Consider the following 57,671-nt stretch of genomic DNA (forward strand, 5'->3'; position numbering starts at 1 on the left):
CTGGATATGCGCTACGAATTGGTCATCTTCGACAATGACGGTGTTCTGGTCGACAGCGAGCCGATCTCCAATACGCTCCTGGCCGGCTATCTCACCGAGCTCGGGCACCCGACCTCGTACGAGGAGTCCCTGCGGGATTACATGGGCGCCGCCATGCACCGCGTACACGATCTCGTCCTGGAGCGGACCGGGCAGCGGCTTCCCGAGGACTTCGACGAGGTGTTTCACGGGCGGGTCTTCGCCGCTTTCGAGCGGGAGTTGGAGCCGGTCGCCGGTGTCGTGGAGGTGCTGGAGAAGCTGACCGCCGACGGGGTGCCGTACTGCGTGGGGTCGTCCGGGAGTCATGAGCGGATTCGGGTCGGGCACCGGAAGACCGGGCTCGACAAGTGGTTCGGGGACGGGCTCGTGTTCAGCTCGCAGGACGTGGGGCGGGGGAAGCCGGCGCCCGATCTGTTCCTGTACGCCGCGGAGCGGATGGGCGTGGCTCCGGAGAAGTGCGTGGTCGTCGAGGACAGTCCGCTCGGGGTGCAGGCAGCCGTCGCCGCCGGGATGGACGTGTACGGGTTCACGGCCATGACCCCGGCGGAGCGGCTCGTCGGGGTGAACGGGCTCTTCGCGGACATGCGCGAGCTGCCGCGGCTGCTGGCCTGAGGTCACGGTCGGTCCATGGTTTTGTGATCCATCTACCCACTGGTAGGGCGGGGCCATACGCTGTGCCGCCATGACCGATGGGATCGATGGCATATCAGGTGCGCTGCGGTGGGGGCGGAGATCGCTGGCGTTCAGCTTCTTCGCGCAGGGCGCGGCGTTCGCGCTGCTGGTGACGCGGATTCCCGCGATCCAGGACCAGTACGGGATATCGGACGGGCTGCTGCCCGTCTTCCTCGCCGCCGTGCCGATCCTCGCCGGCGTCGGCAGCGTGTGCACCGAACAGCTCGTGAAGCGGGTGCGGCCCAGCCGGGTGCTGCGGTGGTCGCAGCCCGTCGTGCTCCTGGCGCTGCTCGGGGTCGGCGCCGGGGACTCGTTGGTGGAGGCCGGGGTCGCGCTCGCCGCGTTCGGCTTTGCCGTGGGGGCGCTGGACGCCTCGATGAACATGCTCGGGGTGAGCCTGCAGAGGGCGTACGGGCGCAGCATCATGCTCGGGTTCCACGCCTCGTACAGCCTGGGCGGGATCGTGGGGGCGTCGCTGGCGTGGGTCGGGGCGCACTGGGACCTGTCGCTGTTCGTGTCCTATCTGCCGGTGTCCGTGGTGCTGCTGGTGCTGTGCCTGGTGGGGAGCCGGTGGTACGTCGACGGTGGAGGGGCCCAGGAGGCCGCAGAGGGCCAGGAGAGCGGTGCGCAGGAGGCGGGGCGGGTCGTCTTCAGGATGCTGTTGCCGCTGTGCCTGGTGATGTCCTTCGCGTACATCGGTGACTCGACGGTCTCCAACTGGAGCGCCAAGTACCTGCAGGACGTGCTGGGGAGCTCGGAGCAGCTGTCGACCGTCCCGTACAACGTCTACATGGTCATGACGCTCGTCGGGCGGGCGATGGGCGACGTGGGAGTGCGGCGGTTCGGGGCGGTGCTGGTGGTGCGGCTGGGGGCCGTGGTGGCGGCTGCCGGGTTCGGTGTGGTGGCCGTGGCGCCGGGGCCCTGGGTGGGGATGCTCGGGTTCACTCTGCTGGGGCTCGGGTTGTGTGTGATCGTGCCGCAGACCTTCGCCGCCGCCGGGCGGATGTTCCCCGGGGCGTCCGATGCCGCCGTGGCGCGGCTCAATATCTTCAACTACGTGGGTTTTCTGGTGGGTTCGCCGCTCGTGGGCGCTCTGGGGGATGCGTGGAGTTATCGCGGGGCGATGCTGGTGCCGATGGCGCTTGTCCTGGTGACACTCGTGTACGCCCCTTCTTTCGGCGGCGGGGCGGGCCGATACGGTGGCGGGCATGAGCGGCCGCGCGCAGTTGATGTGGGACCCGGCGGTAGCGGGGTATGACTTCGGACCCGGGCACCCGATGGATCCGGTCAGACTGGAGCTGACCCGGGGCCTGGTGGATGCCTTCGGGCTCGACCGGGACGTGGACGTCGTCGCGGCCAAGCGGGCCGGCGACTCGACGCTGCGGCTCGTGCACCGCGAGGACTACGTGGAGGCGGTCAAGGCCGCGTCCGCGGATCCGGCGGCGGCCGACCAGGCGTACGGGCTCGGGACCGTCGACGATCCGGCCTTCGCCGGGATGCACGAGGTGTCCGCGCTGATCGCGGGCCAGTCGGTGGGGGCCGCCGAGGCCGTGTGGCGCGGTGAGGCCCTGCACGCGGTGAACTTCGCGGGCGGGCTGCACCACGCGATGCCGGGCGCCGCCTCCGGGTTCTGCGTGTACAACGACGCGGCGCTGGCGATCGCCCGGCTGCTGGAGCTCGGCGCGGAGCGCGTCGCGTACGTGGACGTCGACGTGCACCACGGGGACGGTGTGCAGGCCGCGTTCTGGGAGGACCCGCGGGTCCTGACGATCTCGCTGCACGAGCATCCCAGGACCCTGTTCCCGCAGACCGGATGGCCGGAGGAGACCGGGGCCGCCGGGCCCGCCGAGGGGACGGCCGTGAACGTCGCCCTGCCGGCCGGGACCGGGGACGCCGGCTGGGTGCGGGCGTTCCACGCCGTGGTGCCGGAGCTGCTCGCGGAGTTCCGGCCGCAGGTCCTCGTGACCCAGCACGGGGCGGACACCCACTTCGAGGACCCGCTCGCGCACCTGGCGGTCTCGCTGGACGCGCAGCGCGCGGTGCAGGTGGCCTGTCACGAGCTCGCGCACGCGTACGCGGACGGCCGGTGGGTCGCGCTGGGCGGCGGCGGATACGCCGTGGTCGATGTGGTGCCGCGGTCGTGGACGCATCTGGTGGGCATCGCCGGCGGGCGGGAGATCGCGCCCGAGACGGTGATTCCCGAGGGGTGGCGGCAGCAAGTCTTCGCTCGTACGCGGCAGTTGGGGCCGGTGCGGATGACCGATGGGCGGTGGCCCGTCGCGTACCGGGAGTGGGAGGCGGGGTACGACCCGGCCGACCGGCTCGACCAGGCGATCCTCGCGACCCGCAAGGCGGCTTTCCCGTTGCGGGGGTTGCTGCCCTAGGCGGGCCGCGGCGGGTGGCTCGACGGGGCGTGGGCGTTACTCCGACTGTGGGGTGTTTCGGGGTTTTGCGGGTGGGCTGGGTGGCAATGCGCCAGCATTTCAAGCGTGTTGAGCACCGGCGCCCTGCGTGCGCATCTGTTGGCGGCTCGGCTTGCCGGGCCCGTGGCGACCTCCCGCGAGGAGAGTCTGCGCAGTTACCGGCTGTTCGAGGCCCGGGACCCGCGCGTGCTGCTCGGGCTCGACCCCGAGTGGTCCTGGGGGCAGCGGGACCTGCTCGCGCTGATGGCCGACAAGTGCGGGGTGTCGGGCGATCCGGGCCACACCGACGGGCACGACGTCATCGATCCGGAACGGACGCTCGCGGCCCTCGACGCCTTCGCCGACCGGCTCGCGCGGGCCGCTGACACCAGGTCTCCCGTGCTCTTCGGAACGGGACATCCGCACCGATTGCTCGGTTTCTACGCTTCCTTGGCCGACGCCCTGTCGGCGGTGGGATGTCCCGTCCTCACCCCGGCGCAGGGTCACAGTGTCGACATAACGACCCGGTTTGGACTACGTACGTACAACCTTGACTACGTACGAGGAGTCGCGCTGGTGCGCGAACCCGACGCGTGGCCGCCCGGAAGCGAGACGGGCGCGCACACCCACTCGCCACTCCCGGTTCGTACCGCTCTGGCCGCTCTCGCGGAGGCCGGCGAACCGCTTCCCGGGCTTGTCGTGGGGGACCACGGGTGGGCCTGCGGTGCAGGTCAGTTGGGGTTCGAGGCCATCGGCCTGGCCGATACGGACGATCCCGCGCTGTTCGTCGGTGAGGCCGAGGGGCGGGTGTCCGTCGTCGTTCCGCTTGATGACGCTGTGCGGTCTGATTACTACCGACCGCTTACTCGCTATGTACTCAATCGAGCGTGTCTGTCACAGTAGGCGGCCGATCGCTGCTCCTCTTCCCCACTCGCACCACCCGCCCCTACATTGGGGAGTGAGCACGCAACGACGTTGAGTCACCGGAAGGGGAAGCCGGTGGCCGTCGAGTGCGGAAGGTTCAGGTGTGTCATGGCTGCTGGTGAGAGTAGGCCTCTGAACGAGGTGCAGTTCCTGACCGTGGCGGAAGTCGCCTCGGTCATGCGAGTGTCCAAGATGACCGTGTACCGGTTGGTGCACAGCGGTCATCTGCCCGCGATCCGGGTGGGGCGGAGCTTCCGTGTCCCCGAGCAAGCGGTCCACGAGTACCTCCGCGAGTCCTATGTGGGGGTGGATGCGGGCTGATCCGTAGCCCCCGGAAGCCCTCGATTTCTGGCTCGGCGCTCGGGCGGGGTAGGCTAGCCCCTCGTAGGTCGTGTGGGCCCCAATTCAGCCCCGCACCGAGTGATTGTCCCCGCACAGCGGGGGTTGTCCCAGAAGTGAGCGAGGGTAGTCGTGGGCTCTGTTATCAAGAAGCGGCGTAAGCGGATGGCTAAGAAGAAGCACCGCAAGCTGCTGAAGCGCACCCGCGTGCAGCGTCGCAACAAGAAGTAAGCGACCGCTGCGAGAAGCGCGTTTCTGTGGCCCTTTCACCGTTCGGTGGGAGGGCCACAGTGCGTTGTGGGGTACGCGGTTCGTTCAGGCTTGTACGTATATCTGTGGCTGTCGTCACTTCCTGCACTGTGTAGTCATCACAGCGCAACATCGAACCGATAACGTGACCCGCGGCAGAGCATGCGGAGCGCGGGCGGGGCTGGGACGGAAGGTAGGCGCTGATCTTGGGCAAGGTCGTGCTCGTGACCGGGGTGGCCCGGCAACTGGGGGGCCGGTTCGTCCGACGGATCCAGCGTGATCCGGAGGTGGACCGGGTGATCGGGGTGGACGCCGTGCCGCCCGCGCACCATCTGGGCGGTGCCGACTTCCTCCAGGCGGACATCCGCCAGCCGACGATCGCGCGGGTGCTCGCGGAGCACTCCGTCGACACCGTGGTGCACATGGACGTGACCGGGACGCCGCTGGCCAGTGGCGGCCGCGGCTCGGTCAAGGAGACCAACGTCATCGGCACGATGCAGCTGCTCGGAGCGTGCCAGAAGTCGCCGCAGGTGAAGCGGCTGGTCGTGAAGTCGAGTACGAACGTGTACGGGTCGGCGCCGCGGGACCCGGCCGTGTTCACCGAGACGACGCCGCCGAAGTCGCTGCCGAGCGGCGGCTTCGCGAAGGACACCGTCGAGGTCGAGGGGTACGTGCGCGGGTTCGCCCGGCGCCGGCCCGACGTCGCGGTGTGCGTGCTGCGGTTCGCCAACATCCTGGGTCCGACGGCCGATTCGCCGCTCGCCGAGTACTTCTCGCTGCCGGTCCTGCCGACCGTCTTCGGCTACGACCCGCGGCTGCAGTTCGTGCACGAGGACGATGTCATCGAGGTGCTGCGGATCGCCTCGCACGATCCGGCGCGTGGCACGCTCAACAGCGGGACGTTCAACGTCGCGGGTGACGGCGTGCTGCTGCTCTCGCAGTGCTCGCGGCGGCTCGGCCGGCCGACCGTTCCCGTCCTGCTGCCGGCCGTGACCTGGGTCGGCAGCGCGCTGCGTACGCTGGGTGCGACGGACTTCTCGCCCGAGCAGATCAGGCTGCTCACGCACGGGCGGGTGGTGTCGACGACCCAGTTGCGCGACACACTGGGATACCGGCCCAAGTACACGACCGCCGAGGCCTTCGCGGACTTCGTACGCGGCCGGGGCCCCGGGCTGCTGCCGCCTCAGGCCCTCGCGGGGGCCGTGGACCGGATCGCCGCACTGCCCGTCCTGGGCGGCGCCCGCACGCCCAGCCACCCCCCGACGCAGAGCGCCAACTGAGGAGCGCATCAACGATGGCGGACGCCAAGGTCATTCCGTTCGACGACGACAGGTCTCGAGGGGCGGCCGGCAAGGGTGCCGTGCGCCGCAGGGGCCCGGGGGGCAGCGGCCGGCGCAAGGGCGAGCCCGCTGCCGTACGCGAGGTGCAGCCGCTGCCCGTGCAGCAGGCCGTGCCCGTGCCCGAACCCGAGGAGCCCGCCGTGCCGGAGAAGCCCGAGGAGCGGGGCGGCTGGGACCGGCGGATCGCGGGCGGGCTCTCGTTCCTGCGGCGCCGGATCACCGGGGACTACGACGTCGACGAGTTCGGCTACGACAAGGAACTCACCGACCAGGTCCTGATGTCGCTGCTGCGGCCGATCGCGGAGAAGTACTTCCGGGTCGAGGTGAAGGGCGTCGAGAACATCCCGTCGGAGGGCGGGGCGCTGATCGTCTCCAACCACTCGGGGACGCTGCCGCTGGACGGCCTGATGCTGCAGGTCGCCGTGCACGACAACCACCCGGCCGAGCGCCATCTGCGGCTCCTGGCCGCCGACTTGGTGTTCATGCTGCCGGTGGTGAACGAGCTGGCGCGCAAGGCCGGGCACACGCTGGCCTGTGCGGAGGACGCGCAGCGGCTGCTCGAGGTCGGTGAGCTGGTCGGCGTCATGCCGGAGGGCTTCAAGGGCATCGGCAAGCCGTTCAGCGAGCGGTACAAGTTGCAGCGGTTCGGCCGCGGCGGCTTCGTGTCCACGGCCCTGCGCGCCGGGACGCCGATCGTGCCGTGCTCGATCGTCGGGGCGGAGGAGATCTACCCGATGATCGGCAACGCGAAGACGCTCGCGCGTGTCCTCGGTTTCCCGTACTTCCCGATCACGCCCACGTTCCCGTGGCTGGGTCCGTTGGGGGCGGTGCCGCTGCCGACGAAGTGGACGATCCAGTTCGGTGAGCCGATCCCGACGGACGGGTATCCGCCGGAGGCGGCCGAGGATCCGATGCTGATGTTCAACCTGACGGACCAGGTGCGGGAGCAGATCCAGCACACGCTGTACAAGTTGTTGGTGCAGCGGAGGTCGGTGTTCTTCTGACGGGCGGGCCGGCGCCGAGATGCCGGTGCGGTGAGGGGCGCGGGGACCAGGTCCTCGCGCCCCTTTCTTGCCGCGGAGCTACTTCGCGTCCTCGCCGTCGATGCCCAGGCCGGGCAGCAGGCCGGGGAGGAGCGGGGGCAGGGTCACGTCCGGTTTGGCCGAACCCGTGCCGGTGGAGCCGGACTTGCCGGAGGACGGGGTCGGGGTCGACTCGTCCTTCGGCGGGTCCAGGAGGCCGCCCGTGGTTTCGCCGAGGAGGCCGTCCTCGGCCTTGCCGGTGCCGGAGCTGGACGGCTTGGGCTTCGTCGAACCGGAGCCACCGCGGTGGCTGTCGGCGGAGCCGGACGGGGTCGAGCGGTCGGTGCCGGACGCGCCCGGTGACGTACCGCCGCCGCTGGACCCGGTGCCCGGTGAGCCGCCCTGGTCGGGAGGCTGCGGCAGCAGCGAGCGCAGCGGGTCCACCTCTTGGTCTATGGCGTCGAAGACCGAGCTCACCTGGTCCCTGACGTCGCCCAGCTGGACCGGGAGCTTGTCGCTCAGGGCGGTCCAGCTCTGCCGGTGCGACGCGGAGAACGCCGACAGGGCCTGGATCGGGCCGAGCGAGCCGTCCCGCTTGTACGCCTCGCTCAGCAGCCGGTGGCCCTCGGACGCGTCGTACTGCATCCCGGAGAGCGCCCTGCGGACCTCGCCCACGGACTCGTGGTCGAGGTGCCCCGTACGGCCGCGGTCCATCAGCCGGCGCGCCTCGTTCAGCCGCGTCGACGCCTGGTCCAGGTAGATCTGCCCGCGGTCGGAGTCGCCGTCCGCCATGCCGAGCTTGAGATCTTCCATGCCGCGCTTGAGGCCGTAGAGGTGGTCACCCGGCAGGGCGTTCGAACTCGCGGCGGCCACTCCGCCGAACGCGCCCGCGGCCACACCGACCGTGAGCCCGCCCGCGGCGATGCCCTTGGACAGGCGCGAACGCGGCCGGAGCTTGCGCAGGGAGGCCGCCCGGTGGGCGCCCTTGGTCCTGGTGCGCTGCTCCGGTACCGAAGTGCCTGCCCCGCCCTCCTGGAGCATGGCCTCCATGGCGGCCACGAGCTGCGCCCGCTGCACCACCTTCACCTCGGGGTCCAGCTCCGGTGTGGGCAGCTCGCCGAGGCCCGTGGCCAGGCTCAGGAGCCTGCCCTGCTCGGTCCGGTCGGCCGGATCCTCCGGCTGCTGCGCCGCCGCGTCCCGGTCGGACTGGTCCTCCAGGGCCTGGGCGAAGGCGTTCGCCCGCCGGTGTGCCGATACATTCGCGATCACTGGCGGCACCTCCTCTCGTCATGACGGTCGACTCCCATGTCGACTCCCCAGGGGGTCCTGAGGGTTGCACGCCCGAGCCGCTTGCACTCGATCGAGTGAGTGGAACCGGGACCGGACGTGACCACAGGGAGCCTGCATCCCGCACAACGAGCGGCTTGGCACTTGGGTTACGGACGAAAGATGATCCGACCGCGAAAGCATCTGGCTTTCACAGAAGGTGAGTTGAGCGTCGCGCGCGGTGACACGAACGATCAGCGCGCGTCGTCGGGGAGCAGGCGTGCGAGGGTGCGGACCGCCCGGTACTGGAGGGTCTTGATCGCGCCCTCGTTCTTGCCCATCACCCGGGCCGTCTCGGCGACGGAAAGGCCCTGCAGGAAGCGGAGCGTGACGCACTCCTGCTGCTGCGGGTTCAGCCGCCGCACGGCGTCCAGGAGCGCCGCGTTCGACAGGGACTCCAGGACCGAGTCCTCCGGTGAACGCTCCACCTCGTTCGCGTCGAGCATTTCGCCCGTGGTCACTTCGAGGCGGAAGCGGCTCGACTTGAAGTGGTCCGCGACCAGATTGCGCGCGATCGTGACCAGCCAGGCGCCGAAGTCGCGGCCCTGCCAGGTGAAGGTGCCGATGCGGCGCAGGGCGCGCAGGAAGGTCTCGCTGGTGAGGTCCTCCGCCGTCGCCTTCCCGCCGACGCGGTAGTAGATGTAGCGGTACACGGTGTCGCTGTACTGGTCGTAGAGCCGGCCGAAGGCATCGGCTTCACCGGCCTGGGCGCGCTCGACCAGGTCCATCATGCGGGCGCTGTCGCTGTCCGCGGCGGGACGGCGGGCCGTGGACGTACCGGACGCGCCGGCGGCTCCGGAGCGCGCGCGTCTGCCCACGGTGGCGGCCCTGCTGTCGGCCATGGTGAAGCACGGACCGGCCGGCGCAGGGACGGCGGCGAGGGCGGGGACGGCGTACGCGGTGGGGACGAAGCCGCGCAAGCGGTCCACGACCGTTGCGCGCAGCGTAGCCAGGCCCGAGGCGTCAACCCCGACGTGTTGAAACACGGGACTCCCAGAGGCAGAGCTTCCATCACGTGCAGTGCGGGACCGTTCACCCGTCGTGCTGACGTGTCGGTACCGGAATGCGTCTGAGGAGAATAACGCTTCGTGCAGGGAGCGCTACACCCAGTTGCTCAAATCATCGATTACGTCACTTCTGTAGCTGATCGGCGATGGTTCAAGTACCTGAGAGTGACCACTTGTTGATCGGATTAGGTCATGTTCCGGTTGCGGCCGTGACGCGTTGTGGCCGAGTGATATCCGCGTGACTGGCGGGGGCCGGCCACGGGTAAGCAGTCCGGAATGCCGTCAGCGGCGGCGTCGGTGCAGTGCGATCGCCGCCGCCGTGCCGCCCGCGACCGCGCCGACGCCGGCCGCCGCGGGGATGCCGACCTTCGCGGCCTTGCGGCCGGTGCGGTAGTCGCGCAGCCGCCAGTCCCGCTCGCGCGCGTACTTGCGCAGTTTGGCGTCGGGGTTGATCGCGTACGGGTGCCCGACGAGCGAGAGCATCGGGATGTCGTTGTGGGAGTCGCTGTAAGCGGCGCAGCGGCCGAGCTCCAGGCCCTCGGCGGAGGCGAGCGCGCGGACGGCCTCGGCCTTCGCGGGGCCGTGCAGCGGTTCGCCGACGAGCTTGCCCGTGTAGACGCCGCCGATCGACTCGGCGACCGTGCCGAGGGCGCCGGTCAGGCCCAGGCGGCGGGCGATGACCGTGGCGATCTCGACGGGGGCGGCCGTGACCAGCCAGACCTTCTGCCCGGCGTCCAGGTGGGCCTGCGCCAGGGCACGGGTGCCGGGCCAGATCCGCTCCGCCATGTACTCGTCGTAGATCTCCTCGCCGATCGACATCAGCTCGGAGACGCGGTGGCCCTTGACGATGGACAGCGCGCTGTCGCGGGCGTCCTGCATGTGCTCGGGGTCCTCGACGCCGGCGATCCTGAACCACGCCTGCTGCCAGGCGAACCGGGTCAGCTCGCGGCGCTGGAAGAACTTCCGCTTGTACAGGCCGCGACCGAAGTGGAAGATCGCGGCGCCCTGCATCACGGTGTTGTCCAGGTCGAAGAAGGCGGCGGCCTTGTCGTCGCCGAAGACCGGGAACTCCGGCTCCTGATCGCCTTCGGGCGGGGGCGCCTGGTCCTCGATCTCCTGGGAGGACTTGCGGGCGGCCTCGGCCGAGGCCTCGCCGGCCAGCACGCTCCGCGCGGTGGCGGAGCGCCTACGGGGTGTGAGCCATCCAAGAGCGGCCATGCGGCGAGCATAGCCAGTCTGTTCGGTGCATCCGGAGTCGAGAGGATTTCGGAAGGCTGCCGGTGTGTGAACTCTCGGCTGCTCCGGGCCCCGGAAGGCGCGGAAGTGGGTCGTACGGGATCGGCCGGTGGGGCGAGAATGGCCGGTATGAGCCCCATCTTTCGCCGCGGTGAGAAGAAGAGTCCCGAGGACCGGGTCGTCACCCTGATCGGTAAGCCCGGGTGCCATCTGTGTGATGACGCACAGGTGGTGATCGAGAAGGTCTGCGCCGAGGTCGGCGCCTCCTGGGAGAAGAAGGACATCAACGAGGACGAGGAGCTGTACCGCAAGTACTGGGAGCAGATCCCGGTCGTTCTCGTCGACGGGGAGCAGCACGACTTCTGGCGCGTGAAGGAGGAGCGGCTGCGTACGGCACTGACGCGCTAGGCCGTCGCACAAGTCACTGACCGAGGAGTCCAACTGGCCCCGAAAGTCGCTTAGGATCGAGGGCGGTTTTGGTCTCGGGGGCGTGGATCGTAAGGAAGGTGTGCGGTTTTGCCCCCCTCAGGTGAGCAACGAAGCTGCCTGCGCGCCGGTTCCAGGATCGCGCGCCGGGGGCGCGTGACCCCGGTCACGTTGGCCGGGCAAATCGGACACCATCTTTGTGCACGCGTTCACAAAGACATAGCCTGCATTCGACGGGGCGGTCTTGGGACACGACAAGGCGTACCAGCCCGCCCACAGCCCCGCTCTACCCGCAGGAGCACCGTGGCAACTGGCCGAACTCACCGACCGGCGACCCGCAGCCGAGGCATTCCCGAGGCCACCGTCGCCAGGCTTCCGCTGTACCTCCGAGCCCTCACCGCTCTGTCGGAGCGCTCGGTGCCCACGGTCTCCTCCGAGGAGCTCGCGGCCGCCGCGGGGGTCAACTCCGCGAAGCTGCGCAAGGACTTCTCGTACCTCGGCTCGTACGGGACCCGGGGCGTCGGCTACGACGTCGAGTACCTCGTCTACCAGATCTCGCGCGAGCTGGGCCTCACGCAGGACTGGCCGATCGTGATGGTCGGTATCGGTAACCTCGGTGCGGCGCTGGCCAATTACGGTGGGTTCGCCTCGCGCGGCTTCCGCGTCGCGGCGCTGATCGACGCCGATCCCGCGATGACCGGCAAGTCCGTCGCCGGGATGTCCGTGCAGCACGCCGACGACCTCGAGAAGATCGTCGACGAGAACGGCGTGTCCATCGGCGTCATCGCGACCCCGGCCGGTGCCGCGCAGCAGGTCTGCGACCGGCTCGTCGCCGCCGGTGTCACCTCCATCCTGAACTTCGCGCCGACCGTCCTGTCCGTGCCGGACGGCGTCGACGTGCGCAAGGTCGACCTCTCCATCGAGCTGCAGATCCTCGCGTTCCACGAGCAGCGCAAGGCCGGCGAGGGCGCGGTCGACGGCACCGAGGGCGCCGGCGTCGGTGTCGAGGGCCCGGCCGCCAAGGTCACCAAGCCCACCGCAGGCGACGACCGCAAGGGACCCGACGGGGACGTGCCCGCCGTGATGCCGGCATGAGTCTCCTCGTCGTCGGGCTGAGCCACCGCAGCGCACCGGTCAGCGTCCTGGAGCGGGCCGCGCTCGCCGTGGACACCCAGGCCAAGCTGCTCCAGGACACCCTCGCCGCCGAGCCGGCCGCCGAGGCCGCCGTCCTCGCCACCTGCAATCGCATCGAGCTGTACGCCGACGTGGACAAGTTCCACGCCGGTGTCGCCGAGCTGTCGACGCTGCTCGCGCAGCACAGTGGCGTGGGTCTCGAAGAGCTCACTCCTTATCTTTATGTGCACTACGAGGACCGGGCGGTGCACCACCTGTTCTCGGTGGCGTGCGGGCTCGACTCGATGGTGGTCGGCGAGGGCCAGATCCTCGGCCAGATCAAGGACACCCTCGCGCGTGCCCAGGAGCTGCACTCCGCGGGCAAGCTCCTCAACGACCTCTTCCAGCAGGCGCTGCGGGTCGGCAAGCGCGCGCACTCCGAGACCGGGATCGACCGCGCCGGTCAGTCGCTCGTCACCTTCGGCCTCGAGCAGCTCGCCGTCGGGCAGCCGGTGGACGCGTGGGCGCAGGGCAAGCGCGCCCTCGTCATCGGCGCCGGCTCGATGTCGTCGCTGGCCGCCGCCACGCTCGCGCGGGCCGGGGTCGCCGAGGTCGTCGTCGCCAACCGGACCATGGAGCGCGCCGAGCGGCTCGTGGAGATCCTCACCGAGTCGGGCACGGCGGCCCGTGCCGTCGCCATGGACGCCGTGGCCGACGAACTGACACGTGCCGACGTCGCGATCTCCTGCACCGGCGCCACCGGACTCGTGCTCACCGCCGACGCGGTGCGGGCCGCCGTCGCGGGCCGCACGCCGACCGCGGGCGCCGAGGTGCCCGCGCCGTCGACTCCCGCCTCCGGCAAGGCCGTTGCCGACCCGTGCCCCGTGGACACCGTGCGCGGCGGGTTCTCCGTCGAGGGCGAGGCCGCGGTCGCCGGGTTCGACGCGGCCGCCCTCGAACAGCACGGCGCCTGGGTGGACAACGCCCCGGGCGAGCGGGTCCGGCCGGTCGAGGCCTCGGAGGCCGACACCATCGCCGCGCTCGCCGCCGTCGGCCGGGTGCCCGAGATGCGCCGCGACCGCGCCCCCGAGCCCGTACGCCGGGTGGCCCTGGCCCTCCTCGACCTGGCGATGCCGCGCGACATCGACGCGGCCGCGCACCGGATCGGCGGGGTCCGCCTCGTCGACATCGAGTCCCTCGCCGACGCCTCCGCCGACGCACCCATGGCCGCCGACGTGGACCAGGTGCGGGCGATCGTGGCGGACGAGGTCACCGCGTTCGGCGCCGCCCAGCGGGCCGCGCACATCACGCCGACCGTCGTCGCGCTGCGCACGATGGCCGCGGACGTGGTGGCGAACGAGATCGCGCGCCTCGACGGCCGGCTGCCCGGCCTGGACGAGAAGCAGCGCGCGGAGATCACCCAGACCGTGCGACGCGTGGTGGACAAGCTGCTGCACGCGCCGACCGTACGGGTCAAGCAGCTGGCGGCCGAGCCCGGCGGTGCCGGGTACGCGGACGCGCTGCGCACCCTGTTCGACCTGGACCCGGAGACGGTCGCCTCCGTCTCGCGGGCCACCCCCCAAGACCGTGAATCCGCAACCGGCACGGTAGGCAAGAATCGAGGCCCGGCATGACCGCCGAGAAAGCACTGAGGCTGGGCACCCGGCGCAGCAAGCTGGCCATGTCCCAGTCCGGGCATGTCGCCGAAGCCGTACGCCAGTTGACCGGCCGCGAGGTCGAGCTGGTGGAGATCACCACGTACGGGGACACCTCCCGTGAGCACCTGACGCAGATCGGTGGCACGGGCGTCTTCGTGGCCGCGCTGCGCGAGGCGCTGGCGAGCGGCGAGGTCGACTTCGCCGTGCACTCGCTGAAGGACCTGCCCACCGCGCAGCCCGAGGAGCTCACGCTGGCCGCCGTGCCGCTGCGCGAGGACCCGCGGGACGTGCTGATCGCGCGGGACGGCCTGACGTTCACCGAGCTGCCCGCCGGCTCCCGCGTGGGCACCGGGTCGCCGCGCCGCATGTCCCAGCTCAACGCCTACGCGAAGAGCCACGGCATGCGCATCGAGACCGTGCCGATCCGCGGGAACATCGACACCCGCATCGGATACGTGGAGAAGGGTGAGCTCGACGCCGTCGTCCTGGCGGCCGCCGGCCTCAACCGCATCGGCCGGAGCGGAGAAGTGACCGACTTCCTCTCCACCGACATCGTCCTGCCCGCCCCCGGTCAGGGGGCCCTGGCAGTCGAGTGCACCGCCAAGAACGGTGTGCTCGCCGCCGCGCTCGCCGAGCTCGACGACCCGCTCACCCGGGCCGCCGTGACCGCCGAGCGGTCCCTGCTCGCCGCCCTGGAGGCCGGCTGCAGCGCACCCGTGGGTGCCCTCGCCGACCTTCTGGCCGACGGGCAGATTGTCAAGGAAATGCGCCTGCGCGGCGTCGTCGGTACCACCGACGGCTCCGAGCTCGTGCAGCTGTCCACCACCGGTCCCGTGCCCTCGTCCGAGGACGAGGCGCTGGCTCTCGGGCGCGAACTCGCCGCCGAGATGCTGGCCAAGGGCGCGGCCGGTCTGATGGGGGAGCGAGCACTTTGAGCCCCACCACCGCTGAATCGACCGCCTGCGCACCTGGGCACGTCACCTTCCTGGGTGCCGGCCCCGGTGATCCAGGACTGCTCACCCTACGGGCCGTGGAGGCCCTGACCCGAGCGGATGTGCTGATCGCCGAGCCCGAAGTGCTCGACGTCGTCCGCACTCATGCCAGGGCAGGAGTCACCGTCCTCGACGCCGAGGGCGTGCCCGGGCAGACCGGCGCCGCTGACGAGGCGTCAACTGCCGTCGCGGTCCCGGCTCTGAGGGACTGGGCCAATCTTGTCATGGAGGCCGCACGGGGCGGCAAGCGGGTCGTGCGTGCCGTCACCGGTGACCCCGGGCTCGACACGTACGCGGCCGAGGAGATGCTCGCCTGCGCCTCCCAGGGCATCGACTTCGAGGTCGTCCCGGGCGTCGCGGCGGCCGTCGGCGTGCCCGCGTACGCCGGTGTCCCGCTGCGCGACGCGGAGGGCGCTGACGTCCGTTTCGTGGACGCCAGGACCGCCTCCGACCGCTGCTGGACCGAGGTCGGCGCGTCCGACGGCACCGTCGTGGTGTCGACGACGCTCGACGCGGTGGCCGCGGCCGCCGGTGAGCTGGTGGCGGCGGGCCGCAAGCCCGACACCCCGCTGTCGGTCACGATCGCCGGTACGACGACGCGCCAGAAGACCTGGTCCGCCACGCTCGGCACCATCGCGCAGACCTTCAAGCAGGCCAAGGTGCTGCCGTCGCCGGAGGGCAGCCGCCCGGTGATAGCCGTGGTCGGTGAGCGCAGTGCCGCCGCCCGCCGCGACCAGCTGTCGTGGTTCGAGTCGAAGCCGCTGTTCGGCTGGCGCGTGCTCGTCCCCAGGACGAAGGAGCAGGCTGCCTCGCTCTCCGACCAGCTCAGCTCCTACGGTGCGGTGCCGCACGAGGTTCCGACGATCGCCGTCGAGCCGCCGCGCACCCCGCAGCAGATGGAGCGCGCGGTCAAGGGTCTGGTCACCGGCCGCTACGAGTGGATCGCCTTCACGTCGGTGAACGCCGTCAAGGCCGTCCGCGAGAAGTTCGAGGAGTACGGGCTCGACGCCCGTGCCTTCGCCGGGATCAAGGTCGCCGCGGTGGGCGAGCAGACGGCGAACGCGCTGATCGCGTTCGGCGTGAAGCCGGACCTGGTGCCCAGCGGTGAGCAGTCGGCCGCCGGTCTGCTGGAGGACTGGCCGCCCTACGACCCGGTCTTCGACCCGATCGACCGCGTCTTCCTGCCGCGTGCCGACATCGCCACGGAGACCCTGGTCGCCGGGCTGATCGAGCTGGGCTGGGAGGTCGACGACGTCACGGCGTACCGGACCGTGCGCGCCTCGCCGCCGCCGGCCGAGACGCGTGAGGCGATCAAGGGCGGTGGCTTCGACGCCGTGCTCTTCACGTCCTCGTCGACCGTGCGGAACCTGGTCGGGATCGCGGGCAAGCCGCACAACGTGACGGTGATCGCCTGCATCGGTCCGGCCACCGCGAAGACCGCCGAGGAGCACGGCCTGCGGGTCGACGTCATGGCTCCGGAGCCGTCGGTGCACAAGCTGGCCGCCGCGCTCGCCGAGTTCGGCGCCAAGCGGCGGGACGCGGCCGTCGAGGCCGGTGACCCGGTGACGCGGCCGAGCGAGCGGCGCCCCGGGGCGCGGCGCCGGCGGGCCGCGCCGTAAGGCAGAGTTGAGGGGCGGGTGCCCGGCTTCGGCCGGATGCCCGCCCCGCTTCGTTTTCATAGGTTCTTGTAGGTACGAGGTGACAGTTCAGTGACTCGGTACGGCTCTTTCCCCGGTTCGCGTCCGCGGCGGCTGCGGACGACTCCCGTCATGCGGCGGATGGTCGCCGAGACGCGGCTGCATCCGTCCGATCTGATCCTGCCCGCGTTCGTGCGGGAGGGCATCGACGCGCCCGTGGAGATCGGCTCGATGCCGGGCGTGTACCAGCACACCCGGGACTCCCTGAAGAAGGCGGCCGTCGAGGCCGTCGAGGCTGGGGTCTCCGGGATCATGCTGTTCGGAGTGCCGCTCGACGAGAAGAAGGACGGGGCGGGCACGGTCGGCACCGACCCGGACGGGATCCTCCAGGTCGCGCTGCGCGACGTGCGGGCCGAGGTCGGTGACGACCTCGTCGTGATGTCCGACCTGTGCCTGGACGAGTTCACCGACCACGGGCACTGCGGCGTGCTGGACGAGCAGGGCCGCGTGGACAACGACGCGACGCTGGAGCGGTACGCGGAGATGGCGCAGGTCCAGGCCGACGCGGGCGCGCACGTGGTGGGCCCCAGCGGCATGATGGACGGTCAGATCGGCGTCGTCCGCGACGCGTTGGACCAGATCGGCCGCGAGGACGTCGGCATCCTGGCGTACACGGTGAAGTACTCCTCCGCCTTCTACGGCCCGTTCCGCGAGGCCGTCGGCTCCTCGCTGCGGGGCGACCGCAAGACGTACCAGCAGGACCCGGCCAACTCCCGTGAGTCCATGCGGGAGTTGGCGCTCGACCTCGCCGAGGGCGCCGACATGGTGATGGTGAAGCCGGCCGGCCCCTACCTGGACGTCCTGGCGAAGGTCGCGGAGTCGGTCGACGTGCCCGTGGCCGCGTACCAGATCAGCGGCGAGTACGCGATGATCGAGGCGGCGGCGCAGCGCGGCTGGATCGAGCGGGACCGGGCGATCATGGAGGCGCTGACCGGCATCAAGCGGGCCGGCGCGCACATGATCCTCAGCTACTGGGCGACCGAGGTGGCGCGCAAGCTGGACTGATCCCTCGCGGATCCGGGTGCGGGGTCGGGCGGGCCGGGAGAATGGCCCGCATGACGATCACCGCGCGCGTCCTCAACCGGTCCACCCTCGCCCGGCAGTTGCTCCTGGAGCGGGCGGCGGTCGGGGTCGAGGACGCGGTACGGCGGGTTGTCGCGCTCCAGGCGCAGCAGCCCGCTTCGCCGTACGTGGCGCTGTGGAACCGGGTGGCGGGGTTCGAGGCGGAGCGGCTGGACGCGGCGTTCCGGGACTTCCGGGTGGTGAAGTCCACGATGATGCGGATCACGCTGCACGCGGTGCACGTCGACGACTACCGGGCGCTGCGGGCGGCGGTGGAGCCCACGGTGCGCGGGGCGCGGCTGCGGGACGCGCGGTTCCGGGCGTCGGGGCTGACGGAGGCGGAGGGGGCCGGGCTGCTGCCGGACCTGCTGCGACGGGCCGAACGCCCGAGCACCAGCGCCGAGTTGGGGAAATGGTTCGCTGAACGAGCCGGTGTCGAGGGGAAGTCGGCACTGCCCGCGTGGCGGATGCTGCGGCAGTGGGCGCCGCTCTGGCACGCGCCGGTCGCCGGGATGCCGTGGGGATACGCCTCCGACAGCCGGCAGTTGTTCGTGGCGGCGGACGCCGGGCGGGTGCCCGAGCTGGGCGACGCCGAGGCGGTGGCGGAGGGGATGCGGGTGCTGGTCCGCCGCTATCTGGAGGGGTTCGGGCCCGCGTCGGTGGCGGACATGGCGCAGTTCGGGCTGGTGCAGAAGGGGCGGGTGCGGGCGGCGCTCGGCGATGACCTGGTGGAGCTGGCCGGTCCTGGCGGCGAGGTGCTGTACGACGTGCCGGGCGGGGTGCTGCCGGACGGGGACGTGCCGGCGCCGCCGCGGCTGATGGCCATGTGGGACAGCACGCTGCTGGCCTACGCCGACCGGGGCCGGCTGATCCCGCCCGAGTACCGCAAGTACGTGACGCGGGTGAACGGGGACGTGCTGCCGACGGTGCTCGTGGACGGCTACGTGGCGGGTGTCTGGCGGGTCGCGGACGGGGACGGCGGCATCGAGGCGGGGGCGTTCCGGCCGCTGCCCGAGGAGGCGTGGGAGGGGCTGGCGGCGGAGGCCGGGGGGATGCTGCGGTTCCTGGGGGAGCGGGACGCGGCGGCGTACCGGCGTTACGACCACTGGTGGGCGAAGGAGCTGCCGGTGGCGGAGACGCGGGTGCTGGCTGGCTAGTCCGTGCGGGCTCGGCGGCGCACGACGTAGAGGGTGCCGCCGACGGCGCCGGCCATGAGGGCTCCGCCGAGGGCGAGTTGGACGACGTCGGTGGTCGTGGTGCGGTCGTCGGTGCCGATGCCCGCCTTGACGCCCTTGTCGACGGTGGGGGCGGGCCACCGGCTGTGGTCGTCGGTGCCGCCGCCATGGCCTCCGACGCTGATGCGGTGCGTGGAGGTGCTGCCGCCCGCGCAGGCGACGGAGACCGAGTGGGTGCCGGTGGCGGTCTCGGAGACCGTGGCGGTGCCGGTGTGGGTCCCGGCGGAGCCCGTGGACAGCTCGACCGCCTCCGAGAACGCGGTGGAGGTGGCGGTCGCCGAGGTCGCGGTGCAGCCGCCCGCCACGGAGACGACGACCGTGGAGCCGGGGACGGCCGGGTCGGGGGTGATGGAGAGGGTGGGCCGGTCCGGCGGGATCGGCGGGTTCTCGGCGTGGGCGGTGGTGGTGGCGGGCCCGGCCACGGCCAGGGCGGTGAGCGCGGCTGCGGCGAGGGGGCGGGCGGGGCGCATGGTGGGGCTCCGTTTCGATGGGCCGGGTGGGCGGACCGGTGGCTCCATGGAAAGCAGAGGTGGGCGGTGGGGGCGCGCGGTGGTAGGCCGATTGCGCGCCGACGGCGGGGCGGGGTTGGCTACTGCTTGCCGGTGCCGACGGGGTCGACGGTGACGCCCGCTTCGGTGGGGCTGTCGCTGGCGGGGAGGTTGAGGGTGACCGGGAGGGTCTTGGAGTGCGTCTCGTTCGGCGGGGTGATGACGATCAGGGTGATGTTCACGCCGGAGCCGCCGGTGTCGTTGCGCGGGGTGTGCACGGTGAAGCGGGTGGTCTCGCCGTTCTTGAGGACGACGGTGGGTGCGGCGAGCTTGGTGCGTGCGGCGGGGATGCCGCCCGGGCCGCTGTCGACCTTGAGGTCGACGCCCGGGAAGCCCTTGAGGTAGCAGGCGTCGCTGGTGTTCTTGAGGCTGACCAGGAGGTCGCCCTCGCCCATGCCGTGGGCGGTGCTGAAGGCGAGGTTCGCGGTCTTGCAGGGGCCGGTGTTGATCTGGCCGCCGCCGCTGCCGTCGGTGTTGCCGCCTGCGCTGCCGCCGGTGCTGCTGCTGTTGCCGTTGCTGTCGTCGTTTCCGCTTCCGCTTCCGTTCCCGTTGTCGCTGCCGGAGGGGGAGGCGGTGTTCGTGCCGCCGCTGCCGGTGCCTCCGGCGGTGGGCGAGGAGGAGGACGTCGAGTCGCTCGGGGCGGCGGCATCGTTGTCACCGGAGCCCGACTGGCAGGCGGTGAGGGAGAGGCCTGCGGCGAGGGCGACGGCGGCGAGGGTCAGCTTGGTCGGCTTCATCGGCTTCTGAGCGCGCATTGGATCTTCCTTGGGGTGGGGAGTGGCGTGGTGGCTGGTGGGCTTTGCTGATCGGTAGGACCTGATCGGGGCGGGGTGCCGTTCCGATGAACTTCCGGTCTGTACATGGCTGTTACACGGGAGTGGTGGAGGTGGGGTGGGGGTGATTGCCGTGTGGCCTGCGGAGTTGAGGGGTGAGGGGGTGGTTGCGGTGGCGTGTTGGCACACCTGTGCGGGTGGCGGGTGCCGGGACAGTTCCGTGACACGGAGGGGCTTGAACGCGTAGGGCGTTGCAACGCAGTGGAGGGGCCGGGCGCTGAAGCCCGGCCCCTCCACTGCGTTGCAACGCCCTACGAGATGTGGCTGTCCTGCGGGGATACCGGCATGCCGTTGTCCAAGGTGGTGACGGTGCCGGTGGTGGGCGGGACGGGTGCGTGACTGTCGGCCAAGGCCGGGGTGGACGCTCCTGCCGCGACGCCTACGACCATGGCGGCCGTCACGAGGATCTTCTTGGCGCTCGTCATTCCAACTCCTTCTGGGGAGACTGGTGTTGCCGGTCGGGAAGTGACACTAGTGAGCAAGGCTGCGCTTGTTCGAGTGGTTCGAACGGATCGTGCCACCGATTGGCCTGAACCGGTTCCGGACATGACTCGGCCGCGGCGGCTCCCCCTCCGCGCCGCCGCGGCCGATCCCCGTCGGGAAGAAAGTCTTAGTTGTTGCCTATGGCGGGAGGCGCGGGCGCGTGCTGGTCGAGCGTGGTGATCTCGCCGTCGGCGGGAGGCGCGGGCGCGTGCTGGTCGAGCGTGGTGATCTCGCCGTCGGCGGGAGGTGCAGGTGCGTGCTGGTCGAGCGTGGTGATCTCTTCGGCCTTCTTCTTCTCGCTCATGACTTGAACCCCGAAACGTTGATGGTGTCTGCGGATGAGAGCGCCCGTTCGGCGACTCCCCCGAGGGCCGCCGAACGGGCGATTCAGAGCCTCAGACTAACTGCGAGGCTCGATGGATCCAGCTGCCCCCCGCTGCGATGGATCCGTTCAATGAGAGTGGCAGGAGCCCATAAACGTTCGATGAACGGCTCCGTCGTCAGGCTGCGGCAAGCGGTGAGAGCAGGCTGCGGACCTCTGCTGCTTCTGGTGCTCCGGAGCCCTCGTGAATGGCGAGGGCATCGTGCCAGCAGGCGCGAGCGCGGTCTGACTGGCTCAGACCAGCCAGCGCCTTGCCCAAGATGGTGAGGGCGTTCGCCTTCATCCAGTCGCCGCCGATGCAGCCGATGGCGAGCGCTTGCTCTGCATGCTGAGCTGCCTGCGCCGGCTTGCGGGCCGCGAGGTGAACTTGGGCGATGCGGAAGTGCGTCGTGCCTTCCCAGAGGCGCTGGCGGCTGTCGGTAAAGATGTTGAGAGCCTCAATGAGTTGCTCAAGCGCTTCCGTAAGGCGGCCTGCTTGAGTGAGGACGATTCCCGAGGCGTACCGAGCGTTCGCCAGACGCACAGACAGTCCGAGGTCGTCGTAGATCTCGATTCCTCGTTGCGCCAGTTCGATGGCGCGGGAGCTGCGGCCCATCGAGGCTAGGGTGCGCGAGAGGTTGCAGACAGCGCTGGCTTCGCCAGGCCGGTTCTCGTCAGCCCGGAATGCATCGATCGCTTGCAGCAAGTACCCCTCGGCCTCCGCGTACTGGGCGGTGCAGATGGCGATGATCCCCAACTGGTTCGGGGCCGCGCTGCTCGTCCAGGGGTCGGTGGTGGCTCTGGTCAATTCGTCTGCACGCTTGGCTTCCAGATGTGCCTCGTCAAAGCGGCCTGCTTGGCTGAGGGCTTGGGCGAGTGTGATGCGCGCACGTGCCTCGGCGTGTGTGTCGCCTGCGGCCGCAGCGGCGTCACGGGCCGCCATTGCAGTCGTCTCGTAGCGGCGCGATCCTGCACCTGACTCGGCAAGGTCGATGGTTGCCAGAAGGAGGTCGACGGCTCGTCGCAGAGTCGGACTCACAAGTGACTGTTGTACGCATGCGAGGAGCGGCTCCGCCTCGGCATGAAGCCAGTCCAACGCCGACGAGGCGTCTGAGAACTCAGGTGCCGCATACTGCCCGGTCTCCAAGTGAGTGACAGTCCGATCCCCGGGCCGCTCAATCGCATAGACCCCCGCCGCCGTAGCCAGATAGAAATCCAGCAACCGCGACATCGCCGCCTCCCGCTCCTCCGGCGGCTGTTCGTCCCGTTCCGCGCACGCACGCGCGTAGAGCCGGACCAGGTCGTGGTAGCGGTAGCGGCCGGGGGCGGCCGATTCCAGGAGGGACGTGTCGACCAGGGACTCCAGTACGTCCTCGGTGTCCTCGACGCCCAGGTCCAGTACGGCCGCTGCCGCCGCAAGCGAGATGTCCGGGCCGTCGGCGAGGCCGAGGAGGCGGAAGGCTCGGGACTGGGCCGGTTCCAGCTGGCCGTAGCCCAGCTCGAAGGTGGCCTTGACCGCGAGGTCGCCGGCCTGGAGTTCGTCGAGGCGGCGGCGTTCGTCGGCCAGTTTCGCCGCGAGGACCGAGACGGTCCAGGTGCGGCGGGCCGCGAGGCGGGACGCCGCGATGCGGATGGCGAGGGGGAGGAAGCCGCAGGCGGCGACCACGTCGAGCGCCGCCTTGCGCTCCGACGCCACCCGCTCCTCGCCCACGATGCGGGTGAACAGGAGCAGCGCCTCGTCCGGGGACATCACGTCCAGGTCCACCAGGTGCGCGCCCGCCAGGTCGACCATCCGGACCCGGCCCGTGATCAGGGCCGCGCAGCCCTCCGTGCCGGGAAGCAGGGGCCTGACCTGGGCCGCGTCCCGCGCGTTGTCCAGGAGGACCAGGATCCGGCGGCCGTCGAGCGTGGAGCGGTAGAGCGCCGCGCGCTCTTCGAGGGAGTCCGGGATCGCCGAGTCCGCGGTGCCGAGGGCCCGCAGGAACGAGCCGAGCACCGTCTCCGGTTCCGCCGCCCGCGCTCCCGCGCCCTGGAGGTCCACGTACAACTGGCCGTCGGGGAACGACGATCGGGACGCGTGCGCGACGTGCACGGCCAGCGTCGTCTTGCCCACGCCGCCGATGCCCGCGACCGCCGACACCGCCATGACCGAGCCCGTGCCCGCGTCCGACGAGGCGGCCGACAGTACGTCGCTCAGTTCGCTTACGAAGGAGGCGCGGCCGGTGAAGTCCGGAACCGTGGCCGGGAGTTGGGCCGGTCTGATCGGGGTGGTGGAGGGCTCCGTGGCCGCGGACGAAGGCTCGGCCAGGGCCGGGTCCGCCTGGAGGATGCGCTGCTGGAGTTCCGAGAGGCCCGGGCGCGGGTCCACGCCCAGCTCGTCGGCCAGCAGGCGCCGCGTGTCCGCGTAGACCGCGAGGGCCTCCGCCTGGCGGCCGCTCCGGTACAGGGCCAGCATCAGCAGTTCGCGCAGCCGCTCGCGCAGCGGGTGCGCCGCCGTCAGGGCCGTGAGTTCCGAGACCGCCTCCGCGTGGCAGCCCTGCTCCAGGTCCATGTCCAGGCGGGTTTCCTGGAGTTGGAGGCGCCACTCCTCCAGGCGGATGCGCTGGGTCTCCGCGTACGGTCCCGGCACGTTCGCCAGCGGTTCGCCGTCCCACAGGCCGAGCGCCTTGTTCAGCAGAACCCTCGCCTGGCACAGGTCGCCGGTCTGGCGGGCCTTCTCCGCGTCCGACCAGAGCGACTCCGCCGCGGACAGGTCGAGCGCGTCGGGGCTGAGCGAGCGGATCGCGTAGCCGCCCGACTCGCTCACCAGGACGCCCGGGTCGAGCACCTTCCGGAGGCGGGAGGCGTAGGTGCGCAGTGCGGCGAGGGCCTGCTGCGGGGACTCCTCGCCCCAGACCGCGTCGATCAGCTCGCCCGCCGTGGCCGTGCGGCCCTCGCGCAGGAGGAGCGCCGCGAGCAGGGCCCGCTGCTGGGGCGAGCCCGTCGCGAGCGGCTCCCCGCCGCGCCAGGCCCGGACCGGGCCGAGCACGCTGAAGCGCAGGTCGGAGCCGCCGGCGGGCGCCGCGTCCGAGGCGTCCTCGGGCGCGGCGGACCGCCGCTGCTCCGGTACCCGCGGTCCACCGTCCATCGTCACTGCCCCCTGCCGCCGCACCAGCACCGGTCACATCTCGTCGCCGTTTCGTCCAGACGGCGCGCCGTCAAAGACAACTCCGCCAGTTTGCCTTGTTCATGGCGGATACGTCAGCCACGGGAGACAGTCATCACAGACATCTCACGCCACGAACCTTCGCTCCCACTGAACTCCTAGTAGCTGACGGGTCGTCAGATCAGCGCTACCGTGAGCCCATGGAGACCACGGAGAGCGCAATCGACCAATCCGCCCCGGAATCGGGCGAGTTCCCGCTCATCATTTCCGTCGACGACCACACCGTCGAGCCGCCCGACGTCTGGTCCGACCGGCTGCCGAAGAAGTACCTCGACGTCGGACCGCGCATCGTCCGCGCGCCGCTGAAGGAGATGACCTTCCTGGGCGGCAAGTTCGCCCCCGTGATGGGCGAGCCCGGCGACGACGGACCCATCGGCGACTGGTGGGTCTACGAGGACCTGCACCGGCCGCTCACTCGCCTCGACACCGCCGTCGGGTACGACAGGGACGAGATCAAGCTCGAGGTCATCACCTACGAGCAGATGCGGAAGGGGTCCTACGACGTCCCGTCCCGCCTCGCCGACATGGACGTCAACCACGTCCAGTCGGCGCTCTGCTTCCCCACCTTCCCGCGCTTCTGCGGGCAGACCTTCACCGAGGCCACGGACCGTGAGCTGGGACTCCTCGGGGTGCGCGCCTACAACGACTGGATGGTGGACGAGTGGTGCGGGCCCGAGGCCCGGGGGCGGCTGATACCGCTGACCCTCATCCCCCTGTGGGACCCGGAGCTCGCCGCCGCCGAGGTGCGCAGGAACGCCGCCCGCGGCGTGCGCGCCGTCGCCTTCTCCGAGATCCCGCCGCACCTCGGGCTGCCGAGCATCCACACCGACGCCTGGGACCCGTTCCTCGCCGCGTGCGCCGAGACCGGCACCGTCATCGCCATGCACATCGGCAGCAGCAGCAAGATGCCGTCCACGTCACCGGACGCGCCACCCGCCGTCGGGTCCACCATCACCTTCGCCAACTGCTGTTTCTCGATGGTGGACTGGCTGATGAGCGGGAAGTTCGAGCGGTTCCCCGAGCTGCGGATCATGTACGCCGAGGGGCAGATCGGCTGGATCCCGTACATCCTCGAACGCGCCGACGTGGTGTGGGAGGAGAACCGCGGCTGGGGCGGCGTCGCCGAAAAGGTGCGCAAGCCGCCGAGCGAGTACTTCACCGACCACGTCTTCGGCTGTTTCTTCGACGACGCCTTCGGGCTGAAGAACCTGGAGTCCATCGGCGTCGGGAACGTCCTCTACGAGACGGACTACCCGCACTCCGACTCCACCTGGCCGAAGTCGAAGGAGGTAGGTGAGGCGCAGATGGGGCATCTGGACGCGGACGTCGTGGAGCGGATCGTGCGCGGCAACGCGATCGATCTCCTCGGGCTCACCCCGGAGGGGCTCTGGCGGCCGTAGGCGTCTGTCGGTGTCTGGCGGTGTCCGCCGGTGTCTGGCGGTGTCCGCCGGTCTGTCGGTGTCTGTCGGTGTCCGCCGGCGTCCGCCGGTGTCCGTAGGCGTCATAGGTTCCACAACTGGATCGAGGGCGGGTCGCCGCCCTCGTCCGGTGCGGGTGCGGGTGCGGGGTTCAGGGCGCCGGCGAGCGTGCCGCCGCCCTCGTTCAAGGCCAGCGCGCCGATGGGTGTCCCGTGAGGCACCTTCAGCGGGCCGGGGGCGAAGGCGACGGGGTACAGGTGGTCGGACGTGGACCAGAGCCTGATCGAGCGCTCCGCCGTGTCCCGTCCCGCGCCGTCGGACTCGCCGCCGCATGTCGCGAGCAGGCCGACTGCCTCCAGCTGGGTGAACGCTGCCGCGCTCAGAGGCTCGCGGTCGTCCTGGTGCGTGGCGACGACCTTGCGCGTGCCGAGATCCCAGATCTGGATGCGGGAGCCGCCGGCGATCAGCCGGCGGCCCCCGAAGCCGAAGAACACCCCCGCATACCGGTCCCCTCCTCCTTCGAGCTCCCCGGCCGCCCGCCCCGTCCGCGTCTCCCACAACCGGATCGTGCCGGCACCCCGCCCCGCCGCCACGCTCGCCAGCATCCTGCCGTCCGGGCTGAACGCCACCCAGTTCACCCGCCCCGAATGGCCCGTGAGCGTCGCGCGGGAGCGGCCCGTGGCCGGGTCGACGAGTTCGATGCGGCTGCCGACGCCCACGGCGACGGTCGTGCCCTCCGGGTGCACCGCCAGGCAGCGCACCCCGTCGGACTTCCCTCTGTACGCGGCGAGTTCACCGCGCGCCGCACCGGTGCGCGCGTCCCACGCGCGCAGCGTCCCGTCGTCGCCGCCCGTGAACAGGGTCCGTTCGTGCGGGCTGTACGCCACCGCACGGACGGCGCCCGCGTGGCCCTCGCAGGTGGCGGTCGCACGGGCCTCGACCGTGTCCCACAGGCGCACCGTCCGGTCCGCGCCGCCCGAGGCGAGGACGCGGTTGTCCGGGGCGAAGGCCAGGCAGGTGACCGGGCCCGTGTGGCCGGTGAGCCGGGCCACGGGGCGCGTGGCGTCACGGGTGGGGGAGGCGTCGTCCGGGGCCGGGCTCTTCGCGGCCGGTGAGGAATCGCGGAGCAGGTAGGCGGGGACCGCGAGCGCCGTGGCCGCCGCGGCGGTCGCCGCGAGCAGGGCGGTGCGGCGGGTGGGCCGCCACTTCCGCGCGAGGGTGCCGGCCGGCGGGGCGTCGGCGGGGGTCGTCCCCGGCCTGGGCGTCGTGGCCGACAGGCGTTCCAGGAGTGCCTCGGCCGTCGGCCGCGTCCCCGGTTCCTTCGCCAGGCATGCCGCCACCAGTTCCCGCAGGTCGGGGTACGGCGCCAGACCACTCAGCGCGGGTGGTTCGGACGTGATCCGGTGGACGACCGTCGCCGCGCTCGTCGCCTCGAACGGGCTGCTGCCCGTCGCCGCGAAGGCCAGCACCGAGCCGAGCGAGAACACGTCCGTGGCCCGCGTGACCAGGTCCGGGGTGCGGAGCTGCTCGGGGGACAGGTACGCGCAGGCGGCCGGGTCCGTCGGCTCCGGGGGCGTGCGCGGCGCGTGGGCGATGCCGACGATGCGGGAGCCGTCGTCGGTGAGGACGACGTGATCGGGGTCGAGGCCGCGGTGGACCACCCCGCACGCGTGGATCGCCGCGAGCCCCTCGGCGAGGTCCGCCGCGAGCCGCGGCACCGTGTGCGGCGGCAGCGGCCCCTCCCGGGTGATCCGTTCCCGGAGCGTCGGGCCCGGTACGAACTCCGTCGCCGGCCAAGGGGGTTCGGCGGATGCGTCCGCGTCCACGATCCGCGCCGTGCGGCGGCCGTCGATGCCCCGGGCCGCCTCGACCTCCCGGGCGAACTCCTCCCGGTCCAGGTCGCCGCGGAACCGCTTCACCACAGCGCCTGCCCGCCGCGGGTCCGACGGACCCGGTGACTCCACCATCAGCTACCCCCGTGATCCCGCTGCCGCCCGGAATTGAACCACGGGAGAGGACGCGCACATCCCTTGTCTGACGATCCGTCAGGTAAGAGGATGTGTCCCGGCCGTAATTGACGCTCCGTCAGATAGGGGGTTCGGGCATGGCGCCGCTCGCGTACGGCATTCAGCTCCCGATCCAGTCCCAGAGCACCATGTACGCCGAGTCCTGGGAGGCCGCCGCAGGCGCCGGCGACCTCGCCGAGATCGCCCGCGCCTGTGACCGGGGAGGCTTCGACTACATCGCCTCCTGCGACCACGTCGCCATCCCGCGGCGGCTCGCCGACGCCATGTCGACGACCTGGTACGACCCGGTCGCCACGCTCTCCTTCCTCGCCGGGGTCACCGAGCGCGTGCGACTGCTCAGCCACGTCGCGATCCTCGGGCTGCGCCATCCACTGGTCTCCGCCAAGCAGTACGCCACGCTCGACCACCTGAGCGGCGGGCGGCTGATCCTGGGGGTCGGGGCCGGGCACGTGGAGGAGGAGTTCGACGCCGTCGGGGCCGACTTCGGGCGGCGCGGCGCCGTGCTCGACGAGAGCATCGACGCCGTGCGGGCCGCCCTGGGGGCCGATGAGTTCCCCGTGCACAAAGGGGAGTTCTTCGCCTTCGAGGGGCTCGGGCAGCGGCCGCGGCCCGCGCAGTCGCGGGTGCCGGTGTGGGTCGGCGGTTCCTCCGCGCCCGCCGTGCGCCGGGCCGCCCTCAAGGGGGACGGCTGGCTGCCGCAGGGCGATCCGCGCGACCGGCTCCCGCAGCAGATCGAGAAGGTGCGGCGGCTGCGCGCCGAGGCCGGGATCGAGGCGCCCCTCACCATCGGGGCCATCACCGAGCCGCTGTACGTGGGCGCGCCCGGCTGGGAGACCGGGCGGCGCACGGTGTCGGGCGCGCCGGACGCCGTCGCCGAGTCGCTGCGCGCGTACCCGGCCATGGGCGTCGACCAGATCCAGGTCCGCTTCCGCAGCCGGGGGCGCGCCGAGCTCGTCGACCAGATCGCGGCCTTCGCCACCGAGGTCGCACCCCAACTCAGCTGAAGGGCAAGGGACATGGGCAAGCTTGACGGGCGCGTCGTGCTGATCACCGGTGCGGCGCGCGGGCAGGGCGAGCAGGAGGCCAGACTCTTCGCGGCTGAAGGGGCGCGGATCGTCGTCGCGGACGTCCTCGACGACCAGGGCGAGGCCGTCGCCAAGGACATCGGCAACGCCGTGTACGTGCACCTCGACGTGAGCAAGGAGGAGGACTGGGGCGCCGCCGTGCGGACCGCCCTGGGCGCCTTCGGGAAGATCGACGGGCTCGTCAACAACGCGGGCATCCTGCGGTTCAACGAGCTGGTGTCGACGCCGCTCGACGAGTTCCAGCAGATCGTGCAGGTCAACCAGGTGGGCGCGTTCCTCGGGATCAAGACCGTCGCGCCGGTGATCGCCGACGCCGGGGGCGGTTCCATCGTGAACACCGCCTCGTACACGGGCGTCACGGGCATGGCGTACGTGGGCTCCTACACCGCCACCAAGCACGCCATCGTCGGGCTCACTCGGGTCGCCGCCCTGGAGCTCGCCGCGAAGAAGATCCGCGTCAACGCGGTCTGCCCCGGCGCCATCGACACCGCCATGAGCAACCCGGCCCAGCTCGACCCCACCGCGAACACCGAGGAGGCCGCCGAGGCCCTCGACGGGCTGTACCGCAAGCTCGTGCCGCTCGGCCGGGTCGGCCGGCCCGAGGAGGTCGCGCGGCTCGCGCTCTTCCTCACCGCGGAGGAGGACTCGGCGTACATCACGGGACAGCCGTTCGTGATCGACGGGGGCTGGCTCGCGGGCGTCAGCGTGCTCTGACGTTCTTGCCGACGACAGTATCTGACGCTGCGTCAGGTATTGACGGTCCTCACCCGCAGTGGAACAGTCGACCCAATCAATCTGACGGATCGTCAGAAACTGACGAGGACGGTGAACCTCCTTGGAATTCGGGCTCTTTGTACAGGGATACGTGGGCAAGCAGGCGCTGACCGACCCCACCGCCGAGCACCGCGCGCTCATGAACGAGACCGAGTACGTCATCCAGGCGGACAAGTCCGGCTTCAAGTACGCCTGGGCGTCCGAGCACCACTTCCTGGAGGAGTACTCGCACCTCTCGGCCAACGACGTGTACCTCGGCTACCTCGCCCACGCGACGGACCGGATCCACCTCGGCTCCGGCATCTTCAACCCGCTCGCGCAGGTCAACCACCCGGTCAAGGTGGCCGAGAAGGTCGCCATGCTCGACCACCTCAGCGAGGGGCGCTTCGAGTTCGGCAGCGGGCGCGGGGCGGGCTCGCACGAGATCCTCGGATTCATCCCTGGTGTGACGGACATGAACTACACCAAGGAGATCTGGGAAGAGACCATCGCCGAGTTCCCGAAGATGTGGCTCCAGGACGAGTACGTCGGGTTCCAGGGCAAGCACTGGTCGCTGCCGCCGCGCAAGATCTTCCCCAAGCCGTACGGGAAGTCGCACCCCGCCATGTGGTACGCGGCCGGCTCCCCGCCCTCGTACGCGATGGCCGCCAGGAAGGGGCTGGGCGTCCTCGGGTTCAGCGTGCAGAAGGTCTCCGACATGGAGTGGGTCCTGGAGCAGTACAAGACCGCCATCCAGGACGCCGAGCCCATCGGTGACTTCGTCAACGACAACGTGATGGTGACGTCCACCGCCATCTGCGCCGAGACCCACGACAAGGCCGTCGAGATCGCCGTGAACGGCGGGCTCAACTACCTTCAGTCGCTGGTCTTCCGGTACCACGACACCTTCCCGCGGCCCGAGGGCATCCCCGAGTGGCCGGAGATCCTGCCCGAGTACTCGGCCGAGATCATCGAGCTGCTCATCGCCGAGGAGCTGATGATCTGCGGTGATCCGGACGAGGTGCTCCAGCAGTGCAAGCGGTGGGAGCAGGCCGGGGCCGACCAGCTGTCGTTCGGGCTGCCGATCGGCATCTCGCACGAGGACACGCTCAACTCGATCAAGCTGATCGGGGAGCACGTCATCCCGAAGATCGACACGGATCCGGTGCACCGGACGACCCGGTTCCGCGGTCAGGCCCCGGCCTGACCCCGTCGGCTGCCCCGGTCTTCCTCCTCCCGGACAGGAGGGCCGGGGCCTTGCCGTAGCCCCGCCGCGGGGCGCTGCCCCGGACCCCGCTCCTCAATCGCCGGAGGGGCTTGTCGGGGGCGGGAGGGCCGGGGCCTTGCCGTAGCCCCGCCGCGGGGCGCTGCCCCGGACCCCGCTCCTCAATCGCCGGAGGGGCTTGTCGGGGGCGGGCGGGCTGGAGCCCTGCCGTAGCCCCGCCGCGGGGCGCTGCCCCGGACCCCGCTCCTCAATCGCCGGAGGGGCTTGTCGGGGCGGGTCGGAGCCCAGTCGCGCGTATCCGTCGAACGAGTCGCACGAAAGGACCAGGCATGCTCGACCACCTCATCAAGGGCGCCACCGTCGTCGACGGGACCGGCGCCCCCGCCCGCGTCGCCGATGTCGGCATCCGCGACGGGCGCATCGCCGTCATCGCCGAGCCCGGCACCGTCGCCGAGGAGGCGCGGTCCAGTGAGGACGCCTCGGGGCTCGTGCTCGCGCCCGGGTTCGTCGACCCGCACACGCACTACGACGCCCAGCTGTTCTGGGACCCGTACGCGACGCCCTCCCTCAACCACGGGGTGACGACCGTCGCGGGCGGCAACTGCGGGTTCACCCTGGCCCCGCTGCACCCCGACCGGCCCGCGGACGCCGACTACACGCGGCGCATGATGTCCAAGGTCGAGGGGATGTCGCTGGTCGCCCTGGAGGAGGGCGCCCCGTGGACGTGGAACTCCTTCGAGGAGTACCTCGGCGCGCTGGACGGGCGGATCGCGGTCAACGCCGGGTTCATGGTGGGGCACTGCGCGCTGCGCCGGTACGTGATGGGGGCCGACGCCGTCGGCGGGCAGCCCAGCGAGCGGCAGATGGAGGAGATGCTCGCGCTCTTCCACGCGGCCATGGACGCCGGGGCCTGGGGGCTCTCCACCACGCAGTCCTCCACGCACTCCGACGGCGACGGGCAGCCCGTCGCCTCCCGGCACGCGCTGCCCGCCGAACTCGTCGCGCTCAGCAAGGCGGTCGGCGAGCACGAGGGGACGCAGATCGAGGCCATCGTCGCCGGGTGCCTCGATCAGTTCAGTGATGACGAGATCGATCTGTTCGTCGAGATGAGCGCGGCCGCGGGACGGCCGCTCAACTGGAACGTGCTGACCATCGACGCCGCCGTGCCCGAGCGGGTGCCCCGGCAGTTGGAGGCGAGCGAGCGGGCCCGCAAGTCGGGCGGCCGGATCGTCGCCCTGACGATGCCGATCCTGACCCCGATGAACATGTCGCTGGGCACGTTCTGCGCGCTCAATCTCATCCCCGGGTGGGGCGACGTGCTGGGGCTGCCCGTCGACGAGCGGATCGAGAAGCTGCGGGACCCCGGCACGCGCGCCGAGATGCTGCGGCGGGCCGACAGCAAGGAGGCCGGGGTCTTCCGGCGTCTCGCGAACTTCGGGCGCTACGTCATCGGGGACACCTACTCCGAGGCGAACGAGGGGCTGACCGGGCGGGTGGTGAAGGACATCGCCGCCGAGCGCGGGCAGGAGCCCTTCGAGTGCCTCGTCGAGATCTGCGCCAACGACCGGCTGCGGACCGTGCTGTGGCCGATGCCGACCGACAACGACCCCGACTCGTGGACGCTGCGCGCCGAGACCTGGCAGCACGAGGACGTCATGCTGGGCGGCTCGGACGCCGGCGCGCACCTGGACCGGATGTGCGGGGCGCCGTACACGACCCGGTTCATCGGCGACTGTCTGCGCGGGCGGCAGCTGGCGAGCCTGGAGCAGGCCGTGAAGATGCTGACCGACGACCCGGCCCAGCTGTTCGGGCTGCGCGAGCGGGGCCGGGTGCGGGAGGGGTTCCACGCCGACCTGGTGCTGTTCGACCCGGAGACCATCGACGCGGGCAAGGCCACCCTCGTGCACGACCTGCCGGGCGACAGCCCGCGGCTCGACTCGAAGGCCATCGGGATCACCGCGGTCTGGGTCAACGGGGTGGAGGCGATGCGCGGCGACGTGGTGAGCGGGGCCGTGCCCGGCAAGGTGCTGCGGTCGGGGACCGACACCCGGACGGTGAGTACCAAGTGAGCGCATCCCAAAGGCTGTTCATCGGCGGTGAGTGGGTCGAGCCCGGCGGCGGGCACTACGAGGTGGTCGACCCGGCGAGCGAGGGCGTGGTCGGGCTCGCCCCCGAGGCCTCCCGGCAGCAGGTGTACGACGCCGCCCGCGCCGCCCGCGACGCCTTCGGACCGTGGTCGCGGACGAAGCCCCAGGAGCGGGCCGCGATCCTGGACCGGGCCGCCGACGTGATGCAGCGGGACTTCGCCGCGCACGCCGAGCTCGCCCAGGCCGAGAGCGGCGCGACCAGCGGGACCGCGCGCGGCATGCAGGTCGCGGTCGGGGTCGCCCGGTTCCGGCGGTACGCCAGGGGGGCCCTGGAGCCCGTCGAGGAAGGGCTGCCGCCGCAGATCAGCGAGGCCGGGCCGATGGGGAAGGCGGGGGTGACCGGCGCCCTCGCGGTGCGCCAGCCCGTCGGCGTCGTCACCTGCGTCACCTCGTACAACAATCCGTGGGCCAACCCGGCGGGCAAGGTCGCCCCCGCGCTCGCCATGGGCAACACCGTCGTGGTGAAGCCCGCGCCGCAGGACCCGCTCTCCGTGTACCGGATGGCGGCGGCGCTGGAGGAGGCCGGGGTGCCGCCGGGCGTGGTCAACGTGGTGAGCGGCACGGCGGTGGCGGTGGGCGAGGCCGCCGTCGACTCGCCGGACGTCGACATGGTCAGCTTCACCGGGTCCACGGCGGTCGGGCAGCGCATCGGCGAGGTGTGCGGGCGGTCCATGAAGCGGCAGCTGATGGAGCTGGGCGGCAAGGGCGCCGCGATCGTCCTCGACGACGCCGACCTGGACTCGGCCGTCGCCGGGATCGGCACGACGTACGCCTTCTACAGCGGGCAGATCTGCACCGCCCCGACCCGGGCGATCGTGCACCGCTCCGTGTACGACGCGTTCGTCGAGAAGCTGCGCGGCTACCTCGGCTTCATGAAGGTCGGCGATCCGCGGGCGCAGGGCACGGTGGTCGGGCCGGTGATCTCGGGCGCGCACCGCGAGCGCGTCGAGTCGTACGTGGAGCTGGGCCGCAAGGAGGGCGCGACCGTCGTGGCGGGCGGCGAGCGGCCCGCCTTCGAGCGGGGCTTCTACGTGGCGCCGACGCTGCTCGCCGACTGCACCAACGACATGCGGGTGGTGCGCGAGGAGATCTTCGGGCCGGTCGTCGCCGTCGTCCCGTTCGACGGCGACGAGGACGAGGCGGTCGCCCTCGCCAACGACAGCGAGTACGGGCTCATCGACTACGTGTGGTCGGGCGACGTCGCCCGTGCCTTCCGGGTCGCGCGGCGGCTGCGGGCCGGCGGGGTCGGGGTGAACACGATCGGACGGAACATGGAGGCGCCGTTCGGCGGGTTCAAGAAGAGCGGGGTGGGCCGGGACGTCGGCTCGTACGCGCTGCACGCGTACAGCGAGCTGCAGTCGATCGTCTGGCCCGGGTGACGAAGTCCACGAAATCTGCACGGGAAAATTTGGAACCTGGGCAAATCGGACCCGGCAACGATTCCCGAATATCGGACGCCGGGCCGATCGCCTTGCGATGTGTGGCTGATTCCGGCAATCTTCCCCTTGGGTCGAAAGTGACTGCCCGAATTGCCCGTGGATTGTTAACCGGCGAAGTCATGATGAATCCCGCCAGATGTGGAAACCGCAGGATTTAACGTCCTGTTCATGACTCAGCTGGACGCACGGCCCTCGACGGCGCGGGCCGCAGACAGCGCCGCCGACGGCGGTGGCAAGGGGCTCGGCGGGAACTCCGTCGGGCTGCTCGGCAGTGCCGTCATCGGCGTCTCCACCGTCGCGCCCGTCTACTGCCTGACCTCGACGCTCGGCTCCACGGCCGGCGAGGTCGGGCTGCAGATGCCCGCCGTCTTCCTCGCCGGCTTCCTGCCGATGCTCCTCGTCGCCTTCGCGTACCGGGAGCTCAACAAGGTCATGCCGGACTGCGGCACGTCCTTCACCTGGACCGTGAAGGCCTTCGGGCCGCGCGTCGGGTGGATGTGCGGCTGGGGCCTGGTGATCGCGACGATCATCGTCCTGTCGAACCTCGCGGGCGTCGCCACCTCCTACTTCTGGCTGCTCGCGGGCGAGATCACGAACAGTGGCGCGGTGGCCGACCTCGACGGCAACAAGGCCGTCCACATCGTCACCTGCCTCGTCCTGATCGCCGCCGCGACGGCCATCAGCTACCGCGGCATGACCGCGACCAAGGGCGTCCAGTACACGCTGGTCGGACTCCAGCTGGTGGTGCTCGCCGTCTTCGTCGCGATGGCGGTGGCGAAGGCGGGCTCCGCGGACTTCGCCGCGACGTCGGTGGACTTCTCCTGGTCCTGGCTGAACCCGTTCTCCGTGCAGTCCTTCGGCGCGTTCACCGCGGGCCTGTCCCTGTCGATCTTCATGTACTGGGGCTGGGACACCTGCCTGACCGCCAACGAGGAGACCATCGGCAGCGACCGCACGCCGGGCCGCGCCGCGCTCATCGCGATGGTCGTCCTCGTCGGCTCCTACCAGGCGACCGGGGTGGCCGCCCAGATGATCGTCGGCTCCGGCGGCAAGGGCCTCGGCCTCGCCAACCCGGAGACCTCCGACAACGTCTTCGCCGCGCTCGCGGGCCCCGTCATGGGCCCGACCCTCGGCGTCCTCCTCTTCGTCGCCGTCCTCGCCTCGGCGGCGGCCAGCCTCCAGACCACGTTCATCCCGGTCGCCCGCACGGTCCTGGCCATGTCGACGTACGAGGCGCTGCCCGCCTCGTACGCCCGCGTCCACCCGCGCTTCAAGACGCCCGGCCGCGCCACGATCACCGCGGGCGTCGCCACGGCCGTCTTCTACACGGTCATGACGCTGGTCTCCGAGCACGTCCTCGTCGACACGATCTACGCGCTCGGCCTCATGATCTGCTTCTACTACGCGCTGACGGCCTTCGCCTGCGCCTGGTACTTCAAGGGCGAGCTGACCCGCTCGGTCCGTGACTTCACCTTCAAGGGCCTCTTCCCGCTGCTCGGCGGCGTCCTCCTGTCGGCCGTCTTCGCCAAGACCCTGATCGACATGTGGAACCCGGAGTACGGCAGCGGCTCCTCGGTGTTCGGCGTCGGCTCGGTGTTCGTCATCGGGGTGGGCCTGCTGCTGGTCGGCGTCGTCATCATGCTGGTGATGGGGCGGCGCAGCCCGGCGTTCTTCCGCGGCGAGGTGCTGAACCGGGACACGGCGGTGCTGGTCGTCGCCGAATGACCGGGCACCGCCGCGTCCCGGCCCGTCACGCCCCGAGGAAGACCGGGTTCGTGAACGCCGTCAGCGCGCCCGGCAGCCCGGCGACCGCCGGGGCGTGCCGCACCTCGGCCCGTACGTACGCCGCGTAGGACGCCGTCGTCCGCCAGCTCACCTTGCCCGTGCCGGACTCGGGGAGCGCCGGGGACGTGAACAGGGTGCCCTGGTCGGTGACGAGGTGCAGCGTGCAGCCGGGGGCGCCCTTGACCTCCAGGTCCACCGTGACCGGGGCGTCCGCGGCCACCGCCAGGCGTTCGCCGATGCCGGCCACCCGGCCCTTGCCGCCCGTCGCCGAGAAGGACACCTCGACGGCCGCGGACTCGGCGACGTAGGAGCGGCCCGCCCTGATGCCCGCCTGGATCGCGTCCCGGGTCAGGTCGTCGGCCAGCACCACCGTCTGCGGGCCGCCGATCCGGTCGGGGTCGCGGTGCGCGTCGCTGTTGCCCATGGCCGGGATCCAGGAGCCCTTCCCGGTGCCGCGCGAGCGGGCGTACGCCACCAGCGTGTTGTCCCAGTCGGCCAGCGAGATCTCGTCGTCGGGGGTGTACGGGCCGTTCCACACCTCCACCGCGTCCGCCTCGCCGAAGCCGAACTTCCAGCCGCAGCCGATGCACGTCGCGTGCGGGTGCGCCGGGACGACCAGGCCGCCCGCCCGGCGGATCTCCCGCGCGTACGCGGCCCAGCGGTTGTCGCGCGCCCGGTAGCGCCAGTCGATGAACGTGCCGGGGTCCGTGCCGAGGGCGACCACGTGGCCGTTGCGGGTCGTGACCTCCTCGCCCAGCATGACGAGCAGGTCGTCGCCCGCCACGTCCGCCCAGTGGGCGTGCGCGGAGTGCGTGTTGTGGTCCGACGTGTTGATGAAGTCCAGGCCCGCCGCGCGGGCGAGCGCGCCGATCTCGGCGGGCGTGCGGCGCCCGTCCGAGTACCAGCTGTGCAGGTGGCAGTCGCCGCGGTACCAGGCGCGGCCCCGGCCGCGGGCCCGCTCCGGCGGATAGCCCGGCCGCGGCGTCTCGCCCGCCGGGCCGTGGGTGAGCGTCACCGTCACCGAGTACGGCAGGCCGTCCGGCGCCACCGTGTACGGGCCGAGCGCGATGTGCCAGGTGCCCGCCCGCACCGGGCCCGGGACGTAGCCCGGCGTCGCGTCGTCCGCGCGGACGAAGAACTCCGTGCGCGCCCCGCCCGACCAGCCGCGGAAGCCCTTGCCGCCGAGCGCCGTGCCGCGCTCGTCGAAGATGCCGATGTCGAGCGCGTTGTTCTGGGTGCCGGCCGGGACCGTCGCCTTCGTGTACGTGTAGGCGACGTGGATCTCCCGCACGCCGGACGGGACCTCCACCGGCAGGTACACGAAGTCGGGGGCGCCCGGCGGCAGGGTGCCCGTGAGCGTCTTGGTGGACTGCGAGCCGTCGGCGGCGCTGGCGAAGCTCATGGTGGTGAGCGTAAGTGCCGTCGCCGCACCGGTCACGAGCAACGCCCGTCTGCCGATGCCGTGTTCGGTGCCGTGTGTTTCGTCCGTGCACATATCGCGGCTCCCCAGGGTGTGGATGTGACGTGTGCGAACCCTGGCAGTAAGCCGTGAACTCCCCTCCAAGGGAAGGGGATCGGCGGATTACGACTGGCGGCGCCTGCGGAACAGGCCGGCGACGACCAGCACCACGATCACGATCAGCACGATGAGGATCCAGCCGAGCGCGCCGAGCGAACCGCTCTTCTTCTTTTTCCTCTTCTTGGACTTCTTGGACTTCTTGGGATTGGTGGACTTCTTGCCGGTCTTGGTCACCTGGCCGGCGCTGTCGGAGCGCGACGCGGCGACCTTCTTCGCCGGCTTCCCCGCGGGATGCGAGACGGGTTTCGAGACCTGCTGGGACGACGTCGTCGCGGCGTACGCCGTCGCCGGGACGCCGCCCAGGAGCAGCGCGCCGAGCAACACCAGCACCGTCGTGGGACGCGTGCGGAGAAACATGACAAACCCCCCGTTGGCCAAGGACCCGGCGAGACTAGTACCACCCGAGCACGCCCGGAACCCCCGCCGACGTGATCCGCTCGTATGCTCGGTTCATGAGTGATCCGGACGCCGCACGACAGCAGAGCCAGCCCACCGCCAACTCGATGCGCCGCGCGCTCAAACGGGCCAGGGACGGCGTCGCGCTCGACGTCACGGAAGCCGCCGTACTGCTCCAGGCGCGCGGCGCCGATCTCGACGACCTGACCGCGTCGGCCGCCCGGGTGCGCGACGCGGGCCTCGAGGCCGCCGGACGGCCGGGCGTCATCACGTACTCGAAGAGCGTGTTCGTCCCGCTCACCCGGCTGTGCCGGGACAAGTGCCACTACTGCACGTTCGTGACCGTCCCCGGCAAGCTGCGCCGCGCCGGGCACGGGATGTTCATGTCGCCGGACGAGGTCCTCGACATCGCCCGCAAGGGCGCCGAACTCGGCTGCAAGGAAGCCCTGATCACCCTCGGCGACAAGCCCGAGGACCGCTGGCCCGAGGCCCGCGAATGGCTCGACGCGCACGGCTACGACGACACCATCGCCTACGTCCGCGCCATCTCGATCCGGATCCTGGAGGAGACGGGACTGCTCCCGCACCTCAACCCGGGCGTCCTGTCCTGGACCGACTTCCAGCGGCTCAAGCCCGTCGCCCCGTCGATGGGCATGATGCTGGAGACCACCGCCGAGCGCCTGTGGTCCGAGCCCGGCATGCCGCACTACGGCTCCCCGGACAAGGAACCGGCCGTCCGGCTGCGGGTGTTGGAGGACGCGGGCCGCTCGTCCGTCCCCTTCACCAGCGGGCTGCTCATCGGGATCGGCGAGACGTACGAGGAGCGCGCGGAGTCCCTCTTCGCGCTGCGCCGCGTCGCCCGCTCCTACCACGGCGTCCAGGAACTGATCATCCAGAACTTCCGCGCCAAGCCGGACACGGCGATGCGCGGCATGCCCGACGCCGAACTCGACGACCTCGTCGCGACCGTGGCCGTCGCCCGGCACATCATGGGCCCGGCGGGCAATCTGCAGGCCCCGCCGAACCTGGTCGACGGCGAGTACGCGCGGCTCATCGGCGCGGGCATCGACGACTGGGGCGGCGTCTCCCCGGTGACCATCGACCACGTGAACCCGGAGAAGCCGTGGCCGAAGCTGGCGGAACTGGCCGGGCAGTCCGCCGAGGCCGGCTTCGAGCTGCGTGAACGGCTGTGCGTGTACCCGGAGTTCGTGACCCGCGGCGAACCGTGGCTCGACCCGCGCCTGCTCCCGCACGTCCGCGCGCTGGCCGACCCGGACACCGGTCTCGCGATCGCCGACGCACCCGTCGTCGGCCGCCCCTGGCAGGAGCCGGACGAGGGGTTCGTCGCCTCGACCGGCCGCACCGACCTGCACCGCACCATCGACACCGAGGGCCGCACCGCCGACCGGCGCGACGACTTCGACGTGGTCTACGGCGACTGGGAGGCGCTGCGCGAGCAGGCGGCCCCCGGCATGGTGCCGTCCCGCATCGACGGCGATGTGCGCGAGGCGCTGGCGATCGCGGCCGACGACCCGACCCGGCTCACCGACGACCAGGCCCTCGCCCTGCTGCACGCGGACGGTCCGGCCCTCGACGCCCTGTGCCGGATCGCCGACGACATCCGCAAGACGGTCAACGGCGACGACGTCACGTACATCGTCACGCGGAACATCAACTTCACGAACGTCTGCTACACCGGCTGCCGGTTCTGCGCCTTCGCCCAGCGCCGCACGGACGCCGACGCGTACACCCTCTCCCTGGACCAGGTCGCCGACCGCGCCCAACAGGCCTGGGACGTCGGGGCGGTCGAGGTCTGCATGCAGGGCGGCATCCACCCGGACCTGCCCGGCACCGCTTACTTCGACATCGCGAAGGCCGTGAAGGAACGCGTGCCCGGCATGCACGTGCACGCCTTCTCCCCGATGGAGGTCGTCAACGGCGCGACCCGCACCGGGATGTCGATCCGCGAGTGGCTGACGGCCGCCAAGGAAGCGGGCCTCGACTCGATCCCCGGCACGGCCGCCGAGATCCTCGACGACGAGGTCCGCTGGGTCCTCACCAAGGGCAAGCTGCCCACGGCGACGTGGATCGAGGTCGTCAGGACCGCGCACGAACTCGGCATCCGGTCGAGCTCGACGATGATGTACGGGCACGTGGACCAGCCGCGGCACTGGCTCGGCCACTTCCGCACGCTGGCGGCGATCCAGCAGGAGACCGGCGGCTTCACGGAGTTCGTGACGCTGCCCTTCATCCACACCAACGCGCCGGTCTACCTGGCGGGCATCGCGAGGCCGGGCCCGACGACCCGGGACAACCGCGCGGTCACGGCGATGGCCCGGATCCTCCTCCACCCGCACATCCCCAACATCCAGACCAGCTGGGTGAAGCTCGGCACGGAGGGCGCGGCCGAGATGCTCCGCTCGGGCGCCAACGACCTGGGCGGCACCCTCATGGAGGAGACCATCTCGCGGATGGCGGGCTCGTCCTACGGCTCGTACAAGTCGGTCAAGGACCTGGTCGCGGTAGCGGACGCGGCGGGCCGCCCGGCGAAGCCGCGCACGACGCTGTACGGGCCCGTCCCGGAGGAGCGGGTCCGCACCGCCGCGGCGTCGGACGGGCATCTGCCGGAGCTGTTGCCGGTGCTGGGCGACTGAACCCTGGCCGGGACCTGGGGCGTCCGTCCTCCCAGGTCCCGGCTTTTATTCGCTCTCACGTGTCAGTACCTGCTGTTAGCCTCCTGCGACCCGCGGGCAGAGCGGGACGACAGGGGAGGGGTCAACATGCCTCGCAGTAGAAGGACTTGGAGCCGACTCAGACGGGCAGCCGTCGTGGGCTCGGCGACACTGACGGTCGTCGCGGCGCCGTCGGCGGCCCTGGCGGCCGACAACCTGCCGCCGTTGCGGCCACTCGTGCAGGATCTGAAAACCGGCGGCCAGGCGTGCGCCACGGGGGCGGAGCGGCCGTACGTCTCGGAGTCGCCGCGGGTGACCGCCGTGCTCTACGACCCCGAGAGCGACGACCAGCCCGCCGAGGGCAACTCCGTACAGGGCGAGTTCGAGGCCTGGTGGACGGATGCCGACGGCGCGGAGCAGCGCCGGACCCACACCTCGTACATGTTGCCGTCCGGCACGTCGGCGTACTGGCAGCTGCCCGACGACGTGCCGCCGAACACCGTCGTGTCCTGGCGCGTGCGGGCGAACGACGGCAAGGCGGTCTCCGCGTGGAGCTCCGAGGACGGCGGCTCCGTCTGCGAGTTCGTCTACGACGACGAGAACCCGGCGAAGCCGACCGTGTCCTCGACGGACTTCCCCGAGGACAGCCGGACCGCGCGCGTCGGGGAGTACGGCACCTTCACGGTGGACTCGGCCTCCGACGACGTCGTCAAGTACCGCTACTCGTACATCGGCAGCACCTACGAGACCGCGTCGCCGGAGAAGCCCGGTGGGCCGGTCAGTATCCGGTTCATGCCGGTGGACACGGGTCCGGAGACGCTGAGCGTGCAGGCAGTCGACCGGTCGGGCCGCATCAGCGGTCGCATCGACCACACGTTCGTCGTCGTGGCGGGCCGTGCGCCCGTCGCGCACTGGAACCTCGCCGACCCCGCGGGCACGAAGTCGGCCGCGGCGCAGGCGGGGCCTGCCGCCCGGGCCGGCACCGGTGTGGCGTTCGGCGCGGGGGCGCCCGACGGCACCGCGCTGAAGACCACCGCGAGCCTGGACGGTACGGGTCACGGATACCTGAGCCCGGACACGGCCGTGGTCGACACGCGGCGCACGTTCGCGGTGGGCGGCTGGGTCCGCCCGGCCGCCACGGACGCCGTGCGGACCGTGGCGAGCCAGGACGCCGACGGGGCTCCCGGCTTCACGCTCGGGCTGCGGCCCGGCAGCGACTCCGCACCGGTGTGGTCCTTCCGGATCGGCGGCGCGCAGGTCACCGGCGGTACTCCCGAGACCGGCGAGTGGGCCCACGTGCTGGGCCTCTACGACGCCGAGACGGGGCTCGCCACGCTGTACGTGAACGGCCACGAGGTCGGCACGCCGCAGAAGGCGGCGCCGGTCGAGGCCGCGGGCGCCTTCCAGATCGGCCGGGCCCGGGGCGCGGCCGGATACCGCGACCGCTGGCAGGGCGAAGTGGGCGATGTCCGGGTCTACGACCGCGTGGTCGTGCCGGCAGAGGCGGCCGAACTGGGCGCCCGCACAGCCCGGTTGGCAGGGCACTGGTCCCTGGAGAGCGCGGCGGACGGGGCGAGCCCGGAACTGTACGGGGGCGCGCCGCTGCAGCTGTCCGACGGCGCGACGATCCGCCGTGCCGTCGAGGACGACTGCGCGGTGAACCCGGACTGCGTTCCGTCGACGGACTACCCGCTCGTGGGCGACGGCGACCTGACTCTGGACGGCACGACCGGCCACGCCGCCACGGACCGGCCCGTCGTGGACACGGGTGACAGCTTCACCATCGGTGTGGTGGTCCGCCTCGCGGACAGCGACCCCGCGCACCCGATGACGGTGCTGTCCCAGGGTGGTGAGCACGCGGACGCGTTCAAGGTGCGGTACGTCCCCACGAAGCACGAGTGGCAGCTGGTCGTGACCGGAGCCGATGACAGCGGGGCGGCGGAAACCGTCGTCGCGCGCACGGCCTTGGCCGACGGCGGTGAGGGCCAGGGCCAGCGACTGGCGGTCGTGTACGACGACGCGACCGACCAGATCAAGCTCTACCTGGACGGCTACACGAGTGACGAGGCGACCGCGACCTTCCACGGTGCCTGGCACAGCGACGGCGGGCTGCAGGTCGGGCGCGGGCACGTCGACGGCGCGTGGGGCGAGTACCTGCGCGGCTCGGTCGACGAGGTGCACGCCTTCTCCGGTGCGCTGGACCAGTCCGACATCCTCGGTCTCGGCTTCGGCACCGAACCCTGCGTCTGCTGAGCACGAGCTGACGGGCGGACGTACCGGACGCGGCGCGTCCGCCCCGGTCGCGCTCGGCGAAGGCGCGGGGCCTCAGCGCAGCGTCGCGCCGAACCCCGTGCCCGACCGGGAGCCGGGGTCCGTGGCCGGCTCGCCGGTTTCCGGGGCGTGGACCGCGGCGGGTCCGAACGACACGACGTGCTCCGCGATCGGACCGGTGGGGCCGCCGGGCAGCACCCACACGGCGCCCGAGTCGCTGCGCGTGCCGTCCTCGCCGGCCGCGCCCACGGCGAGGTCCGCCGGTGCGCCCTTGGTCGCCGCGCGGAACGACACCGCCGAACCGAACAGGTCGCCGCGCTCGCCGTTGCCCGGCACGCCCGCGCTGTCCTGGGTGTAGGTGCGGGCGGGCGTGGCGCCCAGGCCGCGGCCCCGCATGCCCTTGAACACGTACACGGCGCCGGCGTCGGTGTGCCCCGCCGCGTCGTCGGTGCCGGGCGCGCCCACGGCGAGGTCGGCGCAGCCGTCGCCGTCGCCGTCGCCCGCGCCGAGGGCGGCGCCGAACTGGTCGCCCTGGTTCGTGGCGCCCGGTGTATGGTCGCCGGCCCGGCCGCCGCCCGGCGCGGTCAGGAACACGGCGGAGCCGCCCGGGCCCTTCGGCCCGCCGGACAGCACCCGCACCCGCCCGGCGCTGTCGACGGAGTCCTCCGACACCGCGCCGATGTCGTACGAGGCGAGGTCCGCGAAGCCGTCGCAGTCGAAGTCGCCGACGGCCGCGGCGAGTCCGTAGGACGTCACGTCCCTGCCCTTCGCCCGCAGCCCGTCCTTGCCGCCCGGATGGAACCGGTCCGGGTAGCTCATCTCCTCGAAGCCCTGCGAGGTGACGAGGTCGTCGCGGCCGTCGCCGTTCAGGTCGCCGACGACGACGTGCCGTGGCGAGCCGCTGTCCCCCCAATTTCCCTCGATCCTGCCGGACTTGCGCTGCCTGCCGTCCCGGCCGAACGGCCCGTAGAGCAGGCGCGTGCCGCCCGTCACCAGATCGGCGTGGCCGTCCCCGTCGAAGTCGCCGGTGGCCGTCTCGCCCAGGGACGGCAGCACGGTCACCTCTTCGAGCCCGATCCGCGACCCCCACAGCACGAGCGTCACGGGTCCGGCCTGCTGCTCGTCCCGGCCGGGTTCGTGGTCGCCCTCGGCGGACTCCCCGGCCCGTTCGTCGTCGGTCGACCCGATGTCGAGGGAGGCGACGAGGTCGGTGTTGCCGTCGCCGTCGAGATCCGCGGCGGTGACGTGCTCGCCGAACCGGTGGCCCTGGTCGAGCAGAGGCTTCAGCCGCGCGGGCACGGACGTCCCGCCGACCGCCACGAGCGTCTGCCGCCTGCGCCGCAGGTCGATCCCGTCCTCGCCCCCGTACACGACGACCACGGCCCCCGCCTGCTCGCGCCCCGACGCCGCGGTCCACGGGGCGGGCACGACGAGGTCGCCGTACCCGTCCCCGTTGAAGTCGCTCGTCGCGACCACCGCCTTCCCCTTCGGCCCCGCCGCCGCACTGCTCGGCGCGGCCGGCGACGGGGTGGGCGTGCGCCGGTCCCCGTCCCGGCCGCCCGTCTCGGACGAGCAGGCGGTGGCGAGGAGGGCGGTGATCGCGGTGAGGGCCAGGGCGGGTGCGCGACGCATGCCGCCGACGGTACGTCGGCTCCGGCCGCGCGAGGTCGGCTTCCCGTACCGAATTGGTGTCGAGTGGGGCTGGGCCGGGCGCGGGACGAGCTCCGGGACCGGTTCGCCGGGTAGCCCCGGCGGGCGGTCCGGTCAGACCAGCAGTTCGCGGCGCAGCTCGGCGAGCCCGCGCGCGTCCAGCCCCAGCGCTTCCTTCTCGTACGCCCGGAACGACCCGAACTCGTCCCGTACCTCGTCGAACCCGGAGTTCAGGTACTCGGCCCGCACGTCGAGCAGCGGCTTGTAGACCTTGGCCTGCTCCGGCGTCATCGACGCGAGCGCCGCCGCGTTGGCCCCGGCTCGGTAGTCGTTGGAGGCGAGGTAGTCGGCGGTCACCGTGTCGCGGGGGACGCCGAGGGCGGTGAGCAGGGCGGCGTTCGCCCAGCCCGTGCGGTCCTTGCCCGCCGTGCAGTGGAAGAGGGCGCCGTCGCCGCCGACGATGCCCGAGAAGACCTTGCGGTAGGCCGACTTGGCGGTGGCGCCGCTGACCATGAACTTCTCGCCGTCGGTCATCATGGCGACCGCGCCGGCCTCGGTGGTCGGCATCGTGGTCGTCATGTCGGAGCCGGCCAGTACGTCCGCGACGACGTACCGGGTGCCGGCGGGCACCCGGTCGGGGGCGGCGGCGCGCTCGCCGGCCGTCCGCAGGTCGTAGTCCGTGGTGATGCCGAGCCGCTTCAGCTTGGCGAGGTCGGCGTCGGTCAGCTTGTCCAGGGCGTCGGAGCGGTAGACCTCGCCCATCTTCACCCAGTGGCCGTCGCGGGTGCGGTAGCCGCCCGCGTCACGGAAGTTGACGGTGCCGTCGAGCTTGATGAGGCGGTCGGCGAGGTGCAGGCCCCGGCCGTGGTCGGGCACCAGGTCGAACCACTGACGGTCCGCGTGCGCGGGGAGCCCGGTGACGGTGACCCTGCCGGTCGACCCGCCGCTCGCGACCGTGCGGCCGCCCGCCCGGACGGCGACGTGCCGGGTGCCGGGGGCCTGCCAGGAGATCTCGTACGTACCGGGCGTCGCGGCGGCCGTCACCGTCGCGTGGGTGAACGGGATGCGGGCGGGGGCCGGGCCCGGGTGGGCGGAGGCGGCGGGCGCGGCGAGGGCGACGAGGAGTGCGGCGGCCGGGAGGGCGCCGAGGGCAGGAGCCGAGGTCCTGACACGAGTCATGTGCGTCATGGGGCGGATGTTTCGGGGCGCCGGGAAGCGGGGCGCGACGTGGTGGTGAACGGCCGGGGAAGGGCAGCGGGACGGACGGAGCGTACACCTTCGCGAACTGGGCGAATGCGGGCCGATCTGACCTCATGGGTGTCTCGTTACATACCAGGTGAGTTCGCTTGAGTCGCTGAAGCGAACGTTCCTGGTCGCGTCCGGTCGATTACAGTGCTGGCTGTCGGCCGGTCGTGACGGGAGGGGTCCCATGGGTGCACCGCCCGCAGCGGCCGTCTGGGGGCGCGCGGAGCAGCAGGACTTCCGCAGCCGCGTCCGCGGCGCCCTGCTCGGCACCGCCCTCGGCGACGTCCTCGGCGCCCCGCTCGACCAGCCCGCCCTGGAGGGCGCCGCCCCGGCCGAGCCCGCCGAAGCACTGCCGGGCCACCAGTTGACCCCCGCCTACGGCCGGGTGGGCGCGGTCACCGCCGCCACCCAGCTCGCCCTGTTCACGGTCGACGGCCTCATCCGCGCCCAGGTCCGCCGCGACACCGGCGCCTGGCACCCGCCCACCGACGTGCACCGCGCCTATCTGCGCTGGGCCGCCACCCAGCGCGACTGGGGGCCCGACGAGCGGCGCAAGGAGGACGGCTGGCTGGCCCGCGAGGAGTGGCTGTACTCGCGGCGCGGCGCGTCCCAGGCGCTGCTGCTCGGCCTCGGCAACGACGTGATGGGCACCCTCGACAAGCCCAAGAACCCGGACGCCACCGGCGCCGAGGCGGCGACCCGCTCCGCGCCCTTCGGGCTGCTGGTCGGCTGGGAGCCGCAGCTCGTGCTGCAGCTGGCCGTGGAGTGCGCGGTCCAGACGCACGGCTCGCCCGAGGCGTATCTGGCCGCGGGCGCCTACGCGGTGATCGTGCACGCCCTGGCGCGCGGCGAATCGCTCGACGCCGCCGTGCAGCGGGCGCTGGCGCTGCTTGCCGCGCGGCCCGGGCATCCTCCCGTGGCGGACGCGCTCAAGCACGCGCTCGGCGCCGTACGCCAGGGGATGCCCAATGCCGCGCGGGTCGGTGAACTCGTGGACGACGGGGGTGCGGTCGGGGCGTTGTCGGCCGCCGTGTACTGCGCGCTCGTGGGGGAGGACATCCGGCACGGGCTGGGGCTCGCCGTCCATCACGGCGGGCCGTCCGCGCAGGTGGGGGCGCTCTGCGGCGGACTGCTCGGAGCGCTGCACGGCGAGACGGCGCTGCCGCCCGCGTGGGTGGTCGAGCTGGAGGGGCGGGCCACGATCCTGGAGCTCGCCGACGACTTCGCGATGGAGATGACGCAGGGCGCGGCCCTGCACGGGCCCGGCGGTTCGTCGCCGGGGTGGCTGGCGCGGTATCCGCGGGCGTGACGGCGCGCGGGCCCGCAGGCGGCTGTCGCCTGCGGGCCCGGCGTGCGTGTTCCGGCGTGCGTGTTCCTCGTGCGTGAACCTCGTGCGTGCTCGTCCCGCGGTCAGAGGCGCTGGACGTCGTCCTGCGCGCCCGCCGGGGACGGGATCGCCGCCGCGGCCGAGTCCGAGCCGTCGTCGTCGGTGTTGATCCGCTCGATGAGGGCGTCCCGCTCGGGGGTGTCCTCCGGCTTGATGTAGCCGACGACGATGTAGAGGACCAGCGAGACGGCCAGCGGGATCGACACCTGGTACTGGAGCGGCACGCCGCCCTCGACGCTCCAGTTGATCGGGTAGTTGACCAGCCAGAACGCCAGCAGACCGAGACCCCAGCCGGTGAGCGCCGCGGTCGGGCCCGACTTGCGGAAGGTGCGCAGCAGACCCAGCATCATGGGGATCGCGATCGGGCCCATGAGACCCGCGACCCACTTGATGACGACGGTGATGATGTCCTTGAACGTGGGCGAGTTGACCTGCGTCGCCACCGCCATGGACAGACCGAGGAAGATGACCGTCGTCAGGCGCGCCGCGATCAGGCCCTTGTGCTCGTTCCACATCCGCGCCTTCGCGGACAGGACCGGTGCCACGTCACGGGTGAAGACGGCCGCGATGGCGTTGGCGTCGGAGGAGCACATGGCCATCGTGTGCGAGAAGAAACCGACGATGACGAGACCCAACAGGCCGTGCGGCAGCAGCTGTTCGGTCATCAGGGCGTACGAGTCGGAGCCGTCCGGCTTCTGCGCGTGGACCAGCAGCGGCGACATCCACATCGGGAAGAAGAGGACGACCGGCCAGACCAGCCAGAGGGCCGCCGACAGCTTCGCCGAGCGCGCCGCCTCCTTCGCGGAGCCCGTCGCCATGTAGCGCTGGGCCTGGTTGAGCATGCCGCCGTTGTACTCGAAGAGCTTGATGAAGAGGAACGCGAGCAGGAAGACCGTCCCGTACGGGCCGACGAGCGGCTTGCCGTGCCCGGCCAGCTCCGGCTCGTCCCAGACGCCGAAGAAGCCGCCGTGCGGGCCGAGCTTGCTGACGACCGCGACGAACATCGCGATGCCGGCCAGGAGCTGGATGACGAACTGGCCCAGCTCGGTGAGCGCGTCGGCCCACAGTCCGCCGATGGTGCAGTAGATCGCGGTGATCACACCGGTGATCAGGATGCCCTGGTTGAGGGACACACCTGTGAACACCGACAACAGGGTCGAGATCGCGGCCCACTTGGCGCCCACGTCGACGATCTTCAGCAGCATCCCGGACCAGGCGAGCGCCTGCTGGGTGGGCAGGTTGTAGCGGTTCTTCAGGTACTCCAGCGGGGACGCCACGTGGAGCCGGGAGCGCAGCCGGTTGATGCGCGGCGCGAACAGCCGCGCGCCGATGGCGATGCCGAGCGCGATCGGGAAGGACCAGGTGACGAAGGACGTCACGCCGTACGTGTAGGCGATGCCGGCGTAGCCGGTGAACATCACCGCGCTGTAGCCGGACATGTGGTGCGAGATGCCGGACAGCCACCACGGCATCTTTCCGCCGGCCGTGAAGAAGTCCGAGACGTTGTCCACACGCTTGTGGGACCAGACGCCGATCGCGATCATCACGCCGAAGTAGCCGATGAGCACGGCCCAGTCGAGACTGTTCATGTGCCCCCTCCAGGGGTCCGCCTTGTGAACGTTGCGGCTCTTCGTCAGTACGTCCGTTTCAGCGGGCGCCCCCGTGCGGAGTGGGGACTTTGGGGATTGAACCCCTTGTTCGGCGGGCCGGTCAAGGGTTCCAGAGGTCACGGATGTGAACCGAGATCAGCAAGTCGAACGATTTTGCTTTTTCGTGACCAGGAGGGGAGTTGTCGTGAACGTGACCTGGCCCACACCATGGGCGGGCACTTCGTCAGTGCCCTCGACAGCCGCGCAGACGGAAACGACCGCACGGGATGCGGGTCCCGTGCGGTCGCGTGGAAGGAGCGTCAACTCCCCCTACCTGTACATGAATGGTCAGTGCATGAGCTCGCCGGCGTTCACCAGGAGCTGCTGGCCGGTGATGGCGCGGGCCCGGTCCGACGCGAAGAAGACCGCCGCGTCGGCCACGTCGCCGTCGGTGGCGAGCTCCGGCAGCGCCATCCGCTCGGTGAGCCGCCCCAGGACCTCGTCCTCCGGCACGCCCTCGGTGTGCGCGGTGAACTGGACGTAGGCCTGCACCGGCGGCCCCCACATCCAGCCGGGCAGCACCGTGTTGACCCGGATGCGGTGCGGGCCCAGCTCCCGCGCCAGGGAGTACATCGCGCTCGTCAGGGCGCCCTTGGACGCCGCGTACGCGGCCTGGCGCACCTGGGAGGGCGCGGCCACCGCCGACTGCGTCCCGATGATGACGACGGAGCCGCCGCGCTCCTTGAGGGCGGGCAGGCAGGCCCGGGTCATCCGCAGGGTGCCGAGCAGGTTCACGTCGACGACCTCGCGCCAGGTGTCGAAGTCGGCGTCCTCCAGGCCCCCGAAGTAGCTGTCCCACGCGGCGACGTGGACCACGGCGTCCACCCCGCCGAACCGCTCGCGGGCCAGCTCCGCGAGGGCGGCGCACTGGGTCTCGTCGGTGATGTCCGTCGCCCGGTACGCCGTCCGCGTCCCGGCCGGGTCCAACTCCCCGGCGGACTTGGCCAGGTTGGCCTCCGTGCGCGCGCCGAGCACCGCGTTGCCGCCGTCCCGCACCACGGCCGCCGCCACCTGGTGGCCGAGCCCGGCGCCGACCCCCGAGACGATCACGGTCTTTCCGGCGAGCAGCTCACCATTCCCCATTGGACGCCTCCAGGCTCTGGCCATCTTTCTGACGGGGCGTCAGAGTATGGGCGTCAGGCGGAGGTTGGAAGGCCCAGAACCGGAAGCCGGAGCTGGAACCGGAAGCGGGGCTGGTACCGGAAGGGGAGCAGCGGGAATGGACACGCACAGCGAGACCTACGCGGAACTGGCGGCCGTCGGCCCGTACGGGGTGCGCCCGGGGCACGCCCTGATCACCATGGTCGAACCGCACCCGGGCCACGAGTACGCGTACAACCGCTGGTACGAGGACGACCACTACTACGCCGGCGCGATGGCCATGCCGTGGATGTACGCGGGACGCCGCTGGGTGGCCACCCGCGATCTCCAACTCCTGCGCTACCCGGAGAAGTCGGCGGTCGCCGAGCCGGTCACCGCGGGCTGCTACATCTCCACGTACTGGGTCACCGAGGGCCGCTACGACGACCACATGAAGTGGACCGTCGGCATCAACAAGCGACTCAACCGGGACGGGCGCGTCTACCAGGACCGCACCCACGTGTTCACGGCGTTCCAGGACCACGAGGCGACGGTCTACCGGGACGGGGCGGCCGGTCCGCGCGACTTCCACGCGCTCGACCATCCGTACGCGGGTCTCGTCGTGGAGGTCATCGACGTCGAACGGGCCGAGCAGCGGGCCGGTCTGCTGGAGTGGCTGCGCGCGCGGCACCTGCCCAAGGTGCTCGCCGGTTCACCGGCGGCGATGGTCACGCTGTTCCGGCCGACGCCGCTGCCGGGGGACCGGATGACCTATGTGAAGCAGGTCGAGGGCGTCGACACCCGGCTGACGCTGCTGTGGTTCCTGGAGGCCGATCCCCGCGAGTGCTGGCAGGAGCACTTCGCCGGGCTCGGGGAGCAGGTGGCGGGCGCCGGGCTCGGGGCGCGGGTGGAGCTGGTGGCGCCGTTCGTCCCGACGGTGCCGGGGACGGACCGCTACGTCGACCGGCTGCGCTGAGCGGCCGGGAACACGGCCGAGCCCCCTCGGCTAGGACGGCGGGCCAGTCGAGAGGGCTCCTACTGTGACGCGTGTGGTGCATGTGTTGCTTTGTGGTGCAGGTAACGCATGTGGTGCTTTGTGGTGCATATGCGATTGTTGTGCCGTTCTTCACTCAGAAGGAACCAGTGCTCACTTGCTCACTTCGTGCACGAAGAGATTCCACGACTCGGGAGAGAAGCCGATCGAGGGTCCCTCGAAGACCTTCGAGTCCCGCACCGCGATCGCGCGCAGCTCGGGCGACTTGACCTCTACACACGCGCCGTTACCCGTGGAATACGAGGACTTGATCCAGGATTCCGTGGCGCCCTGCTTGATTGCCATGTTTGCTCCGGTTTAGCCAGTGGACGAATTGCATCCCCGCTCATGGAGGTCCAGAGCGGTTCTCGCCAACGATGTTGTCTTGATGGCGTGATCGACGCTACTCGCCAACTTCGGTGCGTGAAGCGGGCATTCACTCAACCGGATGGCATATTCAGTTGGGGGCTTCCATCCTCCCGAGGCGAAGGTGTACCGTGCGGCGCCTTCATCCCGGAGGAGTGAAAGAGGGCGCGGAATCCGGCCTTCCGGAGATCCGCGCCCGCGTTCGTCCTCGCGTCCACCCTTGATCGTCAGCGGGAGTATTCCTTGGCGATGTCGGAGATGAACTGTCGCGATTGTTCCACGTTCAGCGCCTGTGCCCTGAGATGCTCGTACATGACGCTGTACTTCTGGACATCATTGGCTTTCTCCAGGTAAAGATCACTGGTGACGCCCTCGATGTAGACGACGCTGGAATCCGCCGCGTCCGGGAACTCCAGAATCGCGTACTGACCGTTGAGCCCGGGGTGTGCCCCCATCTCGAACGGGATCACCTGGACCGTCACGTGCGGCAGCTGCGACTGCTCGACCAGGTGCTCCAGCTGCTCGCGCATCACGCTCTTGCCGCCGACCCCGCGGCGCAGCGCCGCCTCGTCGAGGACGGTCCACAGGCGCAGCGGGTTGTCGGGCGCCTGGATGCGCTCCTGGCGCCGCATCCGGACCTGGACGCGCTTCTCGATGTCCGACGCCGTCGTCTCCGGCAGCGCGCCGTTGATGAGCGCCTCCGCGTAGCCGCGGGTCTGCAGCAGTCCTGGCACGACCTGGGGGTCGTAGACGCGCAGGCTCGCGGCGTCCGTCTCCAGGCCGATGTAGACGCTGTACGGGATGTCGCCGAAGGAGTGCCACCAGCCCTGCTGGCGGGAGTCCTTGGCCATCTGCATCAGCGAGTCGACGATCCGGTGGTCCTCGACCTCGTACACCCCGCACAGGTCGCGGACGTCGCGCTGGCTGATGCTGCGCCGCCCGTTCTCCAGGCGGCTGATCTTCGACTGCGACACCAGCAGGCGCTCGGCGACCTCTTCGGCGGTCATGCCCTTGAGCTCGCGGAGCCGGCGCAGCTCCTGGCCCAACCGGCGTCGCCTGACGGTGGGATTGACGTTGGACGCCACGGGACGTGCACCTCCGGCTGCGTGCATTTTCTTGTTCTGCGTACGGGTCTGCCTACGTTGTGTATCTGCTGCTCAGCAGATTGCCACTCCGGCGTGTCCCGGCGCTGGGAAACGGCGGATGTGCACGGGATACGCAGCACGAACGCGACCGCGCGGGGCGCCGGCCGGGGTCCCCTTCGGAAAGGAGGGACGTCCGGTCCAGCACCCCGCGCGGTACAGCGGCTCCCGAACCGGGTCATGGGGACTGCGGTGCGGCGCTGTTGCGGGTGTTACGGGTGGTGCGCGTGGTGCGGGTACTCGTGCGGATGCGGTGCTGACCGCCTAGTGGGCCACGGCGCGAGCCATGGGTCCGCGGCGCGGCTGCATCGGAACGCCCCTGGCAGGCTCCGGTGCCGGCCGGCCCGCCGGGGTGGCGGGCGAGCGGCGTGGCTGAGCGGCCACACCGTTCTGGACGTCCATCACGGCGTGCGCCACGAGGCCGCCCATCGGGTCGTGCCTGATCAGGTCCCGCAGCCGGGAGCGCGAGGACCGACCCTCGTTGCCCGGGTACAGGTGCTTGCCGAGTCCGACCGCGTGGGCCAGCGCGGCGAGCGCCGCGGTCCGTGGGTCCGGCGGGACGCCGGTACGGATCGCTGAATCCAGCCGGGACCTGATCTCCCGGCTGATCGCCGTGTCCGTCGCCTGATAGCGAGTCGTCGGCAACACCCCGCACATCTGGCCCGCCACGGCATGCACCATGCCGCACCGCTCCAGGTGCGAGAGGTAGGTCTGGCGCAGCCCGAGACGCGGCCCGCCAATCCAGTGGACCGCCCGCACGGGAGCGCCACGCCTTCGCAGCAACTCCAATGCGCAGTCCAGTGTCGGATCTCCGGTCGGCCGTGGTGCCACCACGGCGATACGATCCCCGTCTGGGGCTATCCGTCCGGCCAGCGCCAGCTCTACTAGCTGTGCTCCGGCCAGACCTAGGTCGAGCGACTGCGGCTGCGCTGTGGTACCCGTGGCCGGGTCCAGAGCGAGCAGCAGAAGCTCCTCCGGAAGTGTTCTGCGGCTCCTGCCCATCCATGCCTCCCCGCGTGGATGTCTGACAGGGTGACCCCTCTCACATTGGTCTGTCGAGAGTGCGTGGGGGCTTTGGGTGGGAACCGGCAGGTATGTCGTTCTCGTCTACCACGGGGGTTAAGCCCCCACACAGGACACTGGTACATGGTTCGGACAGGGCTGGTCTGTCCGGCGTTTCGTGGTTAGCGGTCGAGGAGGCATCGGTGGCGGGGACCCCCGACAGGTCGGAAGAGCAGAAGGCGTCGGGAGGCCCGGCCCCGGACGATCCGCGTCTCGCGGTGGCGCGGGAGACTCCGTCGGCGTCCGGTGTGGACCAGGCGACTGCGGTCTTCTCGGTACGGGACGTGGCCGGGACGTCGTCCGGTTCCGCGCCCGAGCCCGAGCCCGGCCCCGAGGAACCGGGTGACGCGCGCCTGCGGGCCGCGGTGGCGGCGTGGGTGGCCGGGGGCTCGGAGGGCGAGGGCGACGCTGCCGCGGCGCCGAAGTCCGACGCCGAGTCCGCTGACAACGGTGCCGCCGGCGACGCCGAGGCCGGGTCCGGCGCCTCCGGTGAGGCCGAGGACGGCTCGGTGGCGACGCCTGCCTCGCCGGAGTCCGGTGCCGACAGCGATGCCGACGCGGAGCCGAAGGCCGCGGTCGACGCCGAGCCGAAGCCTGCTGACGACGCCGACGCCGAGTCCGGTGCCGACGGTGCCGACGCGCAGCCGAAGGCCGCGGCCGGCGCTGCCAAGGCTGATGCGAAGCCCGAGCCCGAGCCGGTGTCGAGCCCTGAAGCCTCCGACGCGGAGCCCGAGCCGAAGCCTGAGGCCGACGCCTCCGACGCCGAGCCGAAGGCCGCCGCTGAGGCGAAGGCCGACGCCAAGCCTGAAACTGCTGCCGCGCCCAAGGCCGATGCCAAGGCGGCCCCCGGCACGAAGCCTGAGGCCGATGCCGAGCCGAAGCCCGCCGCTGAGGCCAAGGCTGACGCCGAGCCTGAGCCTGCCGTCGCGCCCAAGGCGACTCCCGGCGCGGAGCCCGAGTCGAAGCCTGAGGCTGACGCCGAGCCGAAGGCCGTTGCTGACGCCAAGGCCGGCGCGGAGCCGAAGTCCGACGCCAAGGCCGACGCGGAGCCCAAATCCGACGCCAAGTCAGGCTCCAAGCCCGACGCCAAGTCCAAGCCCGGTGTGGCGGTCGATCAGCCCACCGCCGTCTTCAAGGCCGTCGCGCCGCCGGTCGACCAGCCGACCACCATGCTCAAGTCGCCCGCCGCGGGTGGCAGCGGGAGTGGGCGCAAGGAGGAGTCGGAGGCCGAGCGGACCAGCCGGTTCGTACCGCTGAAGCCGCTCGACGAAGGCGTCGGCGCCGCCAAGCCGAAGCCCGAGACCCCGGCGGAGCCGCCCGCCCCGGAGCGGACGACGCAGCAGCCGCTGCCGCCGAAGCCCCCGCTGGACCTGCTCGCCGAGCTGACCAACACCCCGCCGCCCGCGGAGACCCGGGTCCGTACCGCGGTGCGCCGGGTCAAGATCTGGACGCCGCTCGTCCTGCTCCTGGTCGTCGTGTTTGCGATCGTGCAGGCCGTACGTCCGCTGCCGACGCCCACCCTGAACCTCACGGCCCAGCAGACGGTCTCGTTCGACGGCGGCAAGCCGTCCGTGCCCTGGCCCACCCAGGGCCAGGCCGCGATGGACGTGAACGGCATCGGCACGTTCGGCACGTCGGGCGACCAGAAGCCCGTGCCGATCGCGAGCATCGCCAAGGTCATGACCGTGTACGTGATCCTGCGCGACCACCCGCTGAAGACCGGCGAGAAGGGTCCGCTGATCCCGGTCGACGCCGCCGCGCAGAAGCACTACGAGACCGGCAAGGCCGAGAACGAGTCGGTGGTCAAGGTCACCGAGGGCCAGAAGATCTCCGAGTACGAGGCCCTGCAGGCGGTCATGCTGCCGTCCGCGAACAACATCGCCAAGCTGTTCGCCCGCTGGGACAGCGGCAGCTCCTCCGAGGACGAGTTCGTCAAGAAGATGAACGCGACCGCGAAGGAGCTGGGCATGACGAACACGACGTACACGGACCCCAGCGGCCTGGACAAGACGACCGTGTCCACCGCCTCCGACCTGGTGAAGCTGGGCCGGGCCGCGATGGAGAACCCGGTCTTCAAGGAGATCTCCAAGCAGCCCAAGTACGTCGACCTGAACGGCGAGGAGCAGAAGAACTTCCTCGGCCTCGTCCCGACCGTCGCCGTCGGCATCAAGACCGGCACGACCACCGCGGCGGGCGGCAACATCCTGTTCGCCGCGGAGAAGACCGTCGCGGGCAAGACGCAGACGATCATCGGCGCCGCCCTCGGCCAGTACGGGAGCAACGGCGTCGCCAACATCGACGAGGTCACCGGCGTCGTCGGCAGGCTGATCGCCGCGGGTCAGAAGGCCCTCACGGCCAAGACCGTCGTCAAGAAGGGCGACGTCGTGGGCGAGGTCGACGACGGGCTCGGCGGCACCACCCCGGTGGTCGCCACGAAGGACGTCACGGCCGTCGGCTGGTCGGGCCTGACCGTGAAGCTGGAGCTCGGCGAGCAGAAGGGCACGCCCGTCCCGCACTCGGCGAAGGCCGGCACGGTGGTCGGCGTCCTGAACGTCGGCGACGGCAAGAACGACGCCGTCGAGATCCCCGTCGCCCTCCAGAGCGACCTGGCCGAGCCCGGCTTCGGGGCGAAAATCAAGCGCGTCGGATAGGGCGTTCGCGGGAGGCTGGTCCGCACCGGCCTCCCGCGGCGCCCGTTCGGGCACCCCGTGCTAGCGTCGCGAGACCGGGGCAGGACCGGGACGTTCCCTCGGTCGTTCACACGGTACGTACGGGAGTGTCAGCAGTGGCCACAGCGGAGCCGACGCGCGCCGACGACGCAGAGCCGGGCTCGGGGCACGTACGAATACGGCTTCCCGAGCAGCCGCCCGGGACCGAGGAGCCGCCGCCCGCGGGACCCGACGCGGGTCCGGTCGGCCGGCTGGCGCGCGCCGCCCGGCATCCCGTCATCGTCGTCACCGCCGTCGCCGGCGTCCTGCACCTCATCTGGTTCTTCACGTTCGCGAACAGTGGTGGTGACCTGGCGGCCCAGGACGCCTGGGCCGAGTTCGTCGGCCGGCACCCCGACTCCGCGTACAACCTCGCCTGGTACGGCGGCATGCACCCGGTGTCGTACAGCGTGGTGTCGCCGTACCTGATGTCGGTGCTCGGCGTGCGGACGACCATGATGGTCGCGGGGACGCTCTCCGCCGCTCTGCTGACGCTGATCCTCGTGCGCACCCGCGTCGTCACCAAGCCGCTCTGGCCCGCCCTCGCGGGCGTCTTCGCGCTGCTGTGCAACGCGGCGTCGGGCCGGGTCACCTTCGGGCTCGGCATGATGTTCGGGCTCGCCGCGACCGCCGTCGTCTTCTGCTGGCCGTACCGCTGGCGCTACAAGCGGTGGGCGAAGGCCCTCGCCGCCGCGCCGCTCGCGGGGATCGCCACGGCCTGCTCGCCGGTGGCCGGGCTGTTCGTCGGTCTGGTCGCCGTCGCCCTCTTCCTGCAGAAGAGACGGCCGGGCGCGTACGCGCTCGGGCTCGCGCCCGCCGTCGTGGTCGGACTCTCCGCGTGGCTGTTCCCGTTCTCCGGCACGCAGCCGATGTCGTTCTGGTCGGCGCTGCTGCCGGTCGTCTACGGCGTGCTCGTCTGCGTCCTGGTGCCCAAGGAGTGGGTGACGGTCCGGATCACGTCCGCCGTCTACACCCTGGCCGTCCTGCTCGTCTGGCTGATCAGCTCGCAGATCGGCTCCAACATCACGCGCCTGCCGATGCTGTTCGCGGGCGTCGCCCTGCTCGCCGCGCTGCCGTTCACCGTGCCGCGCTCGCGCAAGTGGTACGTCGTCGTGGTCGCGTTCGTCGGACTCAACGCCTGGATCGGCTTCAAGTCCGTGGACGACGTGGTGCACACGACCCCGGAGGCCTCCTGGGCCCGCGAGCTGGCGCCGCTCGTCAACGAGTTGCAGGAGGTCAAGGCGGAGCGCGGCCGCGTCGAGGTGGTGCCCGCCCGCTCGCACCGCGAGGCCTCCGCGCTCGCCCCGTACGTGAACCTGGCGCGCGGCTGGACCCGGCAGGCCGACATGAAGCGCAACCCCCTCTTCTACGACGACACCCTCA

The 57,671-nt window shown here is 71.4% G+C and carries 46 protein-coding genes (1 of these 46 running past the window's edge); 28 read left to right on the forward strand and 18 right to left on the reverse strand.

What is annotated here, in order from left to right:
- Positions 1–6 precede the first annotated feature (6 nt).
- The 8 genes from RBJ77_RS45620 (at position 7) to RBJ77_RS45655 (ending at position 6,969) form a co-directional block, all read left to right on the forward strand.
- A complete protein-coding gene (locus RBJ77_RS45620; RefSeq protein ID WP_372350403.1) occupies positions 7–651 on the forward strand; it encodes an HAD family hydrolase in 645 nt (214 codons plus the stop codon).
- A gap of 70 nt (positions 652–721) precedes the next feature.
- Positions 722–1,969 (forward strand): MFS transporter, encoded by a 1,248-nt coding sequence (locus RBJ77_RS45625; protein WP_372350341.1) that lies wholly within the window; start codon positions 722–724, stop codon positions 1,967–1,969.
- Entirely contained in the window at positions 1,920–3,095 is a 1,176-nt protein-coding gene (locus RBJ77_RS45630; protein WP_372350342.1) for an acetoin utilization protein AcuC, read from the forward strand. Before RBJ77_RS45625 ends, RBJ77_RS45630 begins: the two co-directional genes overlap by 50 nt.
- A gap of 105 nt (positions 3,096–3,200) precedes the next feature.
- Positions 3,201–4,016, forward strand: coding sequence for a phosphatase (locus RBJ77_RS45635; RefSeq protein WP_372350343.1), 816 nt, complete (start codon positions 3,201–3,203; stop codon positions 4,014–4,016).
- A 129-nt stretch (positions 4,017–4,145) separates the two neighbouring features.
- Positions 4,146–4,358, forward strand: coding sequence for a helix-turn-helix domain-containing protein (locus RBJ77_RS45640; protein ID WP_158689180.1), 213 nt, complete (start codon positions 4,146–4,148; stop codon positions 4,356–4,358).
- Positions 4,359–4,508: 150 nt separating this feature from the next.
- Positions 4,509–4,607: a 30S ribosomal protein bS22 gene (locus RBJ77_RS45645; protein WP_003948845.1), complete on the forward strand. Its 99-nt coding sequence runs from the start codon at positions 4,509–4,511 to the stop codon at positions 4,605–4,607.
- A 224-nt stretch (positions 4,608–4,831) separates the two neighbouring features.
- Complete coding sequence (locus tag RBJ77_RS45650) at positions 4,832–5,905, forward strand: NAD-dependent epimerase/dehydratase family protein (protein ID WP_372350344.1); 1,074 nt, start codon at positions 4,832–4,834, stop codon at positions 5,903–5,905.
- Positions 5,906–5,919: 14 nt separating this feature from the next.
- The gene (locus RBJ77_RS45655; RefSeq protein WP_372350345.1) at positions 5,920–6,969 is read left to right on the forward strand and encodes a lysophospholipid acyltransferase family protein; all 1,050 of its coding nucleotides are present in this window, start codon (positions 5,920–5,922) and stop codon (positions 6,967–6,969) included.
- Positions 6,970–7,047: 78 nt separating this feature from the next.
- Here the strand turns inward: RBJ77_RS45655 and RBJ77_RS45660 are convergent, their stop codons facing one another.
- The 3 genes from RBJ77_RS45660 to RBJ77_RS45670 form a co-directional block, all read right to left on the reverse strand.
- The gene (locus tag RBJ77_RS45660; protein WP_372350346.1) at positions 7,048–8,256 is read right to left on the reverse strand and encodes a DUF5667 domain-containing protein; all 1,209 of its coding nucleotides are present in this window, start codon (positions 8,254–8,256) and stop codon (positions 7,048–7,050) included.
- 251 nt (positions 8,257–8,507) lie between these two features.
- Positions 8,508–9,299, reverse strand: a complete 792-nt coding sequence (locus RBJ77_RS45665) for an ECF subfamily RNA polymerase sigma factor, BldN family (protein WP_372350347.1) — start codon at positions 9,297–9,299, stop codon at positions 8,508–8,510.
- 303 nt (positions 9,300–9,602) lie between these two features.
- Positions 9,603–10,538, reverse strand: a complete 936-nt coding sequence (locus RBJ77_RS45670; RefSeq protein WP_372350348.1) for an HAD family hydrolase — start codon at positions 10,536–10,538, stop codon at positions 9,603–9,605.
- A 147-nt stretch (positions 10,539–10,685) separates the two neighbouring features.
- Between RBJ77_RS45670 and RBJ77_RS45675 the strand changes: the two genes are divergently transcribed.
- From RBJ77_RS45675 to RBJ77_RS45705, 7 genes are all read left to right on the forward strand, one after another.
- On the forward strand, positions 10,686–10,964 hold the full coding sequence (locus tag RBJ77_RS45675; RefSeq protein ID WP_372350349.1) for a glutaredoxin family protein: 279 nt from the start codon (positions 10,686–10,688) through the stop codon (positions 10,962–10,964).
- 321 nt (positions 10,965–11,285) lie between these two features.
- Positions 11,286–12,077, forward strand: a complete 792-nt coding sequence (locus tag RBJ77_RS45680) for a redox-sensing transcriptional repressor Rex (protein WP_372350350.1) — start codon at positions 11,286–11,288, stop codon at positions 12,075–12,077.
- On the forward strand, positions 12,074–13,729 hold the full coding sequence (locus RBJ77_RS45685) for a glutamyl-tRNA reductase (protein ID WP_372350351.1): 1,656 nt from the start codon (positions 12,074–12,076) through the stop codon (positions 13,727–13,729). The genes RBJ77_RS45680 and RBJ77_RS45685 overlap by 4 nt, the downstream gene beginning before the upstream one ends.
- Entirely contained in the window at positions 13,726–14,688 is a 963-nt protein-coding gene (gene hemC / locus RBJ77_RS45690; protein ID WP_372350352.1) for a hydroxymethylbilane synthase, read from the forward strand. The genes RBJ77_RS45685 and hemC overlap by 4 nt, the downstream gene beginning before the upstream one ends.
- Positions 14,685–16,364 carry a uroporphyrinogen-III synthase gene (locus RBJ77_RS45695; RefSeq protein WP_372350353.1) on the forward strand — a complete coding sequence of 560 codons (1,680 nt, stop codon included), beginning with the start codon at positions 14,685–14,687 and terminating at the stop codon, positions 16,362–16,364. The genes hemC and RBJ77_RS45695 overlap by 4 nt, the downstream gene beginning before the upstream one ends.
- Positions 16,365–16,454: 90 nt before the next feature.
- Entirely contained in the window at positions 16,455–17,447 is a 993-nt protein-coding gene (gene hemB, locus RBJ77_RS45700; RefSeq protein ID WP_372350354.1) for a porphobilinogen synthase, read from the forward strand.
- Between the two features lie 50 nt (positions 17,448–17,497).
- Positions 17,498–18,661 (forward strand): winged helix DNA-binding domain-containing protein, encoded by a 1,164-nt coding sequence (locus tag RBJ77_RS45705; RefSeq protein ID WP_372350355.1) that lies wholly within the window; start codon positions 17,498–17,500, stop codon positions 18,659–18,661.
- On the opposite strand, the gene RBJ77_RS45710 is transcribed toward RBJ77_RS45705, so the two are convergent.
- From RBJ77_RS45710 to RBJ77_RS45730, 5 genes are all read right to left on the reverse strand, one after another.
- The gene (locus RBJ77_RS45710; RefSeq protein ID WP_372350356.1) at positions 18,658–19,209 is read right to left on the reverse strand and encodes a hypothetical protein; all 552 of its coding nucleotides are present in this window, start codon (positions 19,207–19,209) and stop codon (positions 18,658–18,660) included. The genes RBJ77_RS45705 and RBJ77_RS45710 overlap by 4 nt on opposite strands.
- A 119-nt stretch (positions 19,210–19,328) precedes the next feature.
- A complete protein-coding gene (locus tag RBJ77_RS45715) occupies positions 19,329–20,024 on the reverse strand; it encodes a DUF4232 domain-containing protein (RefSeq protein WP_372350404.1) in 696 nt (231 codons plus the stop codon).
- Positions 20,025–20,371: 347 nt separating this feature from the next.
- Positions 20,372–20,545, reverse strand: coding sequence for a hypothetical protein (locus RBJ77_RS45720; protein ID WP_372350357.1), 174 nt, complete (start codon positions 20,543–20,545; stop codon positions 20,372–20,374).
- 185 nt (positions 20,546–20,730) lie between these two features.
- Positions 20,731–20,907, reverse strand: a complete 177-nt coding sequence (locus tag RBJ77_RS45725; protein ID WP_372350358.1) for a sigma-like protein — start codon at positions 20,905–20,907, stop codon at positions 20,731–20,733.
- A gap of 196 nt (positions 20,908–21,103) precedes the next feature.
- Complete coding sequence (locus tag RBJ77_RS45730) at positions 21,104–24,091, reverse strand: BTAD domain-containing putative transcriptional regulator (RefSeq protein ID WP_372350359.1); 2,988 nt, start codon at positions 24,089–24,091, stop codon at positions 21,104–21,106.
- A 218-nt stretch (positions 24,092–24,309) separates the two neighbouring features.
- Here RBJ77_RS45730 and RBJ77_RS45735 point away from each other — a divergent pair, with 218 nt between their 5' ends.
- Positions 24,310–25,569, forward strand: coding sequence for an amidohydrolase family protein (locus RBJ77_RS45735; protein ID WP_372350360.1), 1,260 nt, complete (start codon positions 24,310–24,312; stop codon positions 25,567–25,569).
- A gap of 101 nt (positions 25,570–25,670) precedes the next feature.
- Here the strand turns inward: RBJ77_RS45735 and RBJ77_RS45740 are convergent, their stop codons facing one another.
- Entirely contained in the window at positions 25,671–27,506 is a 1,836-nt protein-coding gene (locus RBJ77_RS45740) for a WD40 repeat domain-containing serine/threonine protein kinase (protein ID WP_372350361.1), read from the reverse strand.
- A gap of 185 nt (positions 27,507–27,691) precedes the next feature.
- Here RBJ77_RS45740 and RBJ77_RS45745 point away from each other — a divergent pair, with 185 nt between their 5' ends.
- From RBJ77_RS45745 to RBJ77_RS45770, 6 genes are all read left to right on the forward strand, one after another.
- On the forward strand, positions 27,692–28,618 hold the full coding sequence (locus RBJ77_RS45745) for a TIGR03619 family F420-dependent LLM class oxidoreductase (protein ID WP_372350362.1): 927 nt from the start codon (positions 27,692–27,694) through the stop codon (positions 28,616–28,618).
- A 12-nt stretch (positions 28,619–28,630) separates the two neighbouring features.
- The gene (locus RBJ77_RS45750) at positions 28,631–29,413 is read left to right on the forward strand and encodes an SDR family NAD(P)-dependent oxidoreductase (protein WP_255974740.1); all 783 of its coding nucleotides are present in this window, start codon (positions 28,631–28,633) and stop codon (positions 29,411–29,413) included.
- A 121-nt stretch (positions 29,414–29,534) separates the two neighbouring features.
- Entirely contained in the window at positions 29,535–30,659 is a 1,125-nt protein-coding gene (locus RBJ77_RS45755) for an LLM class flavin-dependent oxidoreductase (RefSeq protein WP_372350363.1), read from the forward strand.
- A gap of 347 nt (positions 30,660–31,006) precedes the next feature.
- On the forward strand, positions 31,007–32,746 hold the full coding sequence (locus RBJ77_RS45760; RefSeq protein WP_372350364.1) for an amidohydrolase family protein: 1,740 nt from the start codon (positions 31,007–31,009) through the stop codon (positions 32,744–32,746).
- Positions 32,743–34,203 carry an aldehyde dehydrogenase family protein gene (locus tag RBJ77_RS45765; protein ID WP_372350365.1) on the forward strand — a complete coding sequence of 487 codons (1,461 nt, stop codon included), beginning with the start codon at positions 32,743–32,745 and terminating at the stop codon, positions 34,201–34,203. Before RBJ77_RS45760 ends, RBJ77_RS45765 begins: the two co-directional genes overlap by 4 nt.
- A 228-nt stretch (positions 34,204–34,431) precedes the next feature.
- Entirely contained in the window at positions 34,432–35,988 is a 1,557-nt protein-coding gene (locus RBJ77_RS45770) for an APC family permease (protein ID WP_372350366.1), read from the forward strand.
- A 25-nt stretch (positions 35,989–36,013) separates the two neighbouring features.
- On the opposite strand, the gene RBJ77_RS45775 is transcribed toward RBJ77_RS45770, so the two are convergent.
- Together RBJ77_RS45775 and RBJ77_RS45780 are read right to left on the reverse strand one after the other, a co-directional pair.
- On the reverse strand, positions 36,014–37,543 hold the full coding sequence (locus RBJ77_RS45775; protein WP_372350367.1) for a CehA/McbA family metallohydrolase: 1,530 nt from the start codon (positions 37,541–37,543) through the stop codon (positions 36,014–36,016).
- A gap of 87 nt (positions 37,544–37,630) precedes the next feature.
- Complete coding sequence (locus RBJ77_RS45780; protein WP_372350368.1) at positions 37,631–37,984, reverse strand: hypothetical protein; 354 nt, start codon at positions 37,982–37,984, stop codon at positions 37,631–37,633.
- Positions 37,985–38,079: 95 nt separating this feature from the next.
- Between RBJ77_RS45780 and RBJ77_RS45785 the strand changes: the two genes are divergently transcribed.
- On the forward strand, positions 38,080–40,677 hold the full coding sequence (locus tag RBJ77_RS45785) for a bifunctional FO biosynthesis protein CofGH (protein ID WP_372350369.1): 2,598 nt from the start codon (positions 38,080–38,082) through the stop codon (positions 40,675–40,677).
- A 174-nt stretch (positions 40,678–40,851) separates the two neighbouring features.
- Positions 40,852–42,948: a LamG-like jellyroll fold domain-containing protein gene (locus RBJ77_RS45790; protein WP_372350370.1), complete on the forward strand. Its 2,097-nt coding sequence runs from the start codon at positions 40,852–40,854 to the stop codon at positions 42,946–42,948.
- A gap of 72 nt (positions 42,949–43,020) precedes the next feature.
- Here RBJ77_RS45790 and RBJ77_RS45795 read toward each other — a convergent pair whose 3' ends face one another.
- Together RBJ77_RS45795 and RBJ77_RS45800 are read right to left on the reverse strand one after the other, a co-directional pair.
- On the reverse strand, positions 43,021–44,598 hold the full coding sequence (locus tag RBJ77_RS45795; RefSeq protein ID WP_372350371.1) for an FG-GAP-like repeat-containing protein: 1,578 nt from the start codon (positions 44,596–44,598) through the stop codon (positions 43,021–43,023).
- Positions 44,599–44,730: 132 nt separating this feature from the next.
- Positions 44,731–45,804, reverse strand: coding sequence for a tyrosine-protein phosphatase (locus tag RBJ77_RS45800; RefSeq protein WP_372350372.1), 1,074 nt, complete (start codon positions 45,802–45,804; stop codon positions 44,731–44,733).
- Between the two features lie 241 nt (positions 45,805–46,045).
- On the opposite strand from RBJ77_RS45800, the gene RBJ77_RS45805 reads away from it, so the two are divergent.
- Positions 46,046–47,170, forward strand: coding sequence for an ADP-ribosylglycohydrolase family protein (locus RBJ77_RS45805; RefSeq protein WP_372350373.1), 1,125 nt, complete (start codon positions 46,046–46,048; stop codon positions 47,168–47,170).
- Positions 47,171–47,271: 101 nt separating this feature from the next.
- Here RBJ77_RS45805 and RBJ77_RS45810 read toward each other — a convergent pair whose 3' ends face one another.
- Positions 47,272–48,837, reverse strand: a complete 1,566-nt coding sequence (locus RBJ77_RS45810; RefSeq protein ID WP_372350374.1) for a sodium:solute symporter family protein — start codon at positions 48,835–48,837, stop codon at positions 47,272–47,274.
- Between the two features lie 348 nt (positions 48,838–49,185).
- On the reverse strand, positions 49,186–49,980 hold the full coding sequence (locus RBJ77_RS45815) for an SDR family oxidoreductase (RefSeq protein WP_255974711.1): 795 nt from the start codon (positions 49,978–49,980) through the stop codon (positions 49,186–49,188).
- A gap of 136 nt (positions 49,981–50,116) precedes the next feature.
- Here RBJ77_RS45815 and RBJ77_RS45820 point away from each other — a divergent pair, with 136 nt between their 5' ends.
- Positions 50,117–50,953 carry a hypothetical protein gene (locus RBJ77_RS45820; RefSeq protein WP_372350375.1) on the forward strand — a complete coding sequence of 279 codons (837 nt, stop codon included), beginning with the start codon at positions 50,117–50,119 and terminating at the stop codon, positions 50,951–50,953.
- Between the two features lie 171 nt (positions 50,954–51,124).
- Here the strand turns inward: RBJ77_RS45820 and RBJ77_RS45825 are convergent, their stop codons facing one another.
- The 3 genes from RBJ77_RS45825 to RBJ77_RS45835 form a co-directional block, all read right to left on the reverse strand.
- Positions 51,125–51,316 carry a DUF397 domain-containing protein gene (locus tag RBJ77_RS45825; RefSeq protein ID WP_255974707.1) on the reverse strand — a complete coding sequence of 64 codons (192 nt, stop codon included), beginning with the start codon at positions 51,314–51,316 and terminating at the stop codon, positions 51,125–51,127.
- A gap of 287 nt (positions 51,317–51,603) precedes the next feature.
- Complete coding sequence (locus RBJ77_RS45830) at positions 51,604–52,461, reverse strand: helix-turn-helix domain-containing protein (protein WP_372350376.1); 858 nt, start codon at positions 52,459–52,461, stop codon at positions 51,604–51,606.
- Positions 52,462–52,782: 321 nt separating this feature from the next.
- A complete protein-coding gene (locus RBJ77_RS45835) occupies positions 52,783–53,520 on the reverse strand; it encodes a GPP34 family phosphoprotein (RefSeq protein WP_255974703.1) in 738 nt (245 codons plus the stop codon).
- Positions 53,521–53,612: 92 nt separating this feature from the next.
- Between RBJ77_RS45835 and RBJ77_RS45840 the strand changes: the two genes are divergently transcribed.
- On the forward strand, positions 53,613–56,231 hold the full coding sequence (locus RBJ77_RS45840; protein ID WP_372350377.1) for a D-alanyl-D-alanine carboxypeptidase: 2,619 nt from the start codon (positions 53,613–53,615) through the stop codon (positions 56,229–56,231).
- Between the two features lie 134 nt (positions 56,232–56,365).
- Positions 56,366–57,671, forward strand: partial view of an MFS transporter gene (locus tag RBJ77_RS45845; RefSeq protein WP_372350378.1) — the 5' portion only. It continues 542 nt past the right edge of the window; the window shows 1,306 of its 1,848 coding nt (coding positions 1–1,306); the start codon lies at positions 56,366–56,368; its stop codon lies beyond the right edge, outside the window.

This window comes from Streptomyces sp. KL116D (assembly GCF_030766975.1).
Classification (GTDB): domain Bacteria; phylum Actinomycetota; class Actinomycetes; order Streptomycetales; family Streptomycetaceae; genus Streptomyces; species Streptomyces longispororuber_A.

Coding starts and splice junctions, on each gene's coding strand:
- RBJ77_RS45620 (WP_372350403.1), top strand. CDS start 7: ATGCGCTACGAATTGGTCATCTTCGACAATGACGGTGTTCTGGTCGAC.
- RBJ77_RS45625 (WP_372350341.1), top strand. CDS start 722: ATGACCGATGGGATCGATGGCATATCAGGTGCGCTGCGGTGGGGGCGG.
- RBJ77_RS45630 (WP_372350342.1), top strand. CDS start 1,920: ATGAGCGGCCGCGCGCAGTTGATGTGGGACCCGGCGGTAGCGGGGTAT.
- RBJ77_RS45640 (WP_158689180.1), top strand. CDS start 4,146: ATGGCTGCTGGTGAGAGTAGGCCTCTGAACGAGGTGCAGTTCCTGACC.
- RBJ77_RS45655 (WP_372350345.1), top strand. CDS start 5,920: ATGGCGGACGCCAAGGTCATTCCGTTCGACGACGACAGGTCTCGAGGG.
- RBJ77_RS45670 (WP_372350348.1), bottom strand. CDS start 10,538: ATGGCCGCTCTTGGATGGCTCACACCCCGTAGGCGCTCCGCCACCGCG.
- RBJ77_RS45675 (WP_372350349.1), top strand. CDS start 10,686: ATGAGCCCCATCTTTCGCCGCGGTGAGAAGAAGAGTCCCGAGGACCGG.
- RBJ77_RS45685 (WP_372350351.1), top strand. CDS start 12,074: ATGAGTCTCCTCGTCGTCGGGCTGAGCCACCGCAGCGCACCGGTCAGC.
- hemC (WP_372350352.1), top strand. CDS start 13,726: ATGACCGCCGAGAAAGCACTGAGGCTGGGCACCCGGCGCAGCAAGCTG.
- RBJ77_RS45705 (WP_372350355.1), top strand. CDS start 17,498: ATGACGATCACCGCGCGCGTCCTCAACCGGTCCACCCTCGCCCGGCAG.
- RBJ77_RS45710 (WP_372350356.1), bottom strand. CDS start 19,209: ATGCGCCCCGCCCGCCCCCTCGCCGCAGCCGCGCTCACCGCCCTGGCC.
- RBJ77_RS45715 (WP_372350404.1), bottom strand. CDS start 20,024: ATGAAGCCGACCAAGCTGACCCTCGCCGCCGTCGCCCTCGCCGCAGGC.
- RBJ77_RS45720 (WP_372350357.1), bottom strand. CDS start 20,545: ATGACGAGCGCCAAGAAGATCCTCGTGACGGCCGCCATGGTCGTAGGC.
- RBJ77_RS45725 (WP_372350358.1), bottom strand. CDS start 20,907: ATGAGCGAGAAGAAGAAGGCCGAAGAGATCACCACGCTCGACCAGCAC.
- RBJ77_RS45730 (WP_372350359.1), bottom strand. CDS start 24,091: ATGGACGGTGGACCGCGGGTACCGGAGCAGCGGCGGTCCGCCGCGCCC.
- RBJ77_RS45735 (WP_372350360.1), top strand. CDS start 24,310: ATGGAGACCACGGAGAGCGCAATCGACCAATCCGCCCCGGAATCGGGC.
- RBJ77_RS45745 (WP_372350362.1), top strand. CDS start 27,692: ATGGCGCCGCTCGCGTACGGCATTCAGCTCCCGATCCAGTCCCAGAGC.
- RBJ77_RS45750 (WP_255974740.1), top strand. CDS start 28,631: ATGGGCAAGCTTGACGGGCGCGTCGTGCTGATCACCGGTGCGGCGCGC.
- RBJ77_RS45760 (WP_372350364.1), top strand. CDS start 31,007: ATGCTCGACCACCTCATCAAGGGCGCCACCGTCGTCGACGGGACCGGC.
- RBJ77_RS45770 (WP_372350366.1), top strand. CDS start 34,432: ATGACTCAGCTGGACGCACGGCCCTCGACGGCGCGGGCCGCAGACAGC.
- RBJ77_RS45775 (WP_372350367.1), bottom strand. CDS start 37,543: ATGTGCACGGACGAAACACACGGCACCGAACACGGCATCGGCAGACGG.
- RBJ77_RS45780 (WP_372350368.1), bottom strand. CDS start 37,984: ATGTTTCTCCGCACGCGTCCCACGACGGTGCTGGTGTTGCTCGGCGCG.
- RBJ77_RS45785 (WP_372350369.1), top strand. CDS start 38,080: ATGAGTGATCCGGACGCCGCACGACAGCAGAGCCAGCCCACCGCCAAC.
- RBJ77_RS45795 (WP_372350371.1), bottom strand. CDS start 44,598: ATGCGTCGCGCACCCGCCCTGGCCCTCACCGCGATCACCGCCCTCCTC.
- RBJ77_RS45800 (WP_372350372.1), bottom strand. CDS start 45,804: ATGACGCACATGACTCGTGTCAGGACCTCGGCTCCTGCCCTCGGCGCC.
- RBJ77_RS45805 (WP_372350373.1), top strand. CDS start 46,046: ATGGGTGCACCGCCCGCAGCGGCCGTCTGGGGGCGCGCGGAGCAGCAG.
- RBJ77_RS45810 (WP_372350374.1), bottom strand. CDS start 48,837: ATGAACAGTCTCGACTGGGCCGTGCTCATCGGCTACTTCGGCGTGATG.
- RBJ77_RS45815 (WP_255974711.1), bottom strand. CDS start 49,980: ATGGGGAATGGTGAGCTGCTCGCCGGAAAGACCGTGATCGTCTCGGGG.
- RBJ77_RS45820 (WP_372350375.1), top strand. CDS start 50,117: ATGGACACGCACAGCGAGACCTACGCGGAACTGGCGGCCGTCGGCCCG.
- RBJ77_RS45825 (WP_255974707.1), bottom strand. CDS start 51,316: ATGGCAATCAAGCAGGGCGCCACGGAATCCTGGATCAAGTCCTCGTAT.
- RBJ77_RS45835 (WP_255974703.1), bottom strand. CDS start 53,520: ATGGGCAGGAGCCGCAGAACACTTCCGGAGGAGCTTCTGCTGCTCGCT.
- RBJ77_RS45840 (WP_372350377.1), top strand. CDS start 53,613: ATGTCGTTCTCGTCTACCACGGGGGTTAAGCCCCCACACAGGACACTG.